At 50.6% G+C, this 57,671-nt stretch carries 59 protein-coding genes (2 of these 59 running past the window's edge); 51 read left to right on the plus strand and 8 right to left on the minus strand.

Annotation, left to right across the window (positions count from 1 at the left end; genetic code table 11):
* Positions 1-209, minus strand: the 5' end (the start) of a protein-coding gene (locus tag EYB48_RS01960; RefSeq protein ID WP_162018588.1) for an esterase-like activity of phytase family protein. It extends 1,879 nt beyond the left edge of the window; the window shows 209 of its 2,088 coding nt (coding positions 1-209); the start codon lies at positions 207-209; the stop codon falls past the left edge of the window.
* 158 nt (positions 210-367) lie between these two features.
* On the opposite strand from EYB48_RS01960, the gene EYB48_RS01965 reads away from it, so the two are divergent.
* Positions 368-1,225 carry a hypothetical protein gene (locus EYB48_RS01965; protein ID WP_162018589.1) on the plus strand — a complete coding sequence of 286 codons (858 nt, stop codon included), beginning with the start codon at positions 368-370 and terminating at the stop codon, positions 1,223-1,225.
* 394 nt (positions 1,226-1,619) lie between these two features.
* Here EYB48_RS01965 and EYB48_RS01970 read toward each other — a convergent pair whose 3' ends face one another.
* Positions 1,620-2,660 carry a hypothetical protein gene (locus EYB48_RS01970; RefSeq protein ID WP_162018590.1) on the minus strand — a complete coding sequence of 347 codons (1,041 nt, stop codon included), beginning with the start codon at positions 2,658-2,660 and terminating at the stop codon, positions 1,620-1,622.
* 485 nt (positions 2,661-3,145) lie between these two features.
* On the opposite strand from EYB48_RS01970, the gene EYB48_RS19045 reads away from it, so the two are divergent.
* The 27 genes from EYB48_RS19045 to EYB48_RS02105 all read left to right on the plus strand — a co-directional run bounded on the left by EYB48_RS19045 (position 3,146) and on the right by EYB48_RS02105 (position 25,400).
* Positions 3,146-3,631, plus strand: a complete 486-nt coding sequence (locus EYB48_RS19045) for a hypothetical protein (RefSeq protein ID WP_202927632.1) — start codon at positions 3,146-3,148, stop codon at positions 3,629-3,631.
* A gap of 1,418 nt (positions 3,632-5,049) precedes the next feature.
* Positions 5,050-5,520 (plus strand): hypothetical protein, encoded by a 471-nt coding sequence (locus tag EYB48_RS01980; RefSeq protein ID WP_162018591.1) that lies wholly within the window; start codon positions 5,050-5,052, stop codon positions 5,518-5,520.
* A gap of 783 nt (positions 5,521-6,303) precedes the next feature.
* Positions 6,304-6,819, plus strand: a complete 516-nt coding sequence (locus EYB48_RS01985) for a hypothetical protein (RefSeq protein ID WP_162018592.1) — start codon at positions 6,304-6,306, stop codon at positions 6,817-6,819.
* 116 nt (positions 6,820-6,935) lie between these two features.
* Positions 6,936-7,634: a hypothetical protein gene (locus tag EYB48_RS01990; RefSeq protein ID WP_162018593.1), complete on the plus strand. Its 699-nt coding sequence runs from the start codon at positions 6,936-6,938 to the stop codon at positions 7,632-7,634.
* Positions 7,635-7,749: 115 nt separating this feature from the next.
* Entirely contained in the window at positions 7,750-8,226 is a 477-nt protein-coding gene (locus EYB48_RS01995; protein ID WP_162018594.1) for a hypothetical protein, read from the plus strand.
* A gap of 390 nt (positions 8,227-8,616) precedes the next feature.
* Positions 8,617-9,027, plus strand: coding sequence for a TlpA family protein disulfide reductase (locus EYB48_RS19475; RefSeq protein ID WP_408058250.1), 411 nt, complete (start codon positions 8,617-8,619; stop codon positions 9,025-9,027).
* A gap of 90 nt (positions 9,028-9,117) precedes the next feature.
* Positions 9,118-9,375 carry a hypothetical protein gene (locus tag EYB48_RS02005; protein ID WP_162018596.1) on the plus strand — a complete coding sequence of 86 codons (258 nt, stop codon included), beginning with the start codon at positions 9,118-9,120 and terminating at the stop codon, positions 9,373-9,375.
* A gap of 337 nt (positions 9,376-9,712) precedes the next feature.
* Entirely contained in the window at positions 9,713-10,252 is a 540-nt protein-coding gene (locus tag EYB48_RS02010; RefSeq protein ID WP_162018597.1) for a hypothetical protein, read from the plus strand.
* An 84-nt stretch (positions 10,253-10,336) separates the two neighbouring features.
* Positions 10,337-10,813, plus strand: a complete 477-nt coding sequence (locus EYB48_RS02015; protein WP_162018598.1) for a GrpB family protein — start codon at positions 10,337-10,339, stop codon at positions 10,811-10,813.
* Between the two features lie 90 nt (positions 10,814-10,903).
* A complete protein-coding gene (locus tag EYB48_RS02020; protein ID WP_162018599.1) occupies positions 10,904-11,230 on the plus strand; it encodes a gag-polypeptide of LTR copia-type domain-containing protein in 327 nt (108 codons plus the stop codon).
* A gap of 324 nt (positions 11,231-11,554) precedes the next feature.
* Positions 11,555-12,043, plus strand: coding sequence for a hypothetical protein (locus tag EYB48_RS02025; protein ID WP_162018600.1), 489 nt, complete (start codon positions 11,555-11,557; stop codon positions 12,041-12,043).
* A 903-nt stretch (positions 12,044-12,946) separates the two neighbouring features.
* A complete protein-coding gene (locus EYB48_RS02030; protein ID WP_162018601.1) occupies positions 12,947-13,585 on the plus strand; it encodes a hypothetical protein in 639 nt (212 codons plus the stop codon).
* A gap of 414 nt (positions 13,586-13,999) precedes the next feature.
* Positions 14,000-14,422: a hypothetical protein gene (locus EYB48_RS02035; protein ID WP_162018602.1), complete on the plus strand. Its 423-nt coding sequence runs from the start codon at positions 14,000-14,002 to the stop codon at positions 14,420-14,422.
* A gap of 305 nt (positions 14,423-14,727) precedes the next feature.
* Entirely contained in the window at positions 14,728-15,432 is a 705-nt protein-coding gene (locus EYB48_RS02040) for a hypothetical protein (RefSeq protein WP_162018603.1), read from the plus strand.
* A 123-nt stretch (positions 15,433-15,555) separates the two neighbouring features.
* A complete protein-coding gene (locus tag EYB48_RS02045) occupies positions 15,556-16,047 on the plus strand; it encodes a DUF7000 family protein (RefSeq protein ID WP_162018604.1) in 492 nt (163 codons plus the stop codon).
* A gap of 709 nt (positions 16,048-16,756) precedes the next feature.
* On the plus strand, positions 16,757-17,044 hold the full coding sequence (locus EYB48_RS02050) for a hypothetical protein (protein WP_162018605.1): 288 nt from the start codon (positions 16,757-16,759) through the stop codon (positions 17,042-17,044).
* 309 nt (positions 17,045-17,353) lie between these two features.
* Positions 17,354-18,304, plus strand: a complete 951-nt coding sequence (locus EYB48_RS02055) for a hypothetical protein (RefSeq protein WP_162018606.1) — start codon at positions 17,354-17,356, stop codon at positions 18,302-18,304.
* A gap of 250 nt (positions 18,305-18,554) precedes the next feature.
* Positions 18,555-19,055 carry a hypothetical protein gene (locus EYB48_RS02060; RefSeq protein WP_162018607.1) on the plus strand — a complete coding sequence of 167 codons (501 nt, stop codon included), beginning with the start codon at positions 18,555-18,557 and terminating at the stop codon, positions 19,053-19,055.
* A gap of 54 nt (positions 19,056-19,109) precedes the next feature.
* Positions 19,110-19,541 (plus strand): GNAT family N-acetyltransferase, encoded by a 432-nt coding sequence (locus tag EYB48_RS02065; RefSeq protein WP_162018608.1) that lies wholly within the window; start codon positions 19,110-19,112, stop codon positions 19,539-19,541.
* Between the two features lie 457 nt (positions 19,542-19,998).
* Positions 19,999-20,412 (plus strand): hypothetical protein, encoded by a 414-nt coding sequence (locus tag EYB48_RS02070; RefSeq protein WP_162018609.1) that lies wholly within the window; start codon positions 19,999-20,001, stop codon positions 20,410-20,412.
* A gap of 512 nt (positions 20,413-20,924) precedes the next feature.
* Complete coding sequence (locus EYB48_RS02075; RefSeq protein WP_162018610.1) at positions 20,925-21,341, plus strand: hypothetical protein; 417 nt, start codon at positions 20,925-20,927, stop codon at positions 21,339-21,341.
* A 100-nt stretch (positions 21,342-21,441) separates the two neighbouring features.
* Complete coding sequence (locus EYB48_RS02080) at positions 21,442-21,768, plus strand: hypothetical protein (protein ID WP_162018611.1); 327 nt, start codon at positions 21,442-21,444, stop codon at positions 21,766-21,768.
* Between the two features lie 129 nt (positions 21,769-21,897).
* A complete protein-coding gene (locus EYB48_RS02085) occupies positions 21,898-22,248 on the plus strand; it encodes a hypothetical protein (protein WP_162018612.1) in 351 nt (116 codons plus the stop codon).
* A 77-nt stretch (positions 22,249-22,325) separates the two neighbouring features.
* Positions 22,326-22,853, plus strand: coding sequence for a hypothetical protein (locus EYB48_RS02090; RefSeq protein WP_162018613.1), 528 nt, complete (start codon positions 22,326-22,328; stop codon positions 22,851-22,853).
* A gap of 57 nt (positions 22,854-22,910) precedes the next feature.
* Entirely contained in the window at positions 22,911-23,309 is a 399-nt protein-coding gene (locus EYB48_RS02095) for a DUF6678 family protein (protein WP_162018614.1), read from the plus strand.
* 392 nt (positions 23,310-23,701) lie between these two features.
* Positions 23,702-24,979: an AAA family ATPase gene (locus EYB48_RS02100; protein ID WP_162018615.1), complete on the plus strand. Its 1,278-nt coding sequence runs from the start codon at positions 23,702-23,704 to the stop codon at positions 24,977-24,979.
* A gap of 1 nt (position 24,980) precedes the next feature.
* Positions 24,981-25,400 carry a hypothetical protein gene (locus EYB48_RS02105; RefSeq protein WP_162018616.1) on the plus strand — a complete coding sequence of 140 codons (420 nt, stop codon included), beginning with the start codon at positions 24,981-24,983 and terminating at the stop codon, positions 25,398-25,400.
* Positions 25,401-25,578: 178 nt separating this feature from the next.
* Here EYB48_RS02105 and EYB48_RS02110 read toward each other — a convergent pair whose 3' ends face one another.
* Positions 25,579-25,821, minus strand: a complete 243-nt coding sequence (locus EYB48_RS02110; RefSeq protein WP_162018617.1) for a hypothetical protein — start codon at positions 25,819-25,821, stop codon at positions 25,579-25,581.
* Positions 25,822-26,541: 720 nt separating this feature from the next.
* Here EYB48_RS02110 and EYB48_RS02115 point away from each other — a divergent pair.
* The 15 genes from EYB48_RS02115 to EYB48_RS02185 all read left to right on the plus strand — a co-directional run bounded on the left by EYB48_RS02115 (position 26,542) and on the right by EYB48_RS02185 (position 39,863).
* Positions 26,542-26,862 carry a hypothetical protein gene (locus EYB48_RS02115; protein ID WP_162018618.1) on the plus strand — a complete coding sequence of 107 codons (321 nt, stop codon included), beginning with the start codon at positions 26,542-26,544 and terminating at the stop codon, positions 26,860-26,862.
* Positions 26,863-26,966: 104 nt separating this feature from the next.
* Positions 26,967-27,542: a DUF1439 domain-containing protein gene (locus tag EYB48_RS02120; protein WP_162018619.1), complete on the plus strand. Its 576-nt coding sequence runs from the start codon at positions 26,967-26,969 to the stop codon at positions 27,540-27,542.
* Between the two features lie 124 nt (positions 27,543-27,666).
* Positions 27,667-28,107 (plus strand): acetyltransferase, encoded by a 441-nt coding sequence (locus EYB48_RS02125; protein WP_162018620.1) that lies wholly within the window; start codon positions 27,667-27,669, stop codon positions 28,105-28,107.
* Positions 28,108-28,159: 52 nt separating this feature from the next.
* Positions 28,160-28,594 carry a hypothetical protein gene (locus EYB48_RS02130; RefSeq protein WP_162018621.1) on the plus strand — a complete coding sequence of 145 codons (435 nt, stop codon included), beginning with the start codon at positions 28,160-28,162 and terminating at the stop codon, positions 28,592-28,594.
* An 87-nt stretch (positions 28,595-28,681) separates the two neighbouring features.
* The gene (locus EYB48_RS02135; protein ID WP_162018622.1) at positions 28,682-29,116 is read left to right on the plus strand and encodes a hypothetical protein; all 435 of its coding nucleotides are present in this window, start codon (positions 28,682-28,684) and stop codon (positions 29,114-29,116) included.
* 88 nt (positions 29,117-29,204) lie between these two features.
* Positions 29,205-29,561, plus strand: a complete 357-nt coding sequence (locus EYB48_RS02140) for a DUF695 domain-containing protein (protein ID WP_162018623.1) — start codon at positions 29,205-29,207, stop codon at positions 29,559-29,561.
* A gap of 279 nt (positions 29,562-29,840) precedes the next feature.
* Positions 29,841-30,308, plus strand: a complete 468-nt coding sequence (locus EYB48_RS02145; protein WP_162018624.1) for a hypothetical protein — start codon at positions 29,841-29,843, stop codon at positions 30,306-30,308.
* A gap of 80 nt (positions 30,309-30,388) precedes the next feature.
* Positions 30,389-30,634: a hypothetical protein gene (locus EYB48_RS02150; protein WP_162018625.1), complete on the plus strand. Its 246-nt coding sequence runs from the start codon at positions 30,389-30,391 to the stop codon at positions 30,632-30,634.
* A gap of 207 nt (positions 30,635-30,841) precedes the next feature.
* On the plus strand, positions 30,842-31,210 hold the full coding sequence (locus EYB48_RS02155; RefSeq protein ID WP_162018626.1) for a DUF2946 family protein: 369 nt from the start codon (positions 30,842-30,844) through the stop codon (positions 31,208-31,210).
* A 266-nt stretch (positions 31,211-31,476) separates the two neighbouring features.
* Positions 31,477-31,683 carry a hypothetical protein gene (locus EYB48_RS02160; protein WP_162018627.1) on the plus strand — a complete coding sequence of 69 codons (207 nt, stop codon included), beginning with the start codon at positions 31,477-31,479 and terminating at the stop codon, positions 31,681-31,683.
* A 48-nt stretch (positions 31,684-31,731) separates the two neighbouring features.
* Positions 31,732-32,703, plus strand: coding sequence for a hypothetical protein (locus tag EYB48_RS02165; protein ID WP_162018628.1), 972 nt, complete (start codon positions 31,732-31,734; stop codon positions 32,701-32,703).
* A 31-nt stretch (positions 32,704-32,734) separates the two neighbouring features.
* The gene (locus tag EYB48_RS02170; RefSeq protein ID WP_162018629.1) at positions 32,735-33,700 is read left to right on the plus strand and encodes an MbnP family copper-binding protein; all 966 of its coding nucleotides are present in this window, start codon (positions 32,735-32,737) and stop codon (positions 33,698-33,700) included.
* Complete coding sequence (locus EYB48_RS02175; protein ID WP_162018630.1) at positions 33,700-34,875, plus strand: methanobactin export MATE transporter MbnM; 1,176 nt, start codon at positions 33,700-33,702, stop codon at positions 34,873-34,875. The genes EYB48_RS02170 and EYB48_RS02175 overlap by 1 nt, the downstream gene beginning before the upstream one ends.
* 50 nt (positions 34,876-34,925) lie before the next feature.
* On the plus strand, positions 34,926-35,540 hold the full coding sequence (locus tag EYB48_RS02180) for a Crp/Fnr family transcriptional regulator (protein WP_162018631.1): 615 nt from the start codon (positions 34,926-34,928) through the stop codon (positions 35,538-35,540).
* Between the two features lie 288 nt (positions 35,541-35,828).
* Positions 35,829-39,863: a Pls/PosA family non-ribosomal peptide synthetase gene (locus tag EYB48_RS02185; protein ID WP_162018632.1), complete on the plus strand. Its 4,035-nt coding sequence runs from the start codon at positions 35,829-35,831 to the stop codon at positions 39,861-39,863.
* A gap of 163 nt (positions 39,864-40,026) precedes the next feature.
* Here EYB48_RS02185 and EYB48_RS02190 read toward each other — a convergent pair whose 3' ends face one another.
* The 5 genes from EYB48_RS02190 to smc form a co-directional block, all read right to left on the minus strand.
* Entirely contained in the window at positions 40,027-40,254 is a 228-nt protein-coding gene (locus tag EYB48_RS02190) for a hypothetical protein (RefSeq protein WP_162018633.1), read from the minus strand.
* A 250-nt stretch (positions 40,255-40,504) separates the two neighbouring features.
* On the minus strand, positions 40,505-41,380 hold the full coding sequence (gene galU, locus EYB48_RS02195; protein ID WP_162018634.1) for a UTP--glucose-1-phosphate uridylyltransferase GalU: 876 nt from the start codon (positions 41,378-41,380) through the stop codon (positions 40,505-40,507).
* A 1-nt stretch (position 41,381) separates the two neighbouring features.
* Positions 41,382-43,766 (minus strand): NAD-dependent DNA ligase LigA, encoded by a 2,385-nt coding sequence (gene ligA, locus EYB48_RS02200; RefSeq protein WP_162018635.1) that lies wholly within the window; start codon positions 43,764-43,766, stop codon positions 41,382-41,384.
* 5 nt (positions 43,767-43,771) lie between these two features.
* Positions 43,772-44,896: a cell division protein ZipA C-terminal FtsZ-binding domain-containing protein gene (locus EYB48_RS02205; protein ID WP_162018636.1), complete on the minus strand. Its 1,125-nt coding sequence runs from the start codon at positions 44,894-44,896 to the stop codon at positions 43,772-43,774.
* Positions 44,893-48,417, minus strand: a complete 3,525-nt coding sequence (gene smc / locus EYB48_RS02210) for a chromosome segregation protein SMC (RefSeq protein WP_162018637.1) — start codon at positions 48,415-48,417, stop codon at positions 44,893-44,895. Before smc ends, EYB48_RS02205 begins: the two co-directional genes overlap by 4 nt.
* Before the next feature lie 359 nt (positions 48,418-48,776).
* On the opposite strand from smc, the gene dapC reads away from it, so the two are divergent.
* From dapC to EYB48_RS02250, 8 genes are all read left to right on the plus strand, one after another.
* Entirely contained in the window at positions 48,777-50,000 is a 1,224-nt protein-coding gene (gene dapC, locus EYB48_RS02215; protein WP_162018638.1) for a succinyldiaminopimelate transaminase, read from the plus strand.
* Positions 50,001-50,134: 134 nt separating this feature from the next.
* Complete coding sequence (gene dapD / locus EYB48_RS02220) at positions 50,135-50,962, plus strand: 2,3,4,5-tetrahydropyridine-2,6-dicarboxylate N-succinyltransferase (protein WP_162018639.1); 828 nt, start codon at positions 50,135-50,137, stop codon at positions 50,960-50,962.
* Positions 50,963-51,068: 106 nt separating this feature from the next.
* The gene (locus tag EYB48_RS02225; protein ID WP_235934840.1) at positions 51,069-52,211 is read left to right on the plus strand and encodes a PilT/PilU family type 4a pilus ATPase; all 1,143 of its coding nucleotides are present in this window, start codon (positions 51,069-51,071) and stop codon (positions 52,209-52,211) included.
* Between the two features lie 19 nt (positions 52,212-52,230).
* Positions 52,231-52,617, plus strand: a complete 387-nt coding sequence (locus EYB48_RS02230; RefSeq protein WP_162018640.1) for an arsenate reductase — start codon at positions 52,231-52,233, stop codon at positions 52,615-52,617.
* Between the two features lie 5 nt (positions 52,618-52,622).
* Positions 52,623-53,750, plus strand: coding sequence for a succinyl-diaminopimelate desuccinylase (gene dapE, locus EYB48_RS02235; protein WP_162018641.1), 1,128 nt, complete (start codon positions 52,623-52,625; stop codon positions 53,748-53,750).
* 51 nt (positions 53,751-53,801) lie between these two features.
* Complete coding sequence (gene prmB / locus EYB48_RS02240) at positions 53,802-54,704, plus strand: 50S ribosomal protein L3 N(5)-glutamine methyltransferase (protein WP_162018642.1); 903 nt, start codon at positions 53,802-53,804, stop codon at positions 54,702-54,704.
* Positions 54,705-54,965: 261 nt separating this feature from the next.
* Positions 54,966-56,948 (plus strand): ATP-binding cassette domain-containing protein, encoded by a 1,983-nt coding sequence (locus EYB48_RS02245; RefSeq protein ID WP_162018643.1) that lies wholly within the window; start codon positions 54,966-54,968, stop codon positions 56,946-56,948.
* Positions 56,949-57,100: 152 nt separating this feature from the next.
* Positions 57,101-57,671 carry the 5' portion of an O-acetylhomoserine aminocarboxypropyltransferase/cysteine synthase family protein gene (locus EYB48_RS02250; RefSeq protein ID WP_162018644.1) on the plus strand. The gene runs 701 nt beyond the window's last position, so the window shows 571 of its 1,272 coding nt (coding positions 1-571); the start codon lies at positions 57,101-57,103; its stop codon lies beyond the right edge, outside the window.

A 57,671-nucleotide genomic window follows, 5' to 3' on the forward strand; every position in this document is an offset into this window, starting at 1 on the left:
CCGCCATTGGCCGTAGTGCTCAGTTTGCTGCCTGCGCCTGCCGTATAGTCCAGGCCTTCTACTGCGGCATCCAAAAATACGCCATTCACAGCAACAGGCGGTGTCGCTGGCGTGCTGTTAGAGGTGCTTGTATTGTTGCTGCCACAGGCCGTCAGCAGTGTGGCGGCGGCCAGGCTGCTCAACATCAGGGTCTTACTGCTTTGCTTCATTTGATTAACCTCAAGAGTAGATAAGCTTGCACAAAAATGAATGCCCGCAATGTACCTTGACTGGATGACGGCGCGATGACAAACCCCGACGGAACTGTCATCGCCAAGTCACCTTAGGCTCTTACAGTGTGCGCTCCTCATTCTATGGAGTCGCTGCCATGTCGAATTCTGCTTTCCCCCGTGTTCTTTACAGTGCCGCGCTGAGCTTAGCGCTCAACGTCGGGCTGCCACTCTGCCCTGCTGTCGCCGCCAGCAATATGGTGCCCGACTACGAAGTCAAGTTACTCATGAATCCGAATGTCGTGCTGGATGCTGACCACAAACTCAAGAGCACAGTCCTGGCCACCTTCAATATGCCCACCAGCGTCACCAAAATGAACGTGCAGTTCATGGATACCAATGGCAAAGACATTTATAACAATGGCTGGATCGCGCGCATACGCAAAACCGAGGGCGACAAGGATTTTGAACTGAGCTATAAAAAACGCTACGCCATCGATAATGGCAATATCAATGAAGCCCTGTACAAGGCCAACGCAGAAGGATTTGACGCATCGGATAAAAATTACGAAGCCCAGATCGAGTGGGGCTACCAGAAAAAAACCTTGAGTATTACTAACAGCAAGATGGATAGCAAAGCCGGTTACAGCGGCATGGACCTGCCATCCAATAGCGATGCACGCAGCCTGCTCAAAAAGAATATACCGGGCAAAATGAATAACTGGCTGTACCCGGGCTGGGGCCTATCCATGCTCGATAACTCGCGTAAGTACGGCCCGGTCCTCGCCAAACGCTCAGTCGGCAGCTGGAGCGGCATGACCCTCTATATCGAAGTCTGGCCCATCCTGAACGCATCCGGCACAGGCACCGACTACATCGTGGAAGCCTCGTTCAAGACCAAAAGCGAAACCACCGCATCGGCCAAACACGACGAGTTACAAGCCTACCTGATCGCCCGCGGCTGGTTCATCGCCGAAGACTCCCTGAAAACCCAACTCATCATGGACCGCTACTAAGCCTGCGCTGGTCTGCGCTAGCCTGCGGCACAAACAGCGACCTACGTGATCAGAAACCGGGCCAGCTCAGGCGGGCCGGTTTGTCAGGTGCCTGCCCCTATCATTGAGTCGTGGCGCACTTTGCGTAGTGCTTATATGTGATCTGGCAGACTGTCGATGCCACATTCGCATGTCCCAATCACTCCTGCATCGTGCGTATTTCGTGCGTATATCCTGCCCACGCTGAACAAATGGGGTGCAAAGTCAAAGTGCGAAGGCTGAAGAAATCTTAAAATCTTTGACTGGTAACGATGGCAGTGCAGACATTGGCCGCTTGTGGCTCTATGTCAAACCAGGCGCAGCTATATAATTCAGAAAAATCAGTTCAACGGGCCGCAAACTTGCGGCGCGTTTTTCATCCCAAACTACGTTTCTCCAGTCGTCCCTGTTCATCAACCAAGACAACATGCGTCAAGCCAGAAAATCGGTGGCGTTTAATGTCTTCTTCAACTCCTTCGCCGTGCGTCAAGTTGACCCATAATTGATTTGCTTCGACTTGCACCAAAGCTTGCATGTGTTTAAGTATATCGGAGCGTTTGGATTCAGCGATATGTAAGGCATAACGATGTAAATCTGCGTTGGGCGTGAAGTGTGCTCCCCAACTAGCTTTATACCAAACTATGCCGTTCCCAAACACGGGTGGCGTAATACCCAGATTAATCGCTGAAAAACCTAGCTCTATGTTTAGGCTGATCATCTTGTGATACAACAAGGCATTCAATTGACGCATACGCTCTTTGTCCGCATACACTGCTGGATGTAAACCCAATTTATTGAAATATGTCGCCCCTGAAATACGCGGTTTAAGCAATAGAAAACCACCCAATCTCTGTCCATTTTGCGTAACAAAAATCAAATGCGAACGTTCAGCTTGCGCATACAGATTTTCAAGCGTATCCAAATACGCATACTCGCCATGACGTGTACGCAAATAAGGAATCAACATTTGTGTATGAAATTCACGATAATCATCTAAGCTCAGGCCTTCCTCAAAGTAAACCTCGCTTTTCAATGCCTGCTGTACGCTACGCCGCATATTGCCGCGCAATTGCGCCATGAAACTCTCCATGTTGGCTGGTAGCGGCAAAATCGCCTCTAAATAGTCGGGCAACAGCAATGTTGGACGCGTTTGCCAAGGCAGATGCGGAGTCAAGACTACATCAGCGGAACCATAACGTTGCATTGCAGCTTGCAAGCGTAAAGGCTGAAAAGAACCCAAGGACTCTTGCTGATAGCCAGGATTCAAAAACGCATCGGCTAATAAATTGCTGGAGCCATAGAACAATAAATTCAAAGGCTGATCGGTTTGCCTTAAGCTACCCGTAAAACGGGTGACGCTCCATTCAGATCTGCTCAATAAACTTTGAGCGTAGCGCAGGTATTTGCGTAATTCCAATAAGTATGCCTGCATAAAAATCCGTAAAAAAAATTGATCGAATAACTTGCGAGCATTCAAGCTGGATTTGGATACGAGTCAAAGTCCTGTTCGAGAAAATTCACAATACTTGAGTCGCATTTTAAAGAAGCTTGGTGTAAATTTTCAATCCCCTACGCTTCAGGTGTAGATAAACGTTAGGCACATCGTATTGATTGAGTGAGTTTTCAGGCCATCAGTCAAAACACACCGGTTTCCACTGCTCCACCTGCGGGAAGTACTACGAGGAACTACCGCTAGCGCTCGGGGCCCCGGCACCAGCTTTTGACACAAGCAAACCGGTGACACCCTGTTTCTTTATTGCCAATCTCATCACCCCGCTTTACAATTAGTCATTATTTTTTATCAGGTTCAGCGTGCGTGATGTCTCACTACTCAACTACCAACCTAACGAACCGTTGCAGCGGATCGCCTGCGGCGCCCGCTGAACTCAAACGTTAGAGTCCATGTCCACACCGCGCACGAAATCCACGCTTGCTGGAAAACTCGGAAAGTTCGTCCAGGAGTATGGCCGAAAAGCGCAGAAGGGTTTGGACCCCAATGATCGAAATTACGACCGAAAGATCGAAGAGAAGATGAAGCGACTGCCTCCTGATCAACTGTCTGAGCTTCTTACGGGTGAAGACGCATTGATCGAGCCAATTACACAGATCGAACTTGAAGCCTTACTGCAAAAAGAGATCGAGCGCTGTTCCCCAAACCAGCAGCAGTTCTTTGAGACTCATCGCGTCCCGCTCTACTTGGTACCGATTCACCGCTTCCGCACTGTCGAACAGGTGTTTGTTCTCGCCGAGATCAAGGAAGATGTCCTGTACTACGAGGACGTTGAGGAAGGGTTTGAGATTGCGCACCTTGGCCCGGATGGCGCAATTCCCGAGCAAGGGTGCAACCAATACGAGCTCAAGCATGTACTTACCCAACTTGGGCTCTAACCTGACGATCAACCTCGCTCCTTTCAGTCGCCGGACGCTGCGCGATAAAGCCGCGCAGCTCCTGTTAGCTCTACGTTAGCCGCTTGAAAGGAATCACATAGTGTTTCTTCTAGTACTAAATGAAAATCAATCTTCTGCATTTCTAGGCAGACCTTGGATATCCATAGCTTTGGGAAGCGCGCTTACCGGAATAGCCGCACTCTTTGGTGGGCTCTCTCTATATTTGGCCGCTGCTCTGATACTTCCAATTCTTGAGTGCGCGCTTCGGTATGGGGCGCGACCTCGGTTGCCAAGCGCAGCACTGCTTCCGTTGGCGGTAACTGTATTTCTCGCTCACGCAGCATTTCTCGCCTTTATGCAAGAGGGCGCGGTTGGTGCGCAGAAACTAGCTGTTAACATTGCCTATGTATTTACTATCGTTGTCGGTGCTGGAGTAGGCGGCTTGTTATTTCGGCGCGCAATCGTTGCTGCAAAGCTTCCTGAACATGCCGAGTAACTCAATGGCACAGCGGGCTAACCTGTCGTTCGAGCGGGACGCCGCAAAAGCGCGGCGCCCCTCAACTTTACGTTAGGCCGTACAAAACATGCAGTTCCGCTCTCCTACATTTCTAGTAGCCGCCACGCTTGCGATCACAGCTTGCGCTCCAGACCTTCCTAAACCGAACCCGAGTGATCCGTTGGTCGGCTGTTGGTCAGGCGAAGACTTTCAACCAGTCTTTCAGCGCAAAGCGAAGTGGTTCATGAACCGAAAGCCTGACGGTACTTTCACAATCGAGTTTTCAGCCACCGAACGAGGAGTCGAGTTACCGATTCAAATCGAAGAAGGCAAGTGGAGCCACAAGGATGGCGGGTACACAACGCTGACACTGCGAGTTGCTGGGAACTCCATTGACCCAAAGGATCCACAGTACACAGACACATACGAGGTCAAATCTATAGCTGATGGGCTTTTCACCTACTACCATCCAAAGATGAAGCTTGCGTTTACGTCCAAGAAGGTCGCGTGTGAGCGCGGTGCGGCCTAACCCCTCACTCAAGCGGAGCGCCAACGGCAGGCCACCAGGCCCGGTCTGGTGGTACGCGGTACATTTTCACCAGCCTGGGCCTAGCGTCCTGCCCTTGTCGCCCGCTTAGCTCGAACGTTAGGCATATCGTATTGATTGAATGAGTTTTAAGGCCTTTAGTCAAAACGCTACCTTTAATTTTTCACACCAGACTCATCTTCGCTTTTGACACAAGCAAATTACTGATACCCTATTTCCTTATTGCCAATTCCACTTCCCCGCTTTACAATCAGTCATCAATTTTTATCAGGGTCAGCGTGCGTTATGCCTCACCGCTCAACTACCAGCCTAACGAACCGTTGCAGCGGATCGCCTGCGGCGCCCGCTGAACTCATACGTTAGGCGTCTCGCGCGATGATTCCAGAGTCCACCACATTTCTGTTTCGCAGCGACCTCTTCCTGATTGATCCTAAGGAAGACGAGGAGACCAACCCGTTCTGCTATGGCAAGTCGTTAGCTGAGTGGGTGCGCATCAAATTCAAGGAGCTTGGGTACCAACCCGAGCCAGTCATTGCGGAAGATTGGGGATGGTGTGTCATGCTGATGCGCGAACCCTTTATGTTGTGGGTCGGCTGTGGAAACGATAGGTCTGAGTTCTATGGCAAAGTCACTCCAGAGCAGAAAGAATCATTTGCACCAGATGGGCGAGAGGTTGAGTGGAGCTGCTTTGTCGGAAGTGACACCCCGATTTGGACGTCATTCTTTTGGAAGAAGCTCGTTGGTCGGGCAAGCGCGTACGAACAAGTCGATTCGGTCACTCATCAGCTTCAAGGCATTCTCAGCAATGAGCCACGCATACAGGTCGCTGCACAACCAGCCGCCTAACCCTTCCATCGAGGGGGACGTCCAAGCGCTATCGCCCTCGGACGTCCCTCATGTCAAACGTTAGCCCTCTTATGTTTCTCGGCTCCCGTAATCGTCTGACCGTTCACGACTGGATATTCGTCCTTTCTGGTACCGTTTCCGGGACGATTTTTTACAGCACAGTGATCGTACTTCTCCTTAAGCCCTTCGTGTCAGAACCTGTGTTCGACTTCCTAAACATTTGGGTCACAGTCGCCTGCGTTCCATTCCTCATTTGGCTTGGACGAAAATATATTCTCTCTCAGCGCAATGATGAGGTTTCGATGTGAATGCTTTTTTCGCTAAATGGTTCGCCGCTTTACATAGCGCAGTGAGTGTTTGGGAACATTCGTCAGTTACAGAGCATGTCGCATCGAATGCACAATTCAACCTTGCTCCCTCTAAAGCATCGTCATTGCTTCTCGGCGCTCAGAGGGCTAACCCGGCGTTCGAGCGGAGCTGCGCAAACAGCCGCGCAGCACGCTCAACTCTACGTTAGGCACATCGTCTTGATTGAGTGAATTTTCAGGCCATCAGTCAAAACACTACCCCGACTTTTCACACCAGACTCATCTTCGTTTTTGACACAAGCAAACTACTGATACCCTGTTTCTTTATTGCCAATTCCATCGTCCGACCCTACAATCAGACTTCATTTTTAATCAGGGTCAGCGCGCGTTATGTCTCTTCGCTCAACTACCAGCCTAACGAACCGTTGCAGCGGATCACCTGCGGCGCCCGCTGAACTCAAACGTTAGGGCCCCAATGAATACACACCATCTACTCGCCATTGTTCTTGCTGCACTGTTGCATCTTCCAATGGCAGCGCATGCAGAAGAGGTTGGCATTCTTCATTTGCGCCCACTGCATCTCCAACTGCCTCCTACTTGGCAATTTGACGGCAAAAAAAACCCTATAGAGGGATATGGGCCAAATGGTGAAAAAGTCCTCATCACAATAATGCGCCGCAAAAATGAGTCCGTCCCTCTGTTTACTGAAATTGCAAAAGGGTTTGCGGAAAGTCAGATGAAAAAACTAGGCGAGAAGGGTAATCTTTCAATTAGCCGTCCCCTTGCCCAACTGCCTACGCCTACGGGAAAAATTGGCTTTTCTGTTGCATCCGAAGGCACCTCTCCCTTGGGTGGGAACCTATATTTTATTCAATACCTTCTTGCAGGTGAGTCCGCTCTGTTTTATCTCACGGTAGAAGGACGCGGAGATGTTGCGCCAATTGTTGAGCAATTCAATTCGTATATTGCTACTCATGTTTGGGACAACTAGGCGATACATTACGGTCAAGGCCGCTAAGGCTTTCAGCCTCCGCTGGACGCTAGGCGATAAAGCGCAGCGTAACGCCCCTTACCTAAAATGTTAGATTATTGATCATAAGCAACAATATGGATTTATTTAAGAAGGAAGTCCGCCCTCCAGTCACTGCCATAAAGTTGTATGGTCTTCGGGAGCCAGCCGATCGAGAGGTGCTACTTTCTTCCATTCTCGATTCTATAAGGAGTACTTTTGGCGCCTTGCCTGTCGAGTATGACATTTGTGGCCCCTATGGCATAAAGAAAGGCACAACTGTTGGGCTCAAAGCTTTCCAAAACACGCTTGCCAAACGAGGACACGACAAGTACTACACTCTCAGCGGTGCAACTAGCGGTCAGTTCGGATTTAACTTACTATTGGGCGCCCGAATTAATGGAACGGCTTGTTCGACATATTCAGAGTTAATTGTCTGGTACGCATCCGACAACTACTCAGTCGACTTTCTCGAACTTGTAATACCGCTTCTCGAACCGCTTGATGCCGTATGCGGCTTTGATATCGACATTCCAGCCAGTGACAACATATCTACTGAAACAAAAATCAAGAGAAGTGTTTTCGGTTCTATTTCGGTTGATGTGAACCACAAGCATTTGGCTTGGTTGTCCTCCATCCATGAGGGTGCCGTTCGTGGGGTGTTCCGAAATAACGTCGTCAACGATCAACAACTCGCCAGCCTATCTGGCAATGGAATAACGGTTTTTCAAACACTACCCAATGGCCTGCACTACTTCCACTTACCCAATGCGCGACACCAACATGGCCGCTTCTGACTACGAATCTAACCCCAAGCTCAACCGGACCATCCAAATGCTGCGCTTTTGGATTCCATCCGAGCTTCGCGCTCCGGCGGCCAGTTAGCTTCACGTTAGAGGTATGGCTCGGACAATGGTCGCTTACGACATAACTCGGGATGGAATCACGAACGGCTTGTGGTTCTTTGCACTGTGGGCACTTTTTGCTACAGGAATGTTCGTCTTTTCAGCGAAAAAAGTGAAAACGGCAGCTGCTTCAGATCGTCCATATTTACTGCTCGCGATTTCTGCGCTTTTTATAACTATTTCTATCGTTGTGTTTGTGAGTGGGTTTTCTCGCCGTCAAGCTTGTCTTAAGAGCGTTCGCGCCGGCAAATTCGAAGTTACTGAAGGGGTTGTATCGCAGCTTGAGCGATTCGGGCGCTCTGCTCCATATACTTACTCCTTCGTGCTAGGTGATAAAAAGTTTGTATTTGAGCGAGCGTTGTTAGGTTCATGCGGTCTCGCCGAAAGACCGAACTTTCAACTAAGACTTACTGAGGGAAGCCGTCTAAGAATTGAGCACAATGATGATGAAATCTACCGCGTATTTCTACAGAAAGACCTGTAACCAAATTGCTTGAGCCGACTCGCATCTGCAAGCTGCCATTGGCGATTCAGTTTGGGACACCGTATTAATTGCGTGATTTTTCAGGCCATCAGCCAAAACAATACCCTGAAAATTTCACGCCAGGCTCACCTTTGTTTTTGGCACAAGCAAGATGATACCCTGTTTCATTATTGCCAATCTCACGACCCCGCTTTACAATCAGTCATTAACTTTTCACCAGAGTCAGCGCACGTTATGTCTCATCGCCCAACAACGAGCCTAACGAACCGTTGCAGCGGATCGCCTACGGCGCCCGCTCAACTCAACGTTAGGCCTCCAATGCTACGAACAATCGTCCTATCTCTCTCCGCTCTCATGATCGCCCTGCCATCGCAAGCCGGCATCGTTGACATGTTTAACGGAGTCACCGTCGGAGACCCGCTCCCGAAGAACAACATCGTGTTTCTTAGCGCCCCTCCGCCAACGACGAACAACGTTCAGTTAATCGATTTCTGGGCGACCACATGTGCTCCGTGCAGAACGTCCATACCCAAACTCAACGCACTTCACCATAAGTATTCACCGAAGGGCTTGGTCGTGATCGGTGTTTCGGAGGAGCCGCGAGAAGCGGTGGTTCCGTTTCTGGAGAAAGTGCCTATGCACTATTCGTCCGCAGTTGAAGGAACAGCCAGCCTTCACAAGGCCTTGCGAATACGTGCCTTGCCCTATGCCATCTTCGTCAACCGTTCCGGAACCATTGTCTGGCGAGGTCAACCCTCAGAAATCACTGGAGAACTCATTGAGTCCCTGCTTACCCCTTGAGAGGCCCAACCCTTCCATCGAGGGGGACGTCCAAGGGCTATCGCCCTCGGTCGCCCCTCATGTCAAACGTTAGACATAGTTAAATTGGCGATGATTAACAAACAAAACAATCCAGTTGGTTGGGCTATGCTTATGTATGAGTTGGAAGATGCAAAAGAACACCTAAGCAACCTTATCACTGAGATTGAAAGTGACCCTGAGTATGAGGAAGCAAATTTACGCATTGACCTTGGTCATGTTTACTCTCACTTAAACCGAGCATGGCATAGACGCGATAAAGTCGATGATGTTTCAGAACAAGAATGGATTGAAGCATCAAAGTTTCCTAGTGATTTGGAGCCTATCTAAGTGCAATGCTGCCTAACCCATCCATCAAGCGGGACGCCTTGCAGCGCCCCTTTTGTCAAACGTTAGGCACATCGTCTTGATTAAGTGAGTTTTCAGGCCATCAGTCAAAACATTACCCGGAACTTTTTACACCAGGCTCACCTTAGTTTTTGACGCAAGCAAACCGGTGACACCCTGTTTCTTTATTGCCAATCTCATCACCCCGCTTTACAATCAGTCATCATTTTTTATCAGGGTCAGCGTGCGTTATGTCTCACCGCTCAACTACCAGCCTAACGAACCGTTGCAGCGGATCGTCTGCGGCGCCCGTTGAACTCAAACGTTAGGCAAAATACTCATGAACCGCGAATTGATCACTTGGATGCAAAAAAGGGCCGCGAATGGCGCAGTTGGCGCATCAACGATTAGGGGAATGGCTCCGGCTGGAACTGCGACAATAATCAAAGACTATTTACGCAGAATGGACATCAAATTCGTCAAGGCACGTACTGAATCTAGTTTTGAAAAAAAACTTGATGTAGTTACTGATGGGCTTCTGAAGGCTCTCCCTCATGGTTCAAAGCATTGGGGCATGGCCAGAAAGTGTGTGAATATCTTTTTACGCAACTGCCTATACAATAGATATTTATGCAGCCACTACAAATTAGAACGGCTAGAAGAGTGGCTCGAAATCCCTTTGGATAGTCATGTCGGAAAAGGCCTCATCGCACATACGGAAAAAGGTTCTTTGCCGAAGTGGGAAAAAGTGATTGCGCTGACTCGCGAGCAAAGCAACCAATATCAACAAGCCGCTCGTAATCTGGCCAAGAAGAAACGTGTTTGCCGGGTTCATCTTGATGATTGGCTATACAGAGGCGAGCATGTCACTCAGGCCTAACCCGGCGCTCGACCTAGCTCCCTTCGGCCGCTGGACGCTGCGCGAAAAGCCGCGCAGGCTGGTTATTTCTACGTTAGGACTCTCATGCACCTACTGAGCCCGAGCGAATACCAACCGATCGCTGCCCAAGTGGTCGAGGAGGTCGCTCGAGAAGTCACGCGGCTAATTCCAGGCTGCCGAGTCGAACACGTAGGCTCGTCTGCTATTCCGGGCGTTGTCTCGAAGGGCGACATTGATGTTTGCGTTGTCGTTCCTGCACAACAACATCAGAGTGTCGTCACAGCTCTTGAATTGGCCGGCTACGCTGTGAAGCGCGATACGCTGCGCACACCGGAGCTCTGTATGTTGCTGAGCCCTCGTGCCAACGTTGACGTTGCACTTCATGTGGTAGCGGAGGGCTCCCGCTTCGAGTTCTTCATGCGTTTCCGGGACGCGTTGCTGGCAAGTCCAACGCTCGTCAAGCAATACAACGAGGTAAAACAAAACGCCTGTGGCATGAGTCCCGAAGAGTACCGAAATGCAAAGTCTGCCTTCATCGCGTCCGTCTTGCGCACGGCCTAACCAGTCCGTCAACGGAACGCCAAAATGCTGCGCATTTTGGTTCCCTCCTCTGCACTCCGGCGCCCGTTACGTCCAACATTAGGCATTTCAATGACGACTGCATTTGAATATGAATCATGGCTAATTGAAACAGGCGATATCGTTATTAGCAAAGAAGTACAAAGCAGCGCTGCAAGCCTCACGCCTCATGAAAGGCTAATTTACTGTGTTTGGGTCGCAGACTATGGGATGCGAAATGCCGGCGACTTAGAGACTGCAAGGGAGTTATACCCTTTTTTTCAAAGCGAGGCATGCACACTTGCAAGAAAATTATCACTCCAATACACATTGGACACTTTTTCTTTGTCAGAAAATGAATTGTGTTCGCAATATTTTGATCGTTTTGAGGGTGTCTGCAATGAACTTAAAAATGCCTAACCAATCATTCAAGCGGGACTGGCTAAAGCCAGCCCCTTAATTCAAACGTTAGGCACATTGTATTGATTGAGTGAGTTTTCGGACAATTAGTCAAAACACTACCCGAGATTTTTCACACCAGGCTCACCTTCGTTTTTGACACCAGCAAACCGGTGACACCCTGTTTCTTTATTGCCAATCTCATCGCCCCGCTTTACAATCAGTCATCATTTTTTATCAGGGTCAGCGTGCGTTATGTTTCACCACTCAACTACCAGCCTAACGAACCGTTGCAGCGGATCGCCTGCGCCGCACGCTGAACTCAAACGTTGGGCGATTCTGTAAATGGCCGTTTGGCAATTCACCACCTGCCTGGTCCCGAAAAGTTGGGCCACCGCCAACGCTGGTAACGCAAGTTTGCTTTCCAGTGATGACGGTTTTGATAGCTCGATTGCATGGATGGATTTGACTATTGATCGCTGTAGCTTCGATGAAGCGTTCGACAAAGTTCTTGGCAGACGCAAAGCCTGGCACGAAAATCAAACTGCGTGGGGTGACGAGCAACGAACTGATATCCAGCTGTGGATCGAGCAAGGACGTATTGAAGAAATCCAGCTTCGACTGAACCTAAATGAAGACTTGGAACCATTTCTTTCCAGGTTCTGCGAAGCACTAGATGGACTCGACTGCATTGTCTTCGTACCTGAAACGAAACAACTACTTCCTCTTGCACCGGATACAATAATCCGAGCAGCTTTAGCATCAACGGCCGCATCGTTCGTCAAAGACCCACATGCCTACTTGTCAAAACTCTCAAGGGAAACGAGTTCGTGAATATATTGCCTAACCTGGCGTTCAACCCTGTTCGCATCACTCTCTGGACACTGTGCGATGAATCCGCGCAGCGCTGGTTAGCTCTACGTTAGCCTCTATGAGACGACTCGCAACCGACATACTCTTCTTTACCCTAGCACTAGTTGGAACAGCTTGCCTGCGGCTTCAAATCGAACTGCGTCTTAACCAATTAGAGCTTGATTACTTGTCTGATGCCCTCTTTCCCGTCCTTGACGTCTACACAATGCTCTCTGCGCTCTCGTATGCAATAGCATTCTTTCTTGGCGGAGCAATGACTTGGATTGTTCTTCGACGGAGACCGTCAGCGGTGTGGGTGGCGGTTACCGTTGGAGTCATTTTTATCGCAGCTTGCGCTGCGGTCAGATTGCCAGAACCTCTGACTTCGCACGCTCCCGCGACTAAATTCGGCATTTGGGTTCTGTATTGGACAAATCTATGGGGGCCGCCATCATTTGCATTCGTCGGCGCAATTTCCATGCGCGGCCTGTATAAGGTTTTGCCGAAAAATGTGGGCTAACCGATCGTTCGAGCAAACTCGCGTAGGCAAGCTGCTACGAGCCTGCTCAGGTTAGGCATACCGTATTAATCGAGTGAGTTTTCAGGCTATTAGTCAAAGCACTACCCTGAACTTTTCACGCCAGACCCATCTTCTTTTTTACACAAACAAACTACTGACGAGCTGTTTCTTTATTGCCAATTCCATTGGTCCACTTTGCAATTAGCTATCATTTTTTCATCAGGACCAGCGCACAGTATGTGTCTCCACTCAACACCCAGCCTAACGAGCCACTGCAGCGGATCACCTGCGGCGACCGCTGGACTCAAACGTTAGGACGCTTTGACGCGGTCATAAAATTAATTTTTTGCATATATAGGTGATAAATGGAAAAGCAGAATTATTTAATTGAACAACTAATAATGCAGAATCGTTTGTTGAAGCTAATATTGACTGTGCTGGTTGTAACTCTAACAGCCATCGGCTTAATGGCAGCAAGGGCGCCAGAGGGTGTAACCGAGTCCATTCGAACCAGGGAATTATTGGTGGTCGATAGCAATAACGTAATTCGAGCCAGAGTATCGGGGGATATGCCAGATGCGATGATGGCAAACGGCCATGTGTCTAAACGCGGGGCCAAGGCAGCTGGCTTTATGATATATGACCAAGAGGGAATAGAACGGGGTGGTTATGTGACGTTTGACCATGGCAATGCAATGCTTTCCTTGGATTCAAAATATCGCATGGTTGCCAATCTTATTGCTGGCCCTGAAGAAGATGGCGTTTCTGTCTTAAATTTGCATACAAAAAATTCCTCGTTGGAGCTGCGATCTGACCCTGAAGGTTCAAGATTGAGCGTCTCAAAGGCGAAACGGGTAACCTATCAACATCCGGAGATTGACACACTTAGTCAGGGCAAGTGCAGGAGCTACAAAGATTTGGAAAAGAAATATCCCGGCGAGGGAGTATGTCTTGATCGATTCTCTCAAGCTACGTGTGATAGATGTTTCAAATCTGAACAGTAGCTCTCATACTTTTCTCATCTTTTGGCTGGTTTTCTTCGAGTTGGCGTTGTTCTTCGTGGCCTAAATTCAGGCCTAACCTTGCGCTGAAGTGGGATGCCCAAACAGCTGCGCTATTCGGGCTCCGGCGCTGCTTAGCTTTGGCGCTATGCATATCGTATTGATTGAGTGAGTTTTCGGGCCATCAGTCAAAACACTACCCGGGATTTTTCACAACAGGCTCACCATTCTTTTTAACCCACGCAAACTGCTGATAGCTCGTTTCTTTATTGCCAATTCCATCGTCCCACTTTACAATCAGTCATCATTTTTTATCAGGGTCAGCGCGCGTTATGTCTCATCGCTCAACAACCAGCCTAACTAACCGTTGCAGCGGATCGCCTGCGGCGCCCGCTGAACTCAAACGTTAAGGCTAGCATGTCAGCATCACCGCAATTCACTCGCTCAATCTGGTTCACAACCGTTTTGGCATTGCTGGTCGCCTTGGGTACGCAAGTGTTGATCGGCTCCTTGTTGCCCCTCTTTGCTTTTGAGTGGTTCTACGAAATGCCGCCCATGAACCATCCCGTGCTCATCGCCGGAGAAACATCCTTTTGGCGCGTAGACGCGCTGATTCGCGCGATGTCCTTTGCTATGGGTGCCTTCATTGCTCACCTACTTGCCAAGTCGCACTCTTGGCAATTGCTTGCCAGTCTCGTGGCAATTTCTATAGCAGACACCTTTTTTGAACAATTCCCTATGCCAGCGACTCCGTGGCAGCTTGGAATTTGGGCTTCAGCGGCGCCCGCAGGAGCACTACTAGTCGGCGTCCTTTTCCAGACTAGGAAGACCAATGCCTAACTGGTCGGTCAAACTGATGCAGCCTGCCTAGGTAGGTAGACACACCGTATTAATTGCGTGAGTTTTCAGGCCATCAGTCAAAACACTACCCTGAACTTTTCACATCAGGCTCACCTTCGTTTTTGACACAAGCAAACTGCTGATAGCTTGTTTCTTTATTGCCAATTCCATCTCCCCGCTTTACAATCAGTCATCATTTTTATCAGGGTCAGCGCGCGTTATGGCTCACCGCTCAACTAGCAGCCTAAGGTATCGTTGTAGCGGGTGGCCTGCGGCGCCTGATGAACTAAAACACCAGATCGCTTATGACGAAGCCAGCACCACATTGTCGAATATCACTTATCTTCGCTGAAGAAGCGCCGATTGCAGTCATACTTCGGAAAGGGCCAAGTAAGTGGGTCGAGATGATCAAATGGCATACCCAAGAAGATCGCTTTGAACATGGGCAATGGTTCAATGGGCGGATTTATAGCGAGCGTTGCGGACTGTCTCCAGACGGAACATTGCTTGTCTATTTTGCGGCCAAGTACGGCACGCGCAAGAGAAACCCTGAATATAGCAATACGTATACCGTGGTAAGTAAGCCCCCATTTTTTACGGCGCTCGCTATGTGGTCTCAAGGCCATACGTGGGGTGGTGGCGGTAAATTTATTGACAATAAAACCCTTCGTCTAGCCTATGCGGGCGGAGGATACACCGTCACCCCGCATTCTGGTAAAACAAACCTATATATGGCGCCAATTAGGGAGCATCATCCGAATCATCCCCCTGGTCCTTTGAACATTGAATTCAATTTGGAAGACTACGACCCAGATAAGAAATTCCGTGACGCCCTCAATCCCTATCCGGATTGCGAGTGGTCAGGTAAGGATCAAAGCGGGCGAGGCATTTTTGTTCGATCAGGGGTGCTGTATGCCATCGGCAAAGATGGAGAAGAGCTCGAACTTAATGATTTCAACCCCGACGCTCCAATGGAAATGCCATCGCCTGAATGGGCAAAGGTTTGGTAGGAACCCGGCGGATCTTGAGCACCCGATCTCATCCAACCATCAACACGGACGCCGGGCCAAAAAGCTGCTGTGCGCCGCCGATGTCACACCTTATGTGTCAGCTGATTTTGAAAGGATTGGATAATGCCGGATAAAAGTCTACATTCACGTATACCCGCCTATAAAGCGGCATTCTCCAGTGGAGAACTCCAAAAGACCTATCAAGATCTGGTTGGCATTGTTCAAAATTTAAGAACTGAATTCGCTAAGAAATACAAAAGTGAATACTCGACTGCGAATGTGTTGCATGGATATATAGATTTCACCTACTTCTACTTGCAAAATGACTACCTCAAGAAGAAAAAGCTCAAGCTTGCGATTGTCTTCAAGCACCAAAATACAAATTTTGAGCTATGGCTTCTTGGGCAAACAAAGGATGTACAGATTCTCTATTGGAAAAAACTAAGAGATGTGAAGTGGGTCAATCAGGAAGCAATGCCAGCGTATTCAATTTTTGAAGTTCCCCTGCTTTTGGCTCCAGACTTCGATAACTCAACCAAGCTATCGGAATCCATACACAGTCAATTTAAAACGCTGTCACAGGAAATTTTCAATACGCTGGCAGCCTATGAGTAATGCCACATAACACTGCATTCAAGCCGGACGCCTAGCGGTGCCCCTTAATGCAAACTGATCTTCCCCGTGAATGGTACGAGCAGGAAATCGCGAATGTCCGCGCGGAGATCAGGAACCGTCAGCCCTAACCCACAGGTCGAGGGGAGCGCTCAACAGAGTGGCCGTTGTTCGGTATCCGTCGGACTGCGTACGCCACCCACCACACCCGCAAGCTTAGGCAAAATGGACATGAGTCACTGGCAAACAATTTCTCTTACTTTGCCAGGTGTATTCCTTGTGGGCCGTGATGTCAAAGTGAACGCAGCTTATTTCGACAAGAATAAAGTCAATGCGCTTTCAGCCGCGAGCAATTCATTACTGCCGCACAGGCTTCTTCAGTCCAATCGGGGAAATTTAAATCGTCTACGCTCATGGCTACTTCTTGCTTTCCGAATGAAGTGCACTTGGTGTATCCCTCAGAGTATGAGAAGGGAAATATGACCGAGTCGATGGTTTGATCAGTGTCCGACAACAAAACGCTTCTGGTTCTTTATCGGATTTCACCCAGCTACGACGAGTTCAAGAAGGAATCACAGCTGGCTTGTCCGTCCTGACTTAATGTTTGAGGATGAAACTGTGATAATATTTTATCTATTGTACGCTGTACTTCGCAGCCCAATTCAACTTTACCTTAAGCTATTTATTCCACACCGGCCTTGCAGGAGAATCCATGAATCGTTGGCTCGATCTCAATACGAAAAACCGTGTGCAATTCATCATCTTTGTAGCGTTAGGCTGTTTCTTTATTGCTGTACCTTTGATGATACAACAGCCAGCTTCCACACTTTTGCAACAGTTACCAATTGGCTTCACTATCACCGCTGTGGCGGCAAATCCGGCGAACTATGAAAACGGCGCCGTTCTTAGCTGGTCGGCGCAACCCATTCATTGCAAGATACTCCTTGTCCTTGCGGCAGTATGTTTCCTTACTTCTATCCCTCTCAAGTGGTTTGTATAGCAGATAACCACGCAAGTGCCCTTCTGCCCATAGTTTAAGCAAGTGCCGGCCGACAGTGTCGCTCTTGGGCGCACTCTGCACTTTGCGCCTGGCCGGTATTGCATCTGCTTTGCTTACAAACTGGTTTGCTTTGTTCTATGTCGCCGATTAGAGTCAGCGGCCAGGATTTCACCACTTCAATCGTGGTGAATTTTCTGATCATTTGATCCATCCTGGCCGGAAAATATGAAAAGAATATTTTAGTGAAAGTGAGTCAATTTCTATTCTCGATGCAGATGTGTGCATAAACTTAAATGAGAGGAAAACCACATGGGTAAGGAAAAGAATATCGGTAAGCTACGTCCCTTTGTGCATGATGTCGATGGTAAGGGTACTGCAGGCAAGAAGACGGTCAATGTTGACACCCGTAGACTTATTTCAGGCTCCACACCCGACAGCTATCGCGCGTTTAGCACCGTATTCGCCCCAGTCCGGCCTGGTCAGTCCTTCAAAGATATCCATGAGGGTCCGGGTGGTAAGATCGTCCCCGCGGAAGGCCCTACCAAGCAGACCTGGATCAATTTCGGCGATGCCAAGCGCGCACAGCATTACGTAGCCACTTACGCGCAACAACACATTCAGTCTGACCTCAAGCAAACATTTAACGTTGCGCAGCAAGCAGCCGAAGTCGGCCGGATTATGCAGCAGCGCAAGGCGCAACAAAACAAGAGCGAGGGGTTTTCATCACTCAAGACCGCGCTCAAAACAATGGAGGCGCGTAAGACACCGCTGGCTGAGCCCACACTGTTCGGCAAAGCATCCGAGCATACCCGCAAGAAAATAGCTGGCCAACGCCTGAATGCATGGGGTGACACCGGACCAGTAATACGCGGCTTCGATGTGCACAAACAAACCGCCAAACAGATACTGAAGTCGTCGGTCGTGGAAGACGACAAGAAAGTCACGCGCTCGAAGGTCATCAATGTTGATCAGACTAAGGCCGCCAACCAGGTCGGGGTCTCTGATCAGGCAAAGCGGCATCTGTTCAAGGGTGCCAAGCCCGGCACCTTGGGGAGTGTGGTGTTCAATCCTACGAAAGTGGGCGACAAGTTCCTGGAAACCTCAGGCAAGGTCACCAGCCTGAGCAGCTTCGAGAGACAGCATAGGCTGGAACCGACAATCAACGTCATCGCGCGCAAACAAGCCAGGGATGGCGATAAGATGCCTACCCCTAAATCGGTAGTGAATCGGCGTGGTAAAGGGCCAAAAGCGAAACCTTAGGCAGACGCGCTTCTACACTGCCCTGACGTCTGGCTCCATTGATGCCGGTATGAACGCATTGATCTTTGGTTGGGGGCTAGTGCAGATATTGAGCTTGACTTCAATATATCTGTCGAATGATGCGTGTCATTCTGTTTGTGTTTCTGTTATTGCTTGTTTTTGAAGAAACTTTATTTAAATACCTAATGAGGTATTCCAGTGGACAGCCTTGACTTGCCGCTCCTGCGCGGGGGTGCCGCTGAATTCCAACATGAGTCGACACAGAAAGGCAACCGTGAGACCGTACGACAGCGTTGACTATCAGTACACCAACAATGACAGGGACAAGGAGAAGTCCTTAGTTCTTATTTCCAACCTGATTGGCTTCAAACCGCCTTTAGAACAATTGCGCTATGCATTGAACTTTTATGCCGGAGGCACAGGGGTAGATGACCGTCTGGCTATCCGATGCCAGTTTTCTCAAGCAGATTGGCCCTCCGTTGTTCAAAGACTTCGCCTTCAGCATCTTCAAGAGGCAATTGGCAATGCTGACTGGGAAGAAGAATTACGGTGGTTCATTGAAGCGGAAGGGAAAGACGGCGCACTCGACGAACATTGCCATCGCTTCATCAATAGCAACAAGCATGACTTTCAGGATGGTGCCAGCGAAAAATGGGAGGTATTTTTCTCCCATGAAAGCGATGTCAACACATGGTGTGTAGTGTGGAGAACCAACGGCTGTATGAACTACCTCAGCTTTGATCATGGCTGACATGAAACAGCATTTAGACAAGGCCATAGTGTTCAATTTCACAAGGAACGAACAATGCCATTAGTCTGGTCATCCTCAATCGACAATCTCGACTGGACAGAGCTTGCCGCGCTGTATCGTGCCGCACCGCTCGGAAACAAGACGCCTGAAGGGCTGAGAACTGCGTTCACGAACAGTATGTTCAAGTGCTTCGTCTATGAGGACGACAAACTAGTGGGTGTAGGCCGCGCCCTGGCGGATGGCGTTGACTGTTCGTATATTTGCGATGTCGCGCTGCTGCCCAGCCATCAGGGACTGGGTCTGGGTAAACAAATCGTCGCTAAGCTGGTCAGCTTATCCAGTGGTCACAAAAAAATTATTCTGTACGCGGTGCCGGGTAAAGAGCCGTTCTACAAAAAATTCGGCTTCAAGCGCATGAGCACTGCAATGGCTATCTTTGAAAATCAAGGCGAAGCTCAGGAGCGAGGGTATGTGAATGAAACCTGAGTCAGCTCCCAACTTCTCTCCCTCTTGTCGATGGACTCTGCATGATAAAACCGCGTAATACCGTTTTGCTTCATAACAGGCCTGGCAAACTGATGTACATACAGACACTGATTCCGGACCCTGGTTCACCCTGGTTATTCGTTTTCTTTTTAGCCATTGGGTTCACGATCACTAGATTGATGAGCACGCTATCGGGTTGGCGCAGCATGGCTACCAACTGGCGGGCGCAGGGGCAAGATTCAGGCAAGTCCCATTGCTTCGTATCCGGTGCAATTGGTGCCAAGTTGTTTACGGTGAGGTACGGCAGGGTTGTTGAGCAAATACTGAGTTCGAGTTCTGGACGCTTATGGAATACAGCTTAATACTGTTGTTGAACCGGTTGAGTGTCGCGGATCGAACGCCGCGCCCGTTGGACTTATACATTAGGACGACTATGTCTGCTCGCAGCTACCTACTCATGGCACTCATCGTGATTAGTTCGATATCGCAATCTCACGCTACATCGATCGGGTTCACCGACGTTAGTGTCCTTATTTTCTCGCCGCGCGAATCAATGCTTCAAGCCGGGCACAACTCACAGCTTTCGCGCGCGACCCATATTATCCATAGTAAGTGCGCGTCAAAGCTACTTCCCGTCGTTGTCCTGACAGGCATTATCCCCGATGAAAACGCTCCTTTCGAGACTGAACTCGCACGTAGTCGTGTAGCGAACGTCAAGCATGAACTTCAGATTCTGGGGCTTCCCGAAAAGGCTATCTACGATGCCATCTATACAGAGAGCGAATACAGGGAAAACTGGCGTCTGGCTCCAGAGCGAGCACAAGCGTCGGCCCACTCCGTTGAGGTCGAGCTTGTTTGCCACGCTAAGTAAACCGTCGCAGAACTGCACAACCAGTCACTGATACAGAGTGTTGAAACCGCGTAGTTCCAGTTCACTTGACATTAGCCACACTCAAAATGAATCGGATTTCGTGCAACTTACTGCCCTTTTACTTGTCCAGATATGAGCAAGCTGTGGACACATTGCCCCACTCTGATAGGACGGTAATTACCCATGACAGTGGATTGATGATCCGGATGAAGTCACGCTTCCGCATCACCAAAGACAAGGTAGATGACGAGTTCCTGTACCTGAGTCCCAATGTTTTTACGCCAACTCCACTAAATTTCCTCCTTAGCAAACTGCCTGCACGCCGTTTCATCATTGCCAACTCCATAGCACAGTTTTACAATCAGTCATCTTTTTTGGGTTACGGTATGCGAAGGGTTTTCACCCTACTTCACCTTAGCCAAAACCTTCATTGCAGCGAATAAAGCGCGGTCCCCCGCTGAGCTGACACCTTAAGTTTTAAGAAAAAATACAACACCCCATAAGGAGCATCGATGTCAGATTCAAATCCAAATTCGCCAATAAGTTCACCTGTCTCTGAATCAGTCAGACCGCGAGTGCCGCGTACCCTCATTGCGTTCCTCGCCTTTTACTTCTTTTGTACAATCGTAAGTAATTTATTTGAGGGTAATGTGCCAGCTCTTGTGCTGACAGGAATCATCGCGATTGCCACATGGCGAACATTTCAAGGTAGCCGTTCAGCATCCAGATATCTGGGCGGTCTGTTCAGCTTAGCGACACTGATTTGCATGAGGTCTGCCTACCTCAACTGGAGTCCAAGCCGGGAAACTGCCGTTATTGCACTGCTCACAGCGGTGTATATGGCTGTTATCGTTGGCTACCTGTTTTTAAGTCCAAGCATGCGAGCCCTCTATATTCAAGGTGATAAAGAGAAGTGGGCTGGCCGCTGACCAGAATGCCATCCGTGGCGCAAAGCATATATGTGAGAGGACATGCTGACGTAAGTCTCTCATCTCAAATCTCAATCGGAATACGCCCAGGAATTTTCATATGTACTCTCAAATCAAACTTGATCAGCTAAGTGCCGGGTCGATTTACAAAATTACTTTCCTTGGTCTGGCTTTTTCATTGATGCCGTTGTGCCTGGTCTTCGGTGTTTTCGCAGTGTTTGGATTTAACACCATTATCTGGAACGGCCAGCCAGTTCACGGCCTGAGTGGCCTACTTCTCTCACCAATAATTGCAGCAATAATCGCTTCACTCCTGGGAGGCTTCGTTGGAACAGCCTGTGTGGCGGGTCTTTGGCTGCACTCCAAATTTCGACCACTCACACTGTCTGGCAAGAATATCTCGCACGACCAGCAAAATGTCAGCTGAGCAATCAACTGAACGGAGATGCGGCGGTTCGGCTTCAAGTTTGAGCTGCAAGGAGCTAATACACTAGCTTGAAGAATCTTGGAAAAGCATGTGATTTTGGAGTGACCAGATGACTGATTCAGAAACGATATGAGCCGCCTCTTTAGCAATTCGACATGGTCACTATGGTGTTTACTTTTGCTTGTACTTACCCTGAAAGCGGCGCAAGCAGCGGGGCTTGATTCGCACTTGCCGCAAGGTGTCGCTTTTGGCCGCCTGATTTTGCTCGATGCGGTCACATTTTCAGAAGTGTTACTTGCAATCGGAATGTTAGGCGCCGTGTCAATTTCCCGCTCAAAGCCAGATTGGATAGTCGTCGCTCTATCCTTAGTAGCCATAGCGTGCGCGCTCTACCATATGTTCTACTTTTTAATTGGCATTGAATCGCTCCTCCTGTATGGCGCTTGTTCATTAATTCGGGAATACTGTCGCCGTACATAACTCCGCAATCAATCGGAGCTGCGCGAAGATCTGCGCAGCCCGCTTATTTCAGCGTTAGCCCTCAGGAGCCCTCTGCCTTGTTTGGATTATTTAAAAAAAAGCCACTGCCACCAGAGCCACCCACGCAGTTTCCGCCCACTCCAGATTGGCAACCTCAAATCAGTCAACCGCTGGATCGCATCGCAGAACGCATTCGCTGCTATACAAATGGGACGCGGGATTTTGCTGTTTTCACGCATGGTACAGTGGCCATACTTCCGCATGGTCTGAACGACATCAATGCAAAGGAACATGCGACCCAAGCACTGCACCAAGTCTTACATTCACACCCGGATATGAATCCGCTGAGCATGAAAGACGGAAATATCCTGATTCAGTACAAGCACGATATTGCAAGTCTGGTGCTGTCGGACATCGCCGATCAGAACTGGGCTGAAATCGACAAGCAATACCTGCGTGCTCTTGCCACTTCCGAAGTGTTAATCACGCCACTAGGCCATAACACGTTTGACGATTTCGGAAAGAAAGCACTTTTTGGACGATGCTTTATGTTTATGGATGCGCAGGCACCCAAAATCGTACACATTGAGCGGCATGATGGCTAACTACTCATTTAACAAAACGCCTGCCGGCGTCCATCAATTCGGATGTTAGACAAGACTATGTACGACGAAGATAAACACAAGCGCGCAGTCAAGGCAGAGTTGACAAAACGAGGTCTGGGCTCGCTCATGAATGACACAAAATGGCGCGAGCTGCTTGCTGAGATAAACAAGCTACCCTTTCCGCCGCCTTACCAGAGAAAGGACCTGCTGCAATCTGAGCCCGCTCCAGCCAGCTTTGATTCAGATGTTTGGTACCATGGGGATTGGGATGAAGGAACGCATCCTCTGTTTTCTATAGAATGGATACGAATCCGTCCCAGATATCTAAAACATCTCGCGAACTTGCTACCGAAAGCTACGGTCAGTTGTGAGGCTGAACTTGAGCAAGCATTGCAGTCGATTGGGCAGGCATATGAAAAATCCGATGACTCGATCTGGATTTATGCTTACCGATAAAATGGTGGTGGCCTGTGGCCTAAGCTCTCGGTCAATTGAGATCGCCTTATCGCATGCAAGTTCTGCGCGATCCAGCACCCTTAGGCATTCTTTTGACTGAGTGTGTTTTCGGGCTATCAATCAAACACTACCCGGAAATTTTCACGCCAGGTTTATCTTGGCTTTTACTCCAGTCAAACTGCTCAAAGCCTGTTTCATTATTGCAAACTCCATCGCCCCGCTTTACAATCAATTATCATTTTTTATCAAAGCAGCATGCGTTATGTGTCATCGTTCAACAACCTGTCTAACCAATCGTTGCAGCGGATCGCCTAGAGTTTACGCTCAACTCGAACATTAGACTGACCACCACAAAGCATTAACAAATCAAAATTGTTTTAAATACAAAAATCATGCAAGAAAAACTCACGATCAGCAATTTTTTGGTAATCAAAAATGCAGCCATTGAAGTACGACGCATAAATGTAATTATCGGTCCACAAGCCAATGGCAAAAGCCTTATTGCAAAACTACTCCACTACTTTAAATCAATTGGCGGGGAAATACTCGAAGGCATCCGAAAAGACAAGGGGAAGAGAGAGCTAGATAAATCGTTAATTGAGTTCTTTGAAAAGAGGTTTCCAAGATACACCTGGGATGGGTCTAGCTTTACAATCAATTACGAAGTGGACGCTACTTTTATCCGAATCATTGGAAAGAAAAATTCGTCCGGAAAAACAAGTATTTCGATTCGTTACTCGGATGACATCACAAAAATATACAATTCAAAGCGCAAGCTATTTATAAAGAAACTCGATGAAGCTCACACAACTGTACGACCAACACAGCAATTTAATCAACCCGAATCGGAAATATTTTACGAAAACGTAATCGCTCCTCTGCGCCGTGGCGAACTTTCTTATATATTTGGGTCCCCAATATTTATTCCGGCAACCCGCTCATTTTTCGCAAATCTGCAGAAAAACATTTTTACATTTCTTGCATCAAATCTTGATATCGACCCTTATCTGAAAGAATTCGGGAGCCTGTACGAAACATCAAAGCGTTGGTATAAAGAAGGTCTTTTATTTAACAGAATCAAGCATAAAAATTTACTTGAAGAGACATACAGGGCAGTAGAAGCAATTATTGTGGGCGACTACGAGTCTCAAGATGAACAAGACTGGATAATTAGTAGGGGTCGGAAGACAAATTTAGCGAACGCATCTTCAGGTCAACAGGAAGCACTCCCAATGCTATTGACTTTGTGCGTTTGGCCTATTTTGCGGGAACATGAGGACGGCAGCATGTGCTTTATCGAAGAACCAGAAGCCCACCTCTTCCCAACCTCACAAGGCCACATCGTCTCAATAATCTCGCAGTTTTACTCAAAGCTCGGTACAAAATTCTTTATAACGACGCATAGCCCTTACATCATCTCGGCACTCAACAATTTCATATTGGCCGCAGACAAAGTAGCAGAAGCGGCCATGACCGAAGGTGATTTTATAAAAATAAATGGGGGTGGGCGCCCAATAAAATTTTCCGACATATCAGCGTACAGCATGGCCAATGGCGAAGCTCTGCCCATATGCGACGCAGAGTACAGAATGGTTGGTGCCACAATGCTTGATAGTATCTCAGAGCACTTTGAGTCCGTGATGAACAAAATGCTTTCCTCGGAGGCCTGAAGTGGATTACAGCAAATGCACAACATTCACTATGGCCCCCGTAATTGTCGTTGAAGAAAATCGTAGCAAACTGATAGTAAACAACTCTGGGAAACGACCACTGAACAAAATTAAAGTTGATGGTTGCCTTATATCACAGGAACATGAAAAGTGTGATTGGCTTGTGGCCACAACCGATGTACCACTTCGCGCGCTTTACATCGAGCTCAAAGGTTGTGATGTTACAAAAGCTGTTTCTCAATTAAAGAATACAGTAAAGTTAACTGAGGCAACTTTCAAAGATCATGGCAAGGAATGCTATGCAATCACCACTCGCGTCCCTAAACACGGAACAGATATTCGTAAGCTTGCGATGGATTTTTACAAAGAAACCAAAGCAACTCTTAGTGTAAAAAATGTCCAATGCAGCGTCGAGATTTGAGTACATTCCGCAGCGCCTAAAATGACATGACGAGATACTCATATAAGACACCAGCGCAGGCCATACCTTGAGCATTCTCATGGCCTGTGCTGGAATCCTATGCACATTAGATTGTCCGGCACTGCATTCCTTTGACATTTGGAATGGTAAATACATCATCCCCGTCAGTCACTCCCCCTCACGAAAAACTCAAATCTAGTCCTATCATCCTGCAAAAAACAAAGGTCGAGAACCCCAGCGCCAGCAGGCTTAGCACGAAGATGACGGTGACCTTGCGGCCCGCGCGCAGTATGGCGCGCTTCTCATCTGCCCACTCCTTTTCCTTTGTACCTTGATCGTAATGCCACTTGATGGCGAAGTACATGCCCGTGCCGAGCACGAGCAGTTTGAACGTCACGAGGACGACAGGGGTCCATTCCATTTCCGTATTTCCAGACTAAGTTGACACTAAAATCATTGGGCGCAAGCGTTTCAAACGCTGCATCAGCAGTTGTATTTGCTGTTCATTCGATTTGCTCAGGCCTGCTGCCTGAATCTGCATTCACTCAGCCGTATAAATTTGCATGGCATCCAGCGCAGATAAGAGAAAAAACGGTCACGACAGCCATACCGGTATAGAGTTGCTGCGCGCCCTAAGGCATACTACTTTAAAGCAATATCCATACATAGTGACAAAATGTCCCAGTCGAAATACATAGCATCATAGACCGCGGCTGCTTACAGGCGAACTGCAGCACTTCTCTCACCTGTTCGCCCAACGGCCTGAATCTCTCAATGCTGCGGTGGTTTAACTGGGTTGGAGTATCTGTATTTCTCGTGAGCGCTCTCCATCCAGTAGCGGGCTAAGTCAGTTGATTCGCTGTGTTTTTTATCGCTGCAGCTTCCAGCCCCCCCCACCATCCTCACTATCACTAAACTCAGCAGTGATTTCCAAGCTGATTTCACGGCATTTTCCACCTCAAGCAATCTACCGGAACACCGTTTCATGATTGCCATTTCCTCTACCCAGCTTTACAATCTGCCATCATTTTTGTAGAGCTGGCTTGTGCCGGGAATCTTCCTCGAACAAAGCGCCTGATGCATCATCACTGTTGCTGCGCTTAGCCTGCTTCATTTACTCAATACCTATAAGGACAACAAAATGAATGCCCTTAATACAAACCGAAGAACTGACTTCATCATCGGTGTTTCACAACTTAGTTTCGCAGTCTTGATCGGCATTCTCGCGCTGGGTGTGTCTGTCACTGCGCTGATGCATGCCGTTGATCCCGAACACTTTGGTCTGTGGGTATCCCAAACAATGTTTGTGTTTGGCGGCTTGGAAGACCCGACACTGGCACGTGAAGTACTCGGCGACAAAATCTATTTATATGCTGCTGCAGGGTCACTGATCGCTATCCCTACTATCTGGGAACTGAGTCAGGCGGCGCTAAGGCGCTTTAAACAAACAGCCGGTGTTTGACCGGAATGCGCTATTGGTCGCGTTTTATACTGGCTCATCTTCTATGACGGCTAACGCTTCATTCAACGGCACTCGCTGAATTCAAACCTTAGGTTGCACACACCATGCTCTTTCGTCGCATTCTAATTACCATCGGTGCGCTTTCTCTAGTCTTGTTGGTGGGAGCATGGCTACTGTTGAAGTATGCACCCGAGGTCACGCTCAAGCTAACGCAGGCTCAGTTACAGGCGCAAATTGAACCTCACTTCCCTGCTAAGAAATGTGTACTGGGTGCGTGTATTGAACTTCTGGCGCCGCGCCTGGCGCTGACCAACGGCTCCGACCGCATAGTCATAGAGAGCGCCTTTGTAGCTACGCTCGGCAATCGGGCCATGCCAGGTTCTGCTCAGCTCAGCGGCCGACCGCACTACGAACAAGCGTCAGGTAACTTTTACCTGGCAGACGTTCAGGTCAGCCATTTCCAGATGACCGGCGCCGCACCGGACCTCAATGAAGCAATCAAGCTTCGTGGCCCCGGCATCATGGCTGCCATCATGAATCGCTTCCCTATCTACTCAGTCCAGTCTCATCAGGAATATGGCCGCATAGCTAAGCTCGCGCTCAAATCAGCAAACATTGTGGATGGACAGTTGCAGTTAGTCTTCGTCAACCCACTCCTGATTTTTAACAAAAGCAAATAACGCTCATTCAGTGGTACGCCTTGCTCGCAACGGCATGCAAGATGCGGCCCTCACACCATGCCAGCCGTGCGCTCCCCTGCTGGCGCGGGTCGGTTAGCTTCAACCATATTTCTCAAAGTTTCCTATGCAAATCAACACAGCTACAAAAGACGACTACTTAACTTTAATCGAAATCTGGGAGTCATCTGTGCGCGCCACTCACGAATTTCTGAGTGAAGATCATATTCAATCGCTTAAGCCCCTGATACTTGAGCAATACTTTGACGCCGTAGACTTGCGCGTAGCCAAAGGTGAGGACGATCAGATCGTCGGCTTCATAGGCGTCGCGGAACAAAATATTGAAATGCTTTTTATATCCCCATCGCATAGAGGCAAAGGAATCGGGGCGCTCTTAGTAAGAAACGCCATAAAACATCAGCACGCACGTAAAGTTGATGTCAATGAACAGAATCCGAATGCGGCCGGCTTCTATCAGCACATGGGATTCTGTGTCGTTGGTCGTTCGCCTTTAGATGGACAGGGCAAGCCATTTCCTTTGCTGCATTTGGAGTTAAGCGAAGTATGACAATGCGCCGTGAACTGACGAAAACCATCGTCATACCTTAACGCTAAGACCTATGAAGAACCTTGTGGACTATTCATATCTCTGGAACAGCACAGACGATGGCTGGGTTCTGCTTTACATTAATCGCGATGTGCTCTTACTGACAGTTAAGTTCTCCGCTGAAGGACCGAGCCTTAAAGAGGTGGCCGCCCTACGCACTGCAATACCCGAATTCCGCTCAATGTCACCAGCAAAGGCATTTGCCGCGCTTAAGGGAAAAACTGAAGTTTCGCTCGGACAGTTCGAGTCGAAAGAAGGCCGACACCTTGTGGAAAGGTGCAAGGCCTGCGGACTAGTGCTCGATACGGTAACAAAAAACCAATCCGGGTACCTGCCGTTGAACGAAAAGACAAACATGGCTCTACTCATCGAAGACAATTCGCTTGCAGAGCAGGTGTACCTGGAAGCGCTCGCACATGGCATTCGAGTAAGGCATGTTGAGGCATAATTTATATGCAGAATACTTCCATCGAAAGGACGTTTATTAGCCTATGGCTTACAAGCTCCTCTCTTTTCAAAGCTAAAGATTTAAAGTATGAGCGCCATGTATTCGGTTTTTCCCTTATCCGCGGAAATCAAGCTTTGGCTTGATGAAATGTCTGTTGAGTACCCGCGAAGTGCAGACGGACGCAATCCGCAGCTTGCGGAAATACAAGCTGCATTCGCCCAACTCAAAGGCTACTCCATCAAAGAATCTGATGCTGAGCTCGGAGAAGCTTGGCAAGCTTTCATACAAAAGACAGAAGAAGCTGAAGAAAATAGCTGGGCACTTCTCAACATTCTTCGGTTAATCGATGGTCCAAATGAGTTTTATTTTGAAAAAGGCTGGCCAGATCTGATCGTCAACATCACCCATCTCATTAGCCGATTCTCTGGTCCATTAGTACTTATTTGCGACAGCGGCGGCCTCCCCTTAGTTGTTAGCGCGGATAGCGATCCTACCGCCTTATCTGAAGCATGGTGTACATGAATATCCGCCGATGGAATTCGCTTTTAGCAAGTGCCTGCCATTGGCCGCATTAGCTTGTCCAGCATCATTAAATTCAAACGGACATACGATGAACTTCCTCTCCCGCATTTTTGGACGACCTGCCGCGCAGCCTGTACAGGATCAGGCGGTCCTTATTTATCTCGATGGGCAAGGCTTGCCGGAAGAGGTTTACGCTGATTGCGATCTGATGACGCTGGAAGAACAGCTTGAGCATGCGCTTGGTTTTGGCAAGCTGGGTGTTGTTGATGGCAACGAAGTTGGCCCGAATGAAGTCCAGCTATTTCTGTACGGTGCAGATGCCGAAGCGATGGTTCGAGCCATAGAACCAGTCCTGCGCGCCTACCCGCTCTGCCAAGGTGCGAGGGTTGTTGTTCGCCGCGGCGCGCCGGGTGCAGAGCAGCGGGAATTTTTAGTCACGCCCTGAGCAGGCGCTCAAACTACCGCCGCCAGTTCAACAAACGCTTCAACGTTGGCAATCGCTCAGACAATACGAACCGGAAATTCAGCAAATAATGCGTTGGTAAATATTCGACCAAAATTGCCATTTTCATATGTGCATGTTAGCCTTGAACGTCAACACAACATTTAGGTCGTAATCAAAATGCATGTCTCGCCTCCCCCTCCAAGATTCACCACAGAAGCGGTACCGGGCGGCATACGTGCCAGCATACCGTATCGTCAAAACTGGTTAATCATACTTTTCTTGAGCGCATGGTTAGTTGGCTGGGCATTTGGCGAGGTTCAAGCTGCGACAGAACTGCTAAATCCTTCCGAAAATTCACCCTCACTTTTCATGGTGGCATGGATAACTGGCTGGACGCTGGGCGGAATATACGTCTTTAGCACCATTATCTGGCAGCTCGCGGGCAGGGAGATTATTACGCTGGATTCGACCACCTTCGAACATCGTTTGGAAGCCTTCGGTCTGGGATGGTCAAGGCGCTATGCCCTCGCTGAAATCAAACATCTTCGCGTCACTGAATACGCGCGCGCGAGCTTCACCAATCAATCAACATGGGCTCCACCGCTCATAGGCTCAGGACATGGGCCACTGGCATTTGATTACGGTGCCAAGACCTTGCGCATCGGTGCCGCACTGGAAGAGGCTGAGGCCAGGCTGCTTTTGGCCCAGCTTGAAGCCCGGCTTCCGCGCAGGTTGAATGAGGACTGACCAACGCTAATTAAACCGACTCTGTAGCACAACAATCATAAGCTGCAGACACCATTCAACATAGGCGTTAGGAGACACCATTGATATTCTTCGCTATTTCATATGCTGCATTCGAGAGCTATAGCCAACTTGGTTTAGACAACATCCCGCTCTGGGTATCGGCTGATGTACTTCAAGACGAAGAACTAGTCAGCTTACGAGCCAAAGGAGTCGATGTTTCGGTTTTCAATTATCCGCTTGATCAAGATGATCATTTGGGGACAGAGGCCGCACTGGAAACCATTAGAGATCACCATCCGGATCACACAGTTTGGGTGGGACTTTGATGATAATGTTTGTGCGTCAGACTTCTCGCCTTCTCGTCAAGCGCACTACCCGTGATCCAGCCAAACCTAAATAGACACAGATCAACTTAGAATCAAAAATTCAACAAATCTGCCAAGATTGCCATCAAGCATGACTGACTATTCGATATAATTCAGACCATGCACCCCTCATTTTTTCTCCGTCAACTGATTTCCTGGATAGCTTGCTTGGCCTTGCTGTTCAATGGATTTGCACCCGCCCTGGCGGCTGCTTTTCCCGGGAAGCAAGCGGATGGCTTGTGGGTGGAAATTTGCAGTGCCAACGGCAATAAAGCGCTCAAGCTGATTGCGGTTAGCGCGGACGCTGATCAGAAAACGCCAACGGATCAGATGCAGAATCCGCAGAGTAAAGCGCATAAAGGGCATTGTGCCAACTGTCTGCCGCATGCCGATCATGCCGTGTTGATCAATACCTCGCTCAGCGATATACAGCCTGCCGACATTGGCGCATCTTTCCCGCCACTTTTTTACCATTCTCCCAAACAGCTTTTTTCCTGGGCCAGTGCGCTGCCCAGGGCACCGCCTTTCCTGGCCTGAGTCCTTCAGGCATCTGATTTCACTTTGCTTCTTTGCGTAAGCTGCTGACAGCACGGTCTGCTGCTGTCTTTGCGCGCGGCCATACCAGCATTCGCACCAGCATTTTCGCTGTGTTCTGCGTCTGCACCGCCTTGTGAATCAATGTGTGTCATCCAGCCTGAAGGCTGCTCTTATCTCCTGCTTGTTTCAATTAACCATAGAGCCGTGCATGGTGCTCGTCTGTCTGCAGGCGGCATCAGTCACTGCTAAGCGGTACAGAGGGAAATATGTCTGCTTCTTTGAAAAAGTCTGAAGTCTGTTTACTGGCGCTGCGCTGCTTTAACGTGGCAGCGATTTGTGCTTTGGGGGTGTGGCATGCGTATGTCTTTATGAGTGTATCCAAGGCTGGGCAACAGGGCATCCACATGGAACCATTGAAGCTGATTCCAGCCGAGGTGTCCCGCCCTGCGTTCAAGGCACCGACTCAACTCTGAGTATGTATTTTGTTTTGTTCCTATTTTGTTCCTAAAAAAGAAAAATCCATGTCTACTTCGAATTTATGCAGCACAGTCAGGCGCCCTGCTTTTCTGATGCTGTCCACGCTTGCTTTTTTCGCTGCAAGCAATGCGCAGGCATCTTGCGGCAGCAGTTTTTGCCTGGTCAATACTGACTGGTCGGTACAGGGTGCCTGGCTGGAACGCGGCACCCGGCTTGATTTGCGGTTTGAGCAGGTGAATCAAAATCGCTTGATGTCTGGCGCAGACAAAGTCACGCCATCGAATGCCAAAGAGGTCGAGCTGGAAACGATCAGCCGGCGCTGGGTGTTCAATCTGGATCATGCGTTTCATGACAACTGGGGCGTATCCCTTGCCCTGCCCTTTATTGATCGTTCACACGTGCATACCGAAAGCGGTGAAAGGGTCAACTGGACGTATCGCCAGATTGGTGATGCTCGCGCGGCCTTACGCTACCAATCCGGCATACAAGAGTCAGCAAACGGTAAAAACGCTGTCGTGGGTGCGACGCTGGGACTCAAACTGGCTACCGCGAAAACCAATATCGCGAATAACACTGGCACACCCGCTGAGCGCAGTCTGCAAGCCGGCAGCGGCACCACCGACCTGATCGGCAGCGCCTACTACCGGCGTGTGTTGCCGGATCTGGCAAGCACCTGGTTTGTGCAGCTCAATACAGAAATCCCGCTCAATGAAAAAGATGGCTATCAGCCGGGTGCCACTGTTGGTGTGGATCTGGGGCTGCGTACCGATTGGAAGTATGGCATCTCGCCCATGCTGCAACTGAATTTCCAGCATAAGAAACGCGACTCGGGCGTTAAGGCTGAGCCAGACAACTCTGGTGGCCGCTCGCTCTCGATCAGTCCTGGCCTGAGTTACCGCATCAATGCGCGCAGCCATCTCTACGGCTTTGCACAACTGCCTGTCTGCCAATACGTCAATGGCATGCAACTCGCACCGAAATGGGCATTTACTGTGGGCCTGCAATCGTCTTTCTAATCTTTTTAATTTCTTAATTTAGGCAATCAATATGAAAACATTCCAAACAATCCAAACATCGCGTACTGCAGCACTGTCCTTACTGAGCTTGTCTGCACTGACATTGCTCAGCGCTTGCGGTGGTTCCGGTGGCAGCACGACGCCTGTAGTCACCTATCCGGCAGTGATGCCGGTATCGATCAACTTTGAATTACTCGCCAATGGCGTACCCGTGAAATGCGGTTCCAGCATCACCGGTTTAGGCAGCAAAGCCAGCACTGCAGAATTGAAAGATGCGCGTTTTTACATCTCCAATGTCAAGCTGATCGATGCCAACGATAAGCTGGTACCTGTCACCCTGACTGCGAACGACTGGCAAAATGATCAGGTCAGCCTGATCAGCTTTAACGATGGCAGCACGACGGCCTGCGGCGGCACCGCTTTACCAACCAATAGTGTAATCAGCGGAACCGTTCCTGGCGCGGCTTATAAGGGAATCAGCTATGAAATCGGTGTGCCTGAAACGCTGAACCATACTGACTACGCGACTGCGACCAAACCAATGAATGTGGCTGCGATGGCTTGGAGCTGGACCTCGGGCCGCAAATTCATGAAGCTGGAATTAAACCCTGTTGGTGGTGTGAATGTCACCCGCATCAACAATACCACCGTGCCACCGACCACCAGCAACAGCGTGTCGTCAACCTGGAATCTGCATTTAGGCTCAGTCGGCTGCACGACCAATGCAAGCAATGGCAGCTATAGCTGCACGAATTCGAATCGTATGGTGGTCAAGCTTGCTAACTTTGATGCGGACAAACAAAAAATCTCGCTGGATATGAACGCCTTATTTACAGCGACCGATCTGAAAAGTGATACAACTGGCGCAGTTGGCTGTATGTCAGGCACCACTGATCAGGAATGCAAAGCGATTTTTGACAGCTTTAAAATTGATCTGAGCACCGGTAATCCAACTACCGCCGGTGTGCAATCCGTATTTGTGGCACGTAATAAATAATGGCAGCCATCTTCAGCCGTTCCAGGCTGTCTGGACTCACACTGTTAGCAAGCACCGTGATGGTGCTTGCCTGTGGTTCAGGCGGTTCTGGTGGAGGTGGCCCCTCCTCAACCCACAATCATGCAACGCCAGTCACCCCGGCACTGAATGGCTTTCCGGCAGCCGTCATTCCGGCATCAAATCCCTATACCGAGGAAAAAATGCAGCTCGGGCGTCAGCTGTTTTATGACACCCGGCTATCCGGTAATGGCAGCCAGTCCTGTGCCTCTTGCCATCAGCAAGACAAGGCATTTACCGATGGCCGCCCGCTCGCAATCGGTTCGACCGGCGAAACCCATCCACGCAATTCGCAAGGTCTGGCCAATGTGGTGTACCACGCGACGCTGACCTGGGCCAATCCGGCATTGACCGAGCTGGAACGACAGATGGAAGTGCCGTTGTTTGGCGAACATCCGGTAGAAATGGGGATCAATGACCTGAATAAAAACACCGTGCTGTCACGCTTCCGGCAAGATCCGGCAGTGATGAGGCAGTTTCAGGCGGCGTTTCCTAAGGATGCAGATCCTGTCAGCTTCGCCAATATCATTGCAGCGATTGCGAGCTTTGAACGGGCGCTGGTATCGAGCGATTCCCGTTACGACCAGTTCCTGCAGAAAAAAGCGACACTGAGCGCATCCGAATTGCGCGGCATGAATTTGTTCATGGGAGAAAAGGCCGAGTGCTTCCATTGCCATGGCAGTTTTAACTTTAATGATCAGGTGAAGTTCCAGGGATTGTCGCAAATCGACACGCCTTTCCATAACACCGGGCTGTATAACATTGATGGCAAAGGCGGCTTCCCCTTCCCTAACCGCGGCTTATTTGAAAGCACTTTACGGGCGCAGGATATGGGTGCATTCCGCGCCCCCAGCTTGCGCAATGTGGCAGTGACTGCGCCGTATATGCATGATGGCTCCATCGCGACGTTGAAGGATGTGCTGGATTTTTATGCCGCCGGTGGACGGCATATCACTACCGGGATTTACGCCGGAGATGGCAGAACAAATCCGTATAAGAGCGATTTAATCACCCGAATCAATCTGAGTGAGCAGGATAAATCGGATCTGATCGATTTCCTCGGCACGCTGACGGATGAGAAATTTCTCAGGAATCCAAGATTCTCTAATCCCAACTAAAGCCTGAACGACATCAACTCCGGGGCCAGTCCCCGGGTTTTGGAGTATGCATGAATTTCCCCATTTGCAATCACACCGCCATCTTTCTGGCGGCACGGACAGAAATGACAGAACAGCAGGCAGCAAAGCTCTGGTGTGTAAAAAGTGGCGCGATCCGGATTGATACCCTTACACCCGAAGCAGGAACATGCAAGCCCAGATTTCTGAGGCTGGCGTTGAAAGGAGACCTGATCGGCGTTGAGCGTCTGGCGGCGATGCCGGAACAGCTAAGACTCACTGCAATTACTCCAAGCTGTCTGAGTCCGGTGAATTTGGCCGATGAGCAGCAATGGCAGCAATGCGTAATGCAGGCGCTGCTCAGCGCGCACCAGCGTCATCGCGAGGCGATGGACTTACGTTGCGGCACGGTCGAGGAAAGGGTACGCAAGCTGCTGCAATTGCTAGCCGACTCTGGGCGCGAAGATACGGATACAGATTTACCTTGTACCTTGCCCAGTCTGGGAAACATGGCGGACATCCTGCTGTCGACGCGTGAAACAATTTGCCGTGCGCTGACGCACTTACGCGATACCCATATGCTGGAAGACCAAAACCCGGCGCAGTTGAAAAGACGCAGGCTGGAAAACCGCTCCCATCTGATCCGTAATATACAGGCGCTGCAATAAACTTCATTTCCACGCCCGGATTGTTTACTTTTTGGGTTCAACGCAGAGATCCCCAGCGCCTGCAATGTCGCCAGGCTGGGGATTTTGTCGATTTATGTTGAATTTCTGAACTGAATGTGACGTTTTACTACATTCCAAGCTTATCAGGATGATAAACTTGACCACGCGCTGCATGTGCCGCCCAGGCAGCTTGTTTAGTATCAGAATCAGCTCCTCACCAGCAGAAAAAGAAAGAAAATCTGTTGAGCCAGACCTGTTCTGTGATGGTGGTTCCCAAATTGAAACTTTATGTCTTTATCCAGTAGTCCGAACACAGTAAAACAGATTTTATCCGGCGATATACGCCCGGATCTGCTCCGCCAGGAAGTACTGGCAGATATTCTCGAAGCAACAGCCGACGCACGGCCAGAACACACCGCGTTGATTTGTGGCGACCTTAGCCTGAGCTATGCCGAATTAAATGCGCGTGCTGATCTGGTCGCTCACCACTTACACCAAGCGGGCGTCGTTCCCGGGCAAATTCTGGGTTTGTGGTTGCCGCGTGGGATAGACCTGCTGGTGATGCAGGCCGGGATCGCAAAGACTGGCGCAGCCTGGTTACCCTTTGATGCCGATACACCGCCAGAGCGGGTTCTGGTCTGCCTGCAAGATGCGCAGGCATTTGGCTTATTGAGCACCCCGGCCTTAGCGCAGTCCTTAGCTGGCGCAGGTTTGACGATCTGGGATAGCGCTGACTTGCTGGTCCCTGCACAGACTACGCTGCAAAGGCGGCAGGGATGTGCAGCAAGCGATCCGGCCTATGTGATTTACACCTCAGGCTCGACTGGCAAACCCAAGGGCATACTGGTCAATCAGGGCAGTATTTGTCATTTTTTACGCAGCGAAAATGCTGTACTGGGCATACAAGCCAGCGATAAAGTGTATCAGGGCTTTTCTGTGGCCTTTGATATGTCCTTCGAAGAGATCTGGATCAGTTATCTGGTTGGCGCCAGCTTGTGGATCGCGCCTAAGGAAATCACTGGGGACCCGGATGCACTGCCACTGGCATTGGCGGCAAACCAGATCACGGTACTGCACGCTGTCCCTACCCTGCTGGCCTTATTTACTCAGGACGTACCCAGCCTGCGCTTAATCAATCTGGGCGGTGAAATGTGCCCGGAATCGCTGGTGGCGAAATGGAGTCGTACTGGCCGCCAGATGTTTAACACCTACGGCCCGACTGAGGCCACGGTCTCTGCCAGCCTGGCGCAACTGTATCCGGATCAGCCTGTCACGATAGGCAAGCCGCTGCCTAACTATTCCATGATGGTGATTTCCACTGAGCTGGAGCAAGGCCTGCGTTTATTGGATGTGGGTGAAACCGGAGAACTGTGCATTTCCGGACCCGGTGTTGCATGCGGTTATCTGGGCCGCCCTGATCTGACGAAGGAAAAATTCCTGAGTAATCCCTGGTCGCAATCTGAGCACGATCAGCGCCTGTATCGTACCGGTGACCTGGCAATTATTCAGGCAGATGGCAGTATTCAATGTCTGGGTCGGGCCGATGATCAGGTGAAGATACGCGGCTTCCGCGTCGAACTGGGTGAAATCGAAACTCTGCTGGCGCAACAGCCAGGCGTAGGAACAGTCGCCGTCGTACTTAGAAAAGACCAGGATATTGATCAGATCGTCGCTTTCATCGTGCGCGATACTGCACATGTTGATAATGAAGATCATGCTGCCTTTGTAAGCCGTTTGCGTCAGCAACTGGCAACGGCGCTGCCGCCTTACATGCTGCCAGCGCGTTTCGAATTACTGGAAGCTGTGGTGCGTCTGACCTCAGGAAAAATCGACCGCAATCATTTGAAACGCCTGGAACTGAGCGCAGCCCTTGCGACTGGAGAATCAGACCTTCCTGAAAATCCGGCTGAAGCATGTCTGTTCCCGGCCTTAGCGCATTTGTTCCCCGGGCAAGCCATCCTGCGCTCAGCTGACTTCTTCCGTGATCTGGGCGGTCACTCCTTACTGGCAGCGCGTCTGGTATCAGCCATACGGAAAGACCCGCGCTTTGCCTATTTCAAGATTGCCGATATTTATCAGCAGCGACGCGTTGGAGCCATTGCTGAGGTGCTGGCAGCCTCACTACAGCAACCGGCAACGACAACAACACGCGCTGAACGCAAGTTTGCCCCTGACTGGAAACGCTATGCATGCGGAGTCGCACAGGCGGCGAGTATTCCCTGGCTGGTTGCCATGCGTATGGTGCAATGGCTGGCTCCCTTTTTTGCCTACCATTTTTTCACCGGTGACCCTGGCGATTCCATACCGCGTGCAGTTGCATTATCAGTGGGCGCATTTTTGCTGTTAACGCTGGCAGAATTTGGCATTGCGATTCTGGGCAAACGCCTGATCGCAGGCAATCTGAAGCCGGGTCATTATCCTTTATGGGGCTTCACCTACTTCCGCTGGTGGCTGAGTGACAGACTGATAGAAGCAGCGCCGGTGTACATGCTCAGTGGTTCTTCGCTTTATACCTGGTGGCTGCGCGCACTGGGTGCACGTATAGGTCATGATGTGATCATAGGCTCGATGACGATACGGGCACCGGAATTACTACAGATCGGTGATGGCGTCAGCGTAGGAAATGCCTGTAACTTTGAAAATGCCAGAGTACAAAATGGCGAACTCATCCTGGGTAAGATAGAACTGGGCAAAGACGCCTGTGTTGGTTCTTATGCTGTACTGGAAGGCAACGTCAGTCTGGCGGAAGCGGCCCATCTGGAAGGCCAATCCGCGCTGGCTGAGGGGCAGCATATTCCGGCTTACCGTGTCTGGGCCGGCTCCCCCGCGCGCGATACCGGTGCATTTATGGCCGACCCTGACTCGCCACGGCCTGCGCTGAGTACGCTGCGTGCCGCATGGGAAGCTTGCTTTTTCATCTGTGGCTCACTGTTTATCTGCGCCTTGTTTTTCATGCCGGTCTTCCCTAGCTTTGTCACCATAGACTGGTTAGACAGCATAGATACGCTTTCCTTCCTGAATGGGAATTCGGTACCGCTGCAATTACTCAAGTATTTTTTGCTGGCCTTCCCAGCCACAGCGGTACTGATTATTTGCACGGCGCTGTTATCTGCAGGCATACGCTGGAGTGTACTGCCGCGTTTACAACCGGGGAAGTACGCGGTCCATAGCAAAGTCTATCTGGGTAAATGGCTGGTCAATCAGATACAGGAATCCAGCCTCAATGTATTACACGGCGTGTATGCAACGGTCTTTGCCCCCTTCTGGTACCGCTTGCTGGGTGCCAAAGTCGGACGTGGTGCAGAAATCTCCACTGCGCTGGGCGTGGTACCGGACATGCTGACTTTAGGCGATGAAACCTTTATCGCCGATGCGGTATTACTCGGCGATGAGCAAATTGATGGTGGCTGGATGACGATGCATCCTACCGTCATTTCTAAGCGCAGCTTCGTTGGCAATGGTGCTTACGTTCCCGATGGCACCATCTTGCCGGAAAATGTATTGATCGGCGTACATACCAGCGTGCCAGCCAATGAGCGCTTGAAAAATGGGGATACCTGGCTGGGATCACCCGCCATCCATCTGCCGGCACGTGAAGAAGTCAAAGGTTTTCCTGAACATCTGACCTATCGTCCTTCAGTGATACGCCGCCTGGGACGTGGCTTAGTCGAAGCATTCCGCATCGTTGCGCCGCATGCGCTGGTGATTGCGGTCGGCTATACCATCGTGCTGGACCTGATGCCATTAGCGGGCGAAGACCGCTGGACCGAAGTCCTGATCTACCTGATCGGTGCCGGACTCATGTATGGGATAGGCAGCTTTGCTTTTGTACTGGCACTAAAATGGCTGCTGATCTTCCGCTATAAGAAGGCCAGCGTACCGATGTGGACCCCGTTCGTGTGGTTATCGGAAGGCATTACCAATCTGTATGAAGGTATCGCTGTCCCTAACTTTATGCGCTATCTGCGCGGCACACCCTGGCTGCCTGTCGCCTTTAATCTGCTGGGCTGCCGTATCGGACGTGGTGTGTATATGGATACCACCGACATCACCGAGTTTGACTGCGTCAGCATAGGCGACTACAGCGAAATTAATGCTCTGGCCTGCCCGCAAACACATTTGTTTGAAGACCGGGTCATGAAAATTGACCAGGTCAGCATAGGCAAACGGGTTTACATGGGGCCGCGCAGTTATGTGCTGTACAGCGCCGTGGTGGAAGATGATGTCAGCCTGGGTCCACTTACGCTGGTCATGAAGGGAGAATTCATCCCGACTGCTTCCTCATGGGCAGGATGCCCGGCAGCGATACGGACTGGTCAGTAAGAACAGACTGAGACAATCAGAAGCGGAAAAGAAGCTGAAAAGAAGTTGAAATACCGGGGTGAGCGACGATGCTCACCCTTTTTTATATGCAGCTGGCATTGTCTTTGCCAACATATTCCACATAGAAAATCTGACATCCGCATCTTCAGGCAGACCATGACACTTACCAGTTAGCCTTAGATAAAATCACCAGCCACTTTTTGAAGAACAACAGCTCCAGGTGACCGGCTTGCACACCGGTAGAACAATCCAACAGCGGATTGACAGCATAAGAACGCTGACGAAAATCGCGGCAGACGAAAATTTCACGCCGTCCCAAACGGACTAAAAACGCATTCGGTGACAGTTGTAAGCTGAAACGGGTATCAAAAGAAGATTGCAGGTAAGCCATGATAACTCTCCATCGTTTAGACAAAACATGAGGTATAGCAAAGTCAGAAAAGCACAACTTTGTCTCTGTAGTGTTACGCAACGGAAGTACTTTAACACAATTACTGTATGCATATACAGTGTTTTTAAAAATGCTGGTTTTTTGCAACATTCCACACATTTCAGACTCAATTCTCAGGACGGTCATAAAAAAACCCGGCACGGGCCGGGTTTCCTGATCGCGCAGAGCTATGCGCAAATGCGCATGCAGCTTAACGGATAGACTTCAGATATTCCGCAAACTCTTCGCCAGTTTCCTTGTGCTTCAGGCCCAAAGCCACACTGGCCTTCAGATAACCCAGTTTAGAGCCACAGTCATAGCGGGTGGCAGCTGCACGATATGCATAGACCGGAAAATCCTTGAGCATCGCTGCAATCCCGTCTGTCAGTTGTATCTCACCGCCGGAACCTTTACCCAGTTTTTCCAGATAAGAGAAAATGCGGCCAGACAAAATATAACGCCCGACCACAGCCAAGGTAGACGGCGCGACATCCGGCATCGGTTTTTCGATAATGCCATGCACTTTTTCCAGTCTGTCCTGATATGGCGAACCACTGACAATACCGTACTGACGGGTGAATTCACGTGGCACATCCTGCACGGCGATGATGCTGCCGCCTTCCTGTTCGTACGCCTTAGTCATTTGCGCCATGACCGAGGCCTGACCCACATCAGCATCCATCAAATCATCCGCCAGCAACACAGCAAATGGATCATCGCCTATCACTGGACGCGCGCACAATACCGCATGGCCCAGACCCAGTGCCGCAGGCTGGCGAATATAAATACAGTTAATATTTTTAGGAATCACATTTCTGACCAGATCCAGCAAGGCTTCTTTGCCTGCGGCTTCCAATTCACTTTCGAGTTCGTAAGCTTTATCGAAATGGTCTTCAATCGCACGCTTATTTCTACCGGTGATGAACACCATTTCAGTGATACCAGCCTCAACCGCTTCTTCGACGGCATACTGGATCAGCGGTTTATCCACGATGGGCAGCATTTCTTTAGGCTGCGCCTTGGTGGCAGGCAAAAAGCGGCTGCCCAGACCAGCGACGGGGAACACGGCTTTTGTAATTTTTCTCATTTCAGCTCCTGGAACAAAGTTGAAGCAATTCTGCTTCTGTCAAAATCGGTACGCCTAATTCTTGTGCTTTTTCTAGCTTACTGCCGGCCTCTGTGCCAGCGACCAGATAATGGGTTTTTTTCGACACTGAGCCAGACACCTTGCCACCGGCCGCTTCGATCAAGGCCTTGGCCTGATCTCGACTGAGTTCAGCCAGGGTTCCGGTCAATACGAAGGTCTTGCCACTTAAATGGCCTTCCTCAAGCACCTGTCCTGCCATTTGCTCCAACAAAGACAAGCGCAATGTGTGTAAATCCTGAATATCCTGACGATGCGCGCCCTGCTGTAGCCAATGCAGCAAAGCTTGCTGTACATCGGCTGGCAAGCCAAGCGCAGTATAGGAATCCGTATCTAGTTTTGCCAACTCCTCTAAACCCATGCCACGCTCAGTCAATTGCTTGCAACGAGCCAGTGTGAGTTTAGGAATATCCAGCGCTGCCAATAAAACAGCCGGTTCAAGTTTATCCTTCAGCTTGGGATTAACTGCTTTTTCACCAACGGGTGCGACACCTGCTGCCAGCAAACCATCGATCGCCTGCTGATTCTGCGGTTGAGAAAAAAACTCAGCAAGCGACCAGGCAACGGTGGCACCGATATCCGGCAAAATTCGGAAGATACAGGCAGGTACTTGACGTATCAGTGCCAGGCTACCCAGATAATCGGCCAGCGTTTTAGCAGTAGACTCGCCGACATGACGTATGCCAAGTGCAAACAAAAGTCGCTCCAGGGGCGGCTGCTTGCTGGCGGCAATCGCGGCGATCAGGTTTTCCGCCCACTTACTGGCGACTTTACCTTGCAATACGGTTTCCGGTGTCACGCCATCGCGCAAATCCGCCTGGCGCTTCATTTCCAGTAAATCCGACAACTGCAATTGATACAGGTCGGCGATACCTTCAACGATATTCAGATCGACCAGGGTATCGATATAACGCTCACCCAGGCCATCGATGTCCATCATTTTTCTGGAGGCGAAATGACGAATCGCTTCTTTTCTTTGTGCCGAACACGATAGTCCGCCAGTACAACGGGCCACCGCCTCGCCCTCTTCGCGCACCACATGGGAACCACAGACTGGACAAGTCTTGAGCATTTCAAACGCAGCTGGTTCAGGCTGTGGGCGGCGTTCCAATACTACTGCCACCACTTCCGGTATCACATCGCCGGCGCGGCGTACGATCACGGTGTCGCCAATACGCACATCCTTGCGCCTTACTTCATCTTCATTATGCAGCGTGGCATTGGTCACGGTCACACCACCGACAAATACCGGTGCCAGTCGCGCCACCGGCGTCAGTGCACCGGTACGGCCTACCTGGATATCGATACCGCTGACCGTGGTTAATGCTTCCTGAGCCGGAAACTTATGGGCGATGGCAAAGCGCGGTGCGCGCGAAACAAAACCGAGCTGCTCTTGCTGTGCAAAGGAATTCACCTTATACACCACGCCATCGATTTCATAGCCCAGGCCATCTCGCTTTTGCTGTATGTTGCGATAAAAATCGAGTAAGCCTTGAGCGCCTGCTACCACGGCATTTTCTGCGCATACCGGCAATCCCAGCGCGGCATACCAGACCAGCAAGTCTCTGTGCGACTCTGGCAGCTCCGCACCGTCCAGTGCACCAATGCCGTAAGCAAAAAAGCGCAGTTTACGTTGCGCAGTAATCTTAGAATCCAGCTGACGTAAGCTGCCCGCTGCAGCATTGCGCGGATTGGCAAATTCCTTGCCACCGGCATCGCGCTGACGCTGATTCAGTCTCTCAAAATCCTGTTTGAACATCAGCACTTCGCCACGTACATCCAACACTGCAGGCGGGTTTGCCGTATTCAGCCGTAGAGGAATACTGCGTATGGTACGGATGTTTTCTGTCACATCTTCACCGGTATAGCCGTCGCCACGGGTGGCAGCCTGAGTAAAGAGACCATCCACATAACGCAGATTAATCGCCAGCCCATCAAACTTCAGATCGATGGCATACTCAATTTCAGCCGTATCCGACACATCCAGGCCTTCTTTGACACGCTTGTCGAAGGCAAGCACATCTTCATCTTCAAAGCCATTGTTCAGCGACAGCATAGGAACCGCATGCTGAACCTGAGAGAATTCAGGCAAGGCAGCACCACCTACGCGCTGGGTCGGCGAGTCTGGCAGGCGTAACTCAGGATGGTCTTGCTCTAAGCTTTGCAGCTCACTGAATAAGCGATCATATTCAGCATCCGGTATGGTCGGTGCATCTAACACATAATAGGCGTGACTGTGCTGCTCTAACTCCTGACGCAGAACTGCTGCACGCTCAGCCACAGTTTCCTGTCTGGCCTCAGGTGCAGCATCGAACAAATCATTCTGCATAGCGATCAGCTGAATAAGCGCTGCGCACGTACCGAGCCGGCAGGAACCTGCGCCTCTTCCATTGCGCCATAGAATTCGCTGACCTGACCTGCGATTTCATCCAAGGCTTCTTTCGAGATAGGACGATTACCATCATCCACCACGATACCACCCAGGCGGGTCGCGAGCGATCTGGCGCAGGCCGCCATCGCACCGAAGCCATCACGGGCCGGTGCCACACAAGGTACATCCAGCAACAGCGTGAGGCGGGATGTCATGGTCTCACTCACGCCTACATTGGTCGACAAGGTGAACAGGCTGCCACCATCGCCATCTGGCATCATCAGGCGGCTATCAGGACGCTGATCGAAGCCCATTTTCTCTAACGCGGCGAGCAAGGTATTCAAGGCCCAGGCAGCACCATTGGCAGCGATGTTCACACTGAGTTGCGCATCATGTTCAGACACGAACTGGTGCAATTCCTTGGCATTGCTAATGACGCGATTCATGTCAGGCACATCGGGATGCGCGCTCAGGTTGTCGGCAATGGCACGCAGCTTCATCACAAACTCTGAATATTCGAGTTCATTCAAAGGACCGCTACGGCTGACCATTTGTATACCCGCCAGTAACGTAGTGTAGGCGCCGCCGGTGGCAATCACGTCCTTATCTCCGGCGGCTGTAATGCCGACAAAATGGACCGGCTTTTTACCCACGTATTTTAATTCGGCGATTTCAGCCAGTAATTTTTCACCGCGCATCGGTGTGTCAAATTCGAGTGGAATCACGCAATCGATTAACTCATCGACTGGCAATTCTTTAGCGTGTACTTTGACTGCGACCGCTGCTGTTTCAGTTTCAGTGTCTGGCTCGGTGCCGCTTACATCATCTGTACCAACCGCAGTGCTGGCCGCATCCTGCTCAGTGTGTGGCTCGAGTGCAGGTTCCAGTTTAGTGTGCTCTGGTGTTAATTGTGGTTCCTGGCGTACCACCGGTGTATCTGAAGGGCTCAGCAAGGCATCATCGTCGCCATCACCGAAAGCGTTTTCTACGGTTTTCTTCGCCTTATATTCCTGCCATTTATTGAAAGCGAAGACCCCAACCACGAGTACACCGCCACTTGCAAATAAACTTAATTGTAAATCCGTCATGCTGCTTGAACCTCAGTAGCAAAATTGACAGCGGACTCCATGTCCACCGCCACAATTCGAGAAACCCCCTGCTCTTGCATGGTCACGCCTATCAGCTGCTGCGCCATTTCCATCGCAATTTTATTGTGGGAGATAAATAAAAACTGTGTGTTATTCGACATACGTTTCACCATATTACAGAAACGTTCCGTATTCGAGTCATCCAGCGGCGCATCGACCTCATCGAGCAAACAGAATGGGGCCGGATTCAGCTGGAACATCGCAAACACCAAGGCAGTCGCGGTTAAGGCTTTTTCACCACCGGACAGCAAATGTATCGTTGCATTTTTCTTGCCTGGCGGCTGGGCCATGACCTGTACGCCGGAATCCAGAATTTCATCGCCAGTCATGATCAGCTTGGCCTGACCACCACCAAACAAGATAGGGAATAACTCAGCAAAATGATGATTCACTTTATCGAAAGTCCCCTGCAGCAATTCGCGGGTTTCGATGTCGATTTTATGAATCGCATCCTGCAGCGTGGTGATCGCTTCGGTCAGATCTGCATGCTGTGCATCGAGGAAGGTTTTTCTTTCACTGGCCTGCGCCAGTTCTTCCAGCGCCGCCATATTCACCGCACCTAAAGCCGCAATTGCATTACCCAGGCGCGTGACCTCACCCTGCAGATAAGAAGGTTTCAGATCATCATGCAGTTTTTCAGCGAGTTGCGCTTCGTCGACTTCAAAATTCCTGAGTTGTTCCTGATACTGTTCCTGCGCCAGGCGAGCAGCCTGCTCTTTGAGCTGCAACTCCATAATCCGGTCACGTTGCGGCTGCAGACTGCGTTCTATCTGATTTTTATTGTCTTCAAATTGACGCAGCGACTGCGTCAGCTGATCCAGTTCATGACGCGCATTGGCCAACGCTTTTTCCTGTTCGGTACGGCGGTCCAGCAAATCCTGCAAACCAGCCTGCGCGGCCTGGTCATTCATGCTTTCCAGCTCGAGCTGTCCCTGTTCCATGCTGGCGAATAACTGCGCCGACTGTTCCAGCGCGGTCGCGATATTCCTGCGCATTTCTTCCATCTTATTGCGATGGGATTTTTCTGCAAACGCCGCTTCCTGCGCCGCCAGTTCCAGATCGCGTACGCGCTGTCTGGCCTGATTCAGACCATGCTCTTGTTCCAGATAGGCGGTCTGGCCCTGCTCATGCAATTCCTGCATTTCAGCCAGTTCCAGATCCAGCATTTCAAATTTCTGCTCAGATTCAGCGCGCACCTGCTGCTGTTCTGCTTCCTGCGCTGCGATTTCAGCCAGGTCTGTGCCGATCTGGGTCGAGCGCTGGTTAAAGCGTTCCTGCACCTCAGCCAGCTTCATGAATTCTATTTGCAGACTATGCGTACTCTGCGTCAGCGCGGCGACCCGTTGACGTAAATCCTGTAACTGCTGTGCTGCCTGGGTATAGGCTGACTCTGCCCTGATTGCCGCATTTTTTCCCTCATCTGCCAGCATCTGGCGCGCGCGACATTGCTTACCGAGATTCTCGATTTCCTGCTGGCGTCCGAGCAAGCCATCCTGCTCAGAATCCGAGGCATAGAAACGCACACTGGTACGTGAAATCACATGCCCCTGGCGTGTCACAAACGAGGCACCAAACGGTAATTGCGCACGGTTAGCAAATGCTGAACTCACGTCTTCGGCCACGTACAACTGATGTAACCAGTCTTGCATCAGACTGCGGATGCCAGTTTCATTCAGTTGCAACAGCTCGATAAACGGTTTCAGGCCGGGCGCGCTGGCCGGTGGTTCTGACTGTATCTGTGGACTGTAAACCGCCAGCTTGGCAGGCGGGGCATCACTGAAAAAGGCCTTAGCCCAGTCCAGATTAGACATTTCCAACGATGCGGTACGTTCACGTAGCACCGATTCCAGCGCCGTTTCCCAGCCTGCTTCGATATGCAGCTTTTGCCACAGCTTAGGCAAACTGCCCAGCTCATGTTTTTCCAGCCAGGGTTGTACTTTGCCCTGACTTTGTACTTTTTCCTGCAACTGTTTCAGAGCCAGCAAACGCGCTTCTAATTGTGCCAGCTCTGCCGCATCCTGATTCACTTGCTGCTGCGCCTGCTTGCGCTGCTCATCCAGCGCCGGAAGGCGCTCTTGCGCTTCTTCCAGCTGCATGTTGAGCTCTTCCAGCACCTGCTTCTTCTCTTCCAGTTGGAAAGAGAGATTATCGAGATGGGTAGAATCGGGCGTAGCCAGTCCCTGCTTTTCCTGCATCAGGCGTTCTTTACGCACCGCCAGGCTATTGAGGATATTCGATGCATTACGCTGATGTGCAGACTCAAGTTCGATCTGCTGCTGCATCTGCATGATCCTGGCACGCGACTCGGTCGATTTCAGCTGGGACTCACGCCAGCCCTGCTCGAGTGCGGGCAAAGTATCTTGCTGCGCCTGAGCCGATTCCGCGGCCTGCTCGGCGCGCATGGCTAATTCTTCGACCTGAATCTCGGCTTCAGATAAATCATCCTGTAAATGATGACTCTGCGACTGCCATTGATCGCGCTGCGCCTTGAGCGAATGCAGTTGTGACTGCAGACGGCTGCGCGATTCGATCACAAATTTAATCTGTGCTTCCAGGCTGCCGATCTCGGCATTGGTCTGATACAAATGCCCCTGCGCCTGGTGCATACGGTCACCGACAGCATAATGCGCCTGGCGCATTTGCTCGAGCTCCAGCTCCACATGACGTAATTTTGCGGTCTGTTCTTCCAGATCCAGCTGAGTCTTTTCTATCTCGGCAAAATGGCGCTTTTGTTCATTCGCAGCCTCGTTACGGCGCAACAGCCACAGCAGTTTTTGCTTTTCTTCCTGATCCGCCTGCAGCGCGTGGAATTTATTGGCCACGATGGCCTGGGCTTCCAGCTTTTCGAGATTATTATTCAGTTCGCGCAGGATGTCTTCGACGCGCACCAGATTCTCATGGGTATCGTGAATCCGGTTTTCGGTTTCACGGCGGCGCTCTTTATAGCGCGACACACCGGCCGCTTCTTCGAGGAAGATACGCAATTCTTCAGGGCGGGCTTCGATAATCCGGGAAATCATGCCCTGACCGATAATCGCGTAAGCGCGTGGCCCCAGACCGGTACCGAGGAAGATGTCCTGAATATCACGGCGGCGCACCGCCTGGCCATTGATGTAATAGGTCGAGGTGCCATCGCGGGTCAGCGTACGCTTGACCGCGATTTCCGCATACTGACTCCATTGTCCGGCCGCCTTACCGAGGCTGTTATCGAACACCAGCTCTACCGATGCGCGGCCAGCTGGTTTGCGGTGCGTGGAACCGTTGAAAATAACGTCCTGCATGGATTCGCCACGCAACTCGGATGCTTTGGATTCACCCAGCACCCAACGCACGGCGTCAATAATATTTGATTTGCCACAGCCGTTCGGCCCCACGACGCCGACCAGTTGCCCAGGCACCTGAAAATGCGTTGGGTCAACGAAGGATTTAAATCCCGACAGTTTAATAGAGGTTAATCGCACTTGATGAAATTTTATTATCGTCTGCAGCCCCTCGCGGAACTGCACTTATATTCGTGAGAACGGATACCCTGAGCCAGACAGGAAAGCATGGCATCATACCATTTGATGCCCGAAATTTTCACAAAAAAACCTTGAAAAATAGCCAACAAAAACACTATTTTCTGTAAAAAAGCTTAAAAAATCCTAATTTAATTGCGACAAAGCCTTTCTCGGGAGAATCGGGCAAAGGATATAATATGTTAAACCTTGCTTGCGAGAAGAACAAAGCAAATGTGATGTCGGAAAGCATCAGTGACGCCAGTCCATCATCCGCCTGCCTTTCAAATAACTCAGCAGAACTGAAACTGAACCATTCCAACATGACTTTTCACCCTTATCTGACCAGCCTGCAGCCTTACCCTTTCGAAAAATTACGCCAATTATTCAGCGGCATTACGCCGAATCCGGCTTATCAAGCGATCAGCCTCGGCATCGGTGAGCCTAAGCATCCGACACCGGCACTGATAGAAGACGCTTTACGCAATAACATGGCGGGACTGGCCAGCTACCCTTTGACAGCCGGATCAGAAGCCTTACGTCGCAGCATCGCCAATTGGATCGCGCGCCGTTATGACATCCCGGCGCCTGACTTTGCTACTGAAATTTTGCCAGTCAACGGCTCGCGTGAAGCCTTGTTTGCTCTCGCGCAGACCATCATCAATCCGGCTGCGTGCAAAGATGGCAAGCCGCTCATCATGTGCCCGAATCCGTTTTATCAGATTTACGAAGGGGCAGCCTATTTGTCCGGTGCTGAGCCTTATTTTGTGAATGCAGATCCGTCCCGCAATTTTGCACCCGATTACAGCCAGGTGCCTGCGCATATCTGGCAACGGGTACAACTGCTATTCGTCTGCTCGCCCGGCAATCCTACCGGCGCTGTTTTACAACTGCATGACTGGAAAGAGTTATTTGAGCTGTCCGACCGTTACGGCTTTGTGATTGCAGCGGATGAATGCTATTCCGAAATCTACTTCAAAGCCGATGCCCCACTCGGAGCGATGCAGGCTGCACGTCAATTGGGACGCGGTTATGAACGCCTGATCAGCCTGTCGAGCTTATCCAAACGCTCGAATGTACCCGGCATGCGTTCTGGCTTCGTCGCCGGTGATGCCGCGATCATGAAACAATTTCTGCTGTACCGTACCTATCACGGCAGCGCGATGAGCCCGATGATACAAGCCGCATCGGTCGTCGCCTGGGATGATGAAGAGCACGTCGCAGAGAATCGCGAAAAATACCGCCGGAAATTTGCACAAATCACGCCCTTACTCACAGAGGTGCTGGATGTGCAGTTGCCGGATGCTGCATTCTACTTGTGGGCGAAAGTCGATCACCTGAAGGGCATCAGCGATACTGAATTTGCACGTCAACTCTATGAGCGTTATCACGTCACCGTGCTGCCGGGCAGTTATCTGGCCCGCGAAGCACACGGCATCAACCCGGGCGCTAACCGCATCCGTATGGCTTTGGTGGCGGACGTTGCAGAATGCCTGGAAGCGGCACAACGCATCGTCGCATTTTGCAGAGAATTAAAAGCCGCTTAAGTATTCCCTGGTTTGAGTAAGCGGCAGTCAGGCACTATGATGCCGTAACAGCTCTGGTTGTGAGGCGGCTTCAGCTCTGATCATCCGTTTATTTAATGCTTTTATTTTAATTTTTAGAACTTTAAGAAATCATCATGACTCAACAATTACAGCAAATTATCGATCAAGCCTGGGAAGACCGTACCAGCTTCTCCCCTAAATCCGCGCCAGCCGATGTTCGGGAAGCAGTCGCGCACGTTTTGTCTGAGCTGGATGCAGGCAGTCTGCGCGTCGCGCAGAAAATAGATGGTCAATGGCATGTCAATCAATGGGTAAAGAAAGCCGTGCTGCTGTCTTTCCGCCTGGAAGACAATATCTGCATGCCATCCGGCGACCATATGCAGTTCTATGACAAAGTGCCGACTAAATTCGCCAATTACACCGCTGAAGACTTTGCTAAAGGCGGTTTCCGCGTGGTGCCGCCAGCGGTCGCACGTCGCGGCAGCTTCATTGCGAAGAACGTGGTGTTAATGCCTTCCTACGTCAACATCGGCGCCTATGTGGATGAAGGCGCCATGGTAGACACCTGGGCCACAGTTGGCTCTTGCGCGCAAATCGGTAAAAACGTTCACTTGTCTGGTGGCGTCGGCATTGGCGGTGTATTAGAGCCTATGCAAGCTAACCCAACCATCATCGAAGATAACTGCTTCATCGGCGCGCGTTCTGAAATCGTGGAAGGCGTGATCGTGGAAGAAAATTCCGTGATTTCCATGGGTGTGTACATCGGCCAGTCGACCAAAATTTATGATCGCGCTACCGGCGAAGTCAGCTATGGCCGCGTACCTTCCGGCTCGGTTGTAGTTTCCGGTAGTCTGCCTTCTGCGGATGGCAAATACAGCCTGTACTGTGCAGTCATCGTGAAACGCGTCGATGCACAAACCCGTTCTAAAACCAGTATCAACGAATTACTGCGTGGCGCATAATTCAGCGTAATCCTCAGTATTTGTTTGCTGTCCGCAGCAGACAAATACTGATTAGCAAATAAAAGCAACACCGGAACCATTCGTATAACAGGGAAAAGGAAGCATCATGGCAGCAATGGAGCGCTTGTTTCAGCTCATGAAAGATAAACATGCCTCGGACATGTTTTTTGCAATAAATTCGCCCGTCCATCTCAAGATCAATGGCAATCTGCTGCCCATCAATCAGCAGCGCATGGATCAGGCGAATATTCTCGCCCTGTTAGCCGAAGTCGTCGCGCCTGAGCATCTGGAAATACTGGAGCGCGAAAACGAACTCAATATCGGTATCGGCGCGGCAGGTATAGGGCGCTTCCGTTTATCTGCTTTTCGTCAGCGTGGCTCGATCTCGGCCGTATTCCGTTTTGTGCCCGGCGACATTCCGAAATTAACCAGTCTGAATCTGCCGCCGGTGCTGTCAGATCTGATCATGGAAAAACGTGGCCTGATTCTGGTGGTTGGTGCCACCGGTTCAGGAAAGTCGACCACGATTGCGTCGATGCTGGATCACAGAAATGAAGTGAAGTCCGGCCACATACTGACGCTGGAAGATCCGATTGAATACCTGTTCCGCAGTAAAAAATCCATCGTCAATCAGCGTGAAATCGGCAGTGACTCAGAAAGCCTGAAGACTGCCTTGAAAAACTCCTTACGCCAGGCACCGGATTGCATACTGATCGGTGAGATCCGTGATCTGGACACCATGATGGCAGCGATTGCCTATGCACAGTCCGGCCATTTGGTGTTGGCGACACTGCATGCGAATAACAGTTATCAGGCACTGAACCGTATTATCAGCTTCTTCCCTATGGAAAACCGCACTGCGCTGTTGCTGGATCTGGCCTCATCGGTGCGCGCAATTATCTCGCAGCGCCTGATCCGTGCCGTTGATGGCGGCCGCTGCCCGGCGGTCGAAATCATGCTCAACACGCGCTATGTGTCTGAACTGATAGAACAAGGCGATATTTTCCAGATCAAGGAAGCGATCGAGAAGAGTCTGTCACCCGGTTCGCAAACCTTTGAACGCGCATTGATGACGCTGATTAAGGATGGTCTGATCAGCAAGGAAGAAGGTCTGGCCAATGCTGACTCAGCCAATAATCTCTTATGGCTGCTGAATAATGAAACTTCGACCAATCAGGCACCGGTACCGGAACCTGAGCCGGAAACCAAAGAAGAAGCCTCTTTCACCGAATTCACCCTGAACGTTTAAACCGTCAAAGAAGTAGCCAATGAATCGCAGTCAACGCAATATCACCTTGTACGGTATCCCGAATTGCGATACCGTCAAAAAATCCCGGGTCTGGATGCAGGAACAGCATCCGGATTTCGTCTTTCATGACTTCAAAAAACAAGGTCTGGAACGCACTACGATAGAACAGTGGCTAAAGCATCTGAGTCTGGATGTGCTGATCAATCGTAAGGGCACCAGCTGGCGTGCACTCAGCGATGAACAAAAGCAGTCTGCCAGTGATAGCGAAGCAGCGATTGCACTGATACTCAGCAATCCCTCGCTGGTCAAGCGTCCGGTGCTGCAAATCAGCGATGCACAAGGCATTGCACATGTGTCTGTAGGTTTTACACCTGACACGTTCAACTCTATTTTTTCCCGGTTCTGAACACCATGAGTAAAACCCTCGCTCTGACTGAGCAATTAATCGCACTCGACTCCGTTACCCCTGAGGATAAAGGCTGCCAGCGCACCCTGATTTCATTACTGGAACCACTGGGTTTTACCTGTGAAACCATACAGTCCGGCGACGTGACCAATCTGTGGGCGCGCCGTGGCACCCAGCAGCCAGTGCTGGTATTTGCGGGACATACCGATGTGGTGCCTACCGGTCCGGTCGCCCAATGGCAATCTGCCCCGTTCACGCCTACCCAGCGGGACGGTAAATTGTATGGCCGTGGTGCAGCCGATATGAAAACCTCGATTGCCGCGTTTGTGGTCGCCACTGAAGAATTCATTGCCGCCCATCCGGACCATCAGGGCTCGATTGCCTTCCTGATTACCAGCGATGAAGAAGGCCCGGCCACCGATGGTACCGTCGTGGTCTGCAATCAGCTAAAAGAACGTGGTGAACAACTGGATTACTGCATCGTCGGCGAACCGACCTCCTCTGCGCAGCTGGGCGACACCATTAAAAACGGCAGGCGTGGCACGATGTCGGGCAAACTGACGGTGCGTGGTGTGCAAGGCCATATCGCTTACCCGCAACTGGCTAAAAATCCTATTCACCTGTTTGCGCCAGCGATGGCAGAGCTGGTAGCAGAAGTCTGGGATGAAGGTAATGACTACTACCTGCCAACTTCATGGCAAATGTCGAATATTCATGCGGGGACCGGCGCCTCGAATGTCATTCCCGGTGAAGCGGTCATTGACTTTAACTTCCGGTTTTCGACAGCCAGCACAGCAGAAGGCCTGCAACAGCGCGTGCATGCGATCCTGGACAAACACGGTTTGGACTATGCGCTCAAATGGACCATAGGCGGCCACCCCTTCCTGACGCCGAAAGGCAGCCTGAGCGACGCGCTGGCCGCTGCGATACGCGCAGAAACCGGGCTGGAGACTGAATTATCGACCACGGGCGGCACTTCTGATGGCCGTTTCATTGCCAAGATTTGCCCGCAAGTGGTAGAGTTCGGCCCTCCCAACGCCAGCATCCATAAAATCGATGAGCATATTGCGCTGGCGGATATTGAACCTTTAAAGAATATTTACCGACGAACGTTGGAAAATCTGCTGACCTGAGATGGGTATAGCAGCGCTGATATTCAGCACGTTCATCAATCATTAACGACTATGACTACTTCCACATCACCATTTTCTACCCTGCGCGATCTGTTGCGCTATGCAGTCACCCGCTTCAATCAGGAAAAGCTGTTTTTCGGCCATGGCAGTGCCAATGCGCTGGATGAGGCAGCCTACCTGTTGCTGCATACCCTGCATCTGCCGCTGGATAAAATAGATCCTTTCCTGGATGCGCGTCTGCTGCCGGAAGAAATCAGCAAAGTCATGCAAGTCATCGAACGCCGCGCAGCAGACCGGGTGCCTGCTTCCTACATCACCAATGAAGCCTGGCTTGGTACCTATAATTTCTACGTGGATGAACGCGTGATTGTGCCGCGCTCCTTTATCGCTGAACTGATCCCTGAACATTTCTCACCTTGGGTGAACGATCCTGACAACATCACGGATATCCTGGAACTGTGTACCGGTTCTGGCTGCCTGCCGATTATGCTGGCCGATATGTTCCAGAATGCGCAGGTCGATGCGGTCGATATTTCCCCGGACGCGCTGGAAGTGGCACGCAAAAACGTGGCGACTTATGAGTTGCAAGACCGGGTCAATCTGATCCAGTCTGACCTGTACACCAATGTACCGGATAAGCAATATGACCTGATCATCACTAACCCGCCGTATGTCAATTCCGGTTCTATGGCCAGCCTGCCGCAGGAATATCTGCATGAGCCGCAAATTGCGCTGGCTGGTGGCGATGATGGCATGGATCTGGTCAGGAAGATTGTGGCCGGTGCAGCACAGCGTCTGAAAGCTGACGGTATTTTGATGGTGGAAATCGGTAATGAACGCGCGTTTGCGGAAGCAGCCTTCCCTGAACTGAACCTGACCTGGGTCTCTACCAGCGCAGGCGACGACATGGTATTCCTGATCGAAGCACGTGATTTGCAGGATTTCCAGGCCTGATAACACACGCCCCCACATGTAGAAAAGGGCAAAGCTGAATTTGCCCGTTTTTGCCTGTTTTTGCCCATATTTTTTGGGCCATCAGCCCCGGCTGACGCATAATACGCAGCGCTGATGGCCTTGCAGTCACTGATATTTCAGCGATAAGTTCCGCCAGATCAGTGCAGCCTCATTGCAGTCTCAGTGCAGTCTCAGTGCAGTCTCAGTGCTAAATCAGCCGTGGCGCTGCGGCTCACAGCCTTACTCCGAATTGAATTCTCTATGATACGTTTGCAACAAGTCATTCTCGCCCGCGGTACCAAACCTTTGTTTGACAGCGTCGATGTGACGCTCAACCCCGGCGATAAAATTGGTCTGATCGGCTCCAATGGCGCGGGTAAGTCCAGCCTGTTCGCGATGCTGCGCGGAGAATTACATCCGGATCAGGGCAGTATAGAATTTCCAGCCAAATGGCAACTGGCGCACGTGGCGCAGGAAACCCCGCCGCTGGAGCGCAGCGCAATTGACTATGCGATTGATGGCGATGTGACCCTGCGTAAGCTGGAAGCGGAATTAGCCGAACTGGAAGCACAGCCGGAAAGCCATGACAACGGCATACAGATAGGCAACCTGTATGGCGCTCTGGCTGACGCCGACGCCTACACGGTACGCTCGCGGGCTGAACAATTGCTGATCGGTCTGGGCTTCCGGCTGGATCAATTAGAACAGTCTGTTGCCAGCTTCTCCGGTGGCTGGCGTATGCGCCTGAATCTGGCGCAGGCACTGATGTGTAAATCGGATTTGTTATTACTCGATGAACCGACCAACCATCTGGATCTGGACGCGATTATCTGGCTGGAAGACTGGCTCAAACGCTATGCCGGTACCCTGATCATCATTTCCCATGACCGCGATTTTCTCGATGGTGTGGTGAATGTGGTGGTGCATATTGATGACCGCAAGCTCAAGCGTTATTCCGGTAATTACTCGGCGTTTGAACGCCAGCGTGCGGCCCAGCTGGAGCTGGCGCAAGGCATGATAGAAAAGCAGAACCGTAAACGCGCCCATCTGCAATCGTTTATCGACCGCTTTAAGGCCAAAGCGACCAAGGCCAAACAGGCGCAGAGCCGTATCAAGGCACTGGCCAGAATGGAAGAGCTGGCGCCGTTACGCGCGGCCGCCGAATTTTCATTTGAATTCCGTGAGCCCCTGAGCGCACCGAACCCTATGCTGGTGATGGAAGACGTGGATTGTGGCTATCGTCGGGAATCTGAAACCGATCATAGTTTTACAGAGAAAAAAATCGTCGGCGACGTCAATTTCTCGCTGCAGATCGGTCAGCGTATTGGTTTGCTCGGCGTGAATGGTGCCGGTAAATCCACGCTGATCAAAACCATCGTCGGTGACATTTCTCCGCTGGCAGGTACCATGCAAACCGGTAAAGGCCTGTCTATCGGTTACTTCGCCCAACATCAGGTAGAAATGCTGCGCCATGACGAATCACCGTTGTGGCATCTGGCGCATATTGCACCGGATGTACGTGAGCAGGAATTGCGTAACTTCCTGGGCGGCTTTAACTTCCCGGGCACTATGGTGACCAGCCCGATCAAGCCTTTCTCAGGCGGCGAAAAAGCGCGTCTGGCACTGGCGATGATCGTGTGGCAGCGCCCTAACCTGCTGTTACTCGATGAGCCGACTAACCATCTGGATCTGGAAACCCGCGAAGCTCTGACCGAGGCGCTGGCACAGTTCGAAGGCACGCTGGTAGTGGTATCCCATGACCGCCATCTGTTACGCGCCACCACCGATCAGTTCATCATCGTCGCCGATGGCAAGCTGATGCCTTTCGACGGCGATCTGGATGACTATAAGAACTGGCTGTTCAAGAGCAAGCTGGAAGCCGCTGCCAGCCCCGCTCTGCCTGAGAAAAGTAAAGCGAAGGACAGCTTACCGCAGGTGCAGCCGGTCGCCGTTAAAATCGACGACAAAGAGCAGCGCAAACGCGATGCAGAACAACGCCAGCGCCTGTCTGCCGCGCGTAAGCCGATAGAGAACCGCATTAAGCGCCTGGAAGAAAATATGGCGAAACTGAATGCACAAAAAAGCAGCATAGTAAGCCAGCTGGAAGACAGCAGCATTTACGACGAAGCGAATAAAGAAAAGCTGAAAGCCTTGTTGCTGGATCAGGCCTATGTAGTCAAAGAGCTGGAACAGCTGGAAATCAACTGGCTGGAACAGCAAGAGCAGCTGGAAGCGATTGTGTAACAGCCTGCCGCACAGTCAGCCTGCAACAGGCTGACTGCAGTGCGCACCGAATCAGCTCATATTTTTTTATCATATAAAAATAGCAAAATATTCCTTGCCGTAAAGGTGAGTGCTTTCTAAGATCAACTGGTTTTCTTGAACCGAGGATGACCATGAAATTAGAAACCATCGCTGTACACGGCGGCTATTCGCCGGATCCCACCACACGCGCTGTCGCGGTACCGATTTATCAGACCGTGGCCTATGCGTTCGACAATACCCAGCATGGCGCAGACCTGTTTGACCTGAAAGTTCAGGGCAATATCTATTCGCGCATCATGAACCCGACTAATGATGTGCTGGAAAAGCGGGTCGCCGCTTTAGAGGGTGGCATCGCGGCGCTTGCCTTAGCCTCCGGCCAGGCCGCGATCACGTATGCGATCCAGACCATCGCCGAAGCTGGTGACAATATCGTATCCGCATCAACGCTGTATGGCGGAACCTATAATCTGTTTGCCCACACTTTGCCGCAATTCGGCATTCAAACCCGCTTTGCCGACTATCGTGATCCGGAATCATTTGCTGCGCTGATCGATGACAGAACCAAGGCGGTGTATGTGGAATCCATCGGCAATCCGCTGGGTAACATCACCGATATCGAAGCCATCGCGGCGGTTGCGCATCGCCATGGCGTGCCGCTGATCGTGGATAACACTGTGCCCTCACCGTATCTGTTGCGTCCTA

The sequence above is a fragment of the Cognatundibacterium crateris genome (assembly GCF_010078235.1).
Lineage (GTDB): Bacteria > Pseudomonadota > Gammaproteobacteria > Burkholderiales > Burkholderiaceae_D > Undibacterium > Undibacterium crateris.

What these genes read in the sequence shown, in the direction of transcription:
- EYB48_RS02135 (WP_162018622.1), top strand. Translation starts at nt 28,682, where the DNA reads ATGAGCGCCATGTATTCGGTTTTTCCCTTATCCGCGGAAATCAAGCTT.
- dapC (WP_162018638.1), top strand. Translation starts at nt 48,777, where the DNA reads ATGACTTTTCACCCTTATCTGACCAGCCTGCAGCCTTACCCTTTCGAA.
- EYB48_RS01990 (WP_162018593.1), top strand. Translation starts at nt 6,936, where the DNA reads ATGGATTTATTTAAGAAGGAAGTCCGCCCTCCAGTCACTGCCATAAAG.
- EYB48_RS01985 (WP_162018592.1), top strand. Translation starts at nt 6,304, where the DNA reads ATGAATACACACCATCTACTCGCCATTGTTCTTGCTGCACTGTTGCAT.
- EYB48_RS02205 (WP_162018636.1), bottom strand. Translation starts at nt 44,896, where the DNA reads ATGACGGATTTACAATTAAGTTTATTTGCAAGTGGCGGTGTACTCGTG.
- EYB48_RS02165 (WP_162018628.1), top strand. Translation starts at nt 31,732, where the DNA reads ATGTCTACTTCGAATTTATGCAGCACAGTCAGGCGCCCTGCTTTTCTG.
- EYB48_RS19045 (WP_202927632.1), top strand. Translation starts at nt 3,146, where the DNA reads ATGTCCACACCGCGCACGAAATCCACGCTTGCTGGAAAACTCGGAAAG.
- EYB48_RS02175 (WP_162018630.1), top strand. Translation starts at nt 33,700, where the DNA reads ATGGCAGCCATCTTCAGCCGTTCCAGGCTGTCTGGACTCACACTGTTA.
- EYB48_RS02030 (WP_162018601.1), top strand. Translation starts at nt 12,947, where the DNA reads ATGGAAAAGCAGAATTATTTAATTGAACAACTAATAATGCAGAATCGT.
- EYB48_RS02160 (WP_162018627.1), top strand. Translation starts at nt 31,477, where the DNA reads ATGTCTGCTTCTTTGAAAAAGTCTGAAGTCTGTTTACTGGCGCTGCGC.
- EYB48_RS02070 (WP_162018609.1), top strand. Translation starts at nt 19,999, where the DNA reads ATGGCACTCATCGTGATTAGTTCGATATCGCAATCTCACGCTACATCG.
- EYB48_RS01980 (WP_162018591.1), top strand. Translation starts at nt 5,050, where the DNA reads ATGATTCCAGAGTCCACCACATTTCTGTTTCGCAGCGACCTCTTCCTG.
- EYB48_RS02120 (WP_162018619.1), top strand. Translation starts at nt 26,967, where the DNA reads ATGCTCTTTCGTCGCATTCTAATTACCATCGGTGCGCTTTCTCTAGTC.
- EYB48_RS02015 (WP_162018598.1), top strand. Translation starts at nt 10,337, where the DNA reads ATGCACCTACTGAGCCCGAGCGAATACCAACCGATCGCTGCCCAAGTG.
- EYB48_RS02110 (WP_162018617.1), bottom strand. Translation starts at nt 25,821, where the DNA reads ATGGAATGGACCCCTGTCGTCCTCGTGACGTTCAAACTGCTCGTGCTC.
- EYB48_RS02140 (WP_162018623.1), top strand. Translation starts at nt 29,205, where the DNA reads ATGAACTTCCTCTCCCGCATTTTTGGACGACCTGCCGCGCAGCCTGTA.
- galU (WP_162018634.1), bottom strand. Translation starts at nt 41,380, where the DNA reads ATGAGAAAAATTACAAAAGCCGTGTTCCCCGTCGCTGGTCTGGGCAGC.
- EYB48_RS02225 (WP_235934840.1), top strand. Translation starts at nt 51,069, where the DNA reads ATGGCAGCAATGGAGCGCTTGTTTCAGCTCATGAAAGATAAACATGCC.
- EYB48_RS02190 (WP_162018633.1), bottom strand. Translation starts at nt 40,254, where the DNA reads ATGGCTTACCTGCAATCTTCTTTTGATACCCGTTTCAGCTTACAACTG.
- EYB48_RS01995 (WP_162018594.1), top strand. Translation starts at nt 7,750, where the DNA reads ATGGTCGCTTACGACATAACTCGGGATGGAATCACGAACGGCTTGTGG.
- EYB48_RS02060 (WP_162018607.1), top strand. Translation starts at nt 18,555, where the DNA reads ATGAGTCGACACAGAAAGGCAACCGTGAGACCGTACGACAGCGTTGAC.
- EYB48_RS02125 (WP_162018620.1), top strand. Translation starts at nt 27,667, where the DNA reads ATGCAAATCAACACAGCTACAAAAGACGACTACTTAACTTTAATCGAA.
- EYB48_RS02180 (WP_162018631.1), top strand. Translation starts at nt 34,926, where the DNA reads ATGAATTTCCCCATTTGCAATCACACCGCCATCTTTCTGGCGGCACGG.
- prmB (WP_162018642.1), top strand. Translation starts at nt 53,802, where the DNA reads ATGACTACTTCCACATCACCATTTTCTACCCTGCGCGATCTGTTGCGC.
- EYB48_RS02075 (WP_162018610.1), top strand. Translation starts at nt 20,925, where the DNA reads ATGTCAGATTCAAATCCAAATTCGCCAATAAGTTCACCTGTCTCTGAA.
- EYB48_RS02130 (WP_162018621.1), top strand. Translation starts at nt 28,160, where the DNA reads ATGAAGAACCTTGTGGACTATTCATATCTCTGGAACAGCACAGACGAT.
- dapD (WP_162018639.1), top strand. Translation starts at nt 50,135, where the DNA reads ATGACTCAACAATTACAGCAAATTATCGATCAAGCCTGGGAAGACCGT.
- EYB48_RS02005 (WP_162018596.1), top strand. Translation starts at nt 9,118, where the DNA reads ATGATTAACAAACAAAACAATCCAGTTGGTTGGGCTATGCTTATGTAT.
- EYB48_RS02080 (WP_162018611.1), top strand. Translation starts at nt 21,442, where the DNA reads ATGTACTCTCAAATCAAACTTGATCAGCTAAGTGCCGGGTCGATTTAC.
- EYB48_RS01965 (WP_162018589.1), top strand. Translation starts at nt 368, where the DNA reads ATGTCGAATTCTGCTTTCCCCCGTGTTCTTTACAGTGCCGCGCTGAGC.
- EYB48_RS02230 (WP_162018640.1), top strand. Translation starts at nt 52,231, where the DNA reads ATGAATCGCAGTCAACGCAATATCACCTTGTACGGTATCCCGAATTGC.
- EYB48_RS02055 (WP_162018606.1), top strand. Translation starts at nt 17,354, where the DNA reads ATGGGTAAGGAAAAGAATATCGGTAAGCTACGTCCCTTTGTGCATGAT.
- EYB48_RS02245 (WP_162018643.1), top strand. Translation starts at nt 54,966, where the DNA reads ATGATACGTTTGCAACAAGTCATTCTCGCCCGCGGTACCAAACCTTTG.
- EYB48_RS02085 (WP_162018612.1), top strand. Translation starts at nt 21,898, where the DNA reads ATGAGCCGCCTCTTTAGCAATTCGACATGGTCACTATGGTGTTTACTT.
- EYB48_RS02010 (WP_162018597.1), top strand. Translation starts at nt 9,713, where the DNA reads ATGAACCGCGAATTGATCACTTGGATGCAAAAAAGGGCCGCGAATGGC.
- EYB48_RS02040 (WP_162018603.1), top strand. Translation starts at nt 14,728, where the DNA reads ATGACGAAGCCAGCACCACATTGTCGAATATCACTTATCTTCGCTGAA.
- ligA (WP_162018635.1), bottom strand. Translation starts at nt 43,766, where the DNA reads ATGCAGAATGATTTGTTCGATGCTGCACCTGAGGCCAGACAGGAAACT.
- EYB48_RS02095 (WP_162018614.1), top strand. Translation starts at nt 22,911, where the DNA reads ATGTACGACGAAGATAAACACAAGCGCGCAGTCAAGGCAGAGTTGACA.
- EYB48_RS02025 (WP_162018600.1), top strand. Translation starts at nt 11,555, where the DNA reads ATGGCCGTTTGGCAATTCACCACCTGCCTGGTCCCGAAAAGTTGGGCC.
- EYB48_RS02020 (WP_162018599.1), top strand. Translation starts at nt 10,904, where the DNA reads ATGACGACTGCATTTGAATATGAATCATGGCTAATTGAAACAGGCGAT.
- EYB48_RS02035 (WP_162018602.1), top strand. Translation starts at nt 14,000, where the DNA reads ATGTCAGCATCACCGCAATTCACTCGCTCAATCTGGTTCACAACCGTT.
- EYB48_RS02100 (WP_162018615.1), top strand. Translation starts at nt 23,702, where the DNA reads ATGCAAGAAAAACTCACGATCAGCAATTTTTTGGTAATCAAAAATGCA.
- EYB48_RS19475 (WP_408058250.1), top strand. Translation starts at nt 8,617, where the DNA reads ATGTTTAACGGAGTCACCGTCGGAGACCCGCTCCCGAAGAACAACATC.
- EYB48_RS02185 (WP_162018632.1), top strand. Translation starts at nt 35,829, where the DNA reads ATGTCTTTATCCAGTAGTCCGAACACAGTAAAACAGATTTTATCCGGC.
- dapE (WP_162018641.1), top strand. Translation starts at nt 52,623, where the DNA reads ATGAGTAAAACCCTCGCTCTGACTGAGCAATTAATCGCACTCGACTCC.
- EYB48_RS02045 (WP_162018604.1), top strand. Translation starts at nt 15,556, where the DNA reads ATGCCGGATAAAAGTCTACATTCACGTATACCCGCCTATAAAGCGGCA.
- EYB48_RS02050 (WP_162018605.1), top strand. Translation starts at nt 16,757, where the DNA reads ATGAATCGTTGGCTCGATCTCAATACGAAAAACCGTGTGCAATTCATC.
- EYB48_RS02170 (WP_162018629.1), top strand. Translation starts at nt 32,735, where the DNA reads ATGAAAACATTCCAAACAATCCAAACATCGCGTACTGCAGCACTGTCC.
- EYB48_RS02065 (WP_162018608.1), top strand. Translation starts at nt 19,110, where the DNA reads ATGCCATTAGTCTGGTCATCCTCAATCGACAATCTCGACTGGACAGAG.
- EYB48_RS02115 (WP_162018618.1), top strand. Translation starts at nt 26,542, where the DNA reads ATGAATGCCCTTAATACAAACCGAAGAACTGACTTCATCATCGGTGTT.